Origin of the sequence: Paenibacillus helianthi (genome assembly GCF_001909055.1) — a bacterium.
Taxonomy (GTDB): Bacteria; Bacillota; Bacilli; order Paenibacillales; family Paenibacillaceae; genus Paenibacillus_AQ; species Paenibacillus_AQ helianthi.
This window is the reverse complement of the sequence record NZ_LVWI01000001.1, coordinates 288,358-346,028: the sequence shown is the minus strand read 5'-3', so window position 1 is coordinate 346,028 and position 57,671 is coordinate 288,358. Positions and strand designations below refer to the sequence as shown.

56 protein-coding genes and 3 pseudogenes (2 of these 59 only partly in view) are annotated in these 57,671 nt (G+C 47.7%); 39 read left to right on the top strand and 20 right to left on the bottom strand.

All coding sequences use genetic code 11. From position 1 onward, the window contains the following. Together A3844_RS01370 and A3844_RS01365 are read left to right on the top strand one after the other, a co-directional pair. Positions 1-521 carry the 3' portion of a helix-turn-helix transcriptional regulator gene (locus tag A3844_RS01370; RefSeq protein ID WP_074083604.1) on the top strand. Its footprint begins 214 nt before the window's first position, so only the last 521 of its 735 coding nucleotides appear in the window; its start codon lies off the left edge, out of view; its stop codon occupies positions 519-521. Between the two features lie 94 nt (positions 522-615). Beyond that, the gene (locus A3844_RS01365) at positions 616-1,257 is read left to right on the top strand and encodes a hypothetical protein (protein ID WP_244169657.1); all 642 of its coding nucleotides are present in this window, start codon (positions 616-618) and stop codon (positions 1,255-1,257) included. Positions 1,258-1,696: 439 nt separating this feature from the next. Here A3844_RS01365 and A3844_RS01360 read toward each other — a convergent pair whose 3' ends face one another. Then, positions 1,697-2,074 carry a PilZ domain-containing protein gene (locus tag A3844_RS01360; protein WP_074106357.1) on the bottom strand — a complete coding sequence of 126 codons (378 nt, stop codon included), beginning with the start codon at positions 2,072-2,074 and terminating at the stop codon, positions 1,697-1,699. A 242-nt stretch (positions 2,075-2,316) separates the two neighbouring features. Here A3844_RS01360 and A3844_RS01355 point away from each other — a divergent pair, with 242 nt between their 5' ends. Next, entirely contained in the window at positions 2,317-3,906 is a 1,590-nt protein-coding gene (locus A3844_RS01355) for an ABC transporter substrate-binding protein (RefSeq protein ID WP_341864874.1), read from the top strand. Between the two features lie 143 nt (positions 3,907-4,049). Here the strand turns inward: A3844_RS01355 and A3844_RS01350 are convergent, their stop codons facing one another. The 5 genes from A3844_RS01350 to A3844_RS01330 are packed head-to-tail and all read right to left on the bottom strand — an operon-like array spanning position 4,050 to position 8,277. Then, entirely contained in the window at positions 4,050-4,967 is a 918-nt protein-coding gene (locus tag A3844_RS01350) for an MBL fold metallo-hydrolase (RefSeq protein ID WP_143191973.1), read from the bottom strand. Between the two features lie 15 nt (positions 4,968-4,982). Next, complete coding sequence (locus A3844_RS01345) at positions 4,983-6,008, bottom strand: ABC transporter substrate-binding protein (protein WP_074106355.1); 1,026 nt, start codon at positions 6,006-6,008, stop codon at positions 4,983-4,985. 37 nt (positions 6,009-6,045) lie between these two features. Continuing rightward, entirely contained in the window at positions 6,046-6,810 is a 765-nt protein-coding gene (locus tag A3844_RS01340) for an ABC transporter permease (RefSeq protein WP_244169656.1), read from the bottom strand. Then, positions 6,794-7,582: an ABC transporter ATP-binding protein gene (locus A3844_RS01335; RefSeq protein ID WP_074106354.1), complete on the bottom strand. Its 789-nt coding sequence runs from the start codon at positions 7,580-7,582 to the stop codon at positions 6,794-6,796. Before A3844_RS01335 ends, A3844_RS01340 begins: the two co-directional genes overlap by 17 nt. A 29-nt stretch (positions 7,583-7,611) precedes the next feature. Next, positions 7,612-8,277, bottom strand: coding sequence for a Crp/Fnr family transcriptional regulator (locus A3844_RS01330; protein WP_074106353.1), 666 nt, complete (start codon positions 8,275-8,277; stop codon positions 7,612-7,614). A 261-nt stretch (positions 8,278-8,538) separates the two neighbouring features. Between A3844_RS01330 and A3844_RS01325 the strand changes: the two genes are divergently transcribed. From A3844_RS01325 to A3844_RS01295, 7 genes are all read left to right on the top strand, one after another. Then, entirely contained in the window at positions 8,539-9,123 is a 585-nt protein-coding gene (locus A3844_RS01325; protein WP_074083676.1) for a TetR/AcrR family transcriptional regulator, read from the top strand. Between the two features lie 20 nt (positions 9,124-9,143). Beyond that, positions 9,144-9,965 carry a substrate-binding periplasmic protein gene (locus tag A3844_RS01320; RefSeq protein WP_074106352.1) on the top strand — a complete coding sequence of 274 codons (822 nt, stop codon included), beginning with the start codon at positions 9,144-9,146 and terminating at the stop codon, positions 9,963-9,965. 42 nt (positions 9,966-10,007) lie between these two features. Next, a complete protein-coding gene (locus A3844_RS01315; protein ID WP_074106351.1) occupies positions 10,008-10,652 on the top strand; it encodes an amino acid ABC transporter permease in 645 nt (214 codons plus the stop codon). Positions 10,653-10,671: 19 nt separating this feature from the next. Continuing rightward, entirely contained in the window at positions 10,672-11,418 is a 747-nt protein-coding gene (locus tag A3844_RS01310) for an amino acid ABC transporter ATP-binding protein (protein WP_074106350.1), read from the top strand. Positions 11,419-11,435: 17 nt separating this feature from the next. Continuing rightward, positions 11,436-11,870, top strand: coding sequence for an OsmC family protein (locus tag A3844_RS01305; RefSeq protein ID WP_074083595.1), 435 nt, complete (start codon positions 11,436-11,438; stop codon positions 11,868-11,870). A 322-nt stretch (positions 11,871-12,192) separates the two neighbouring features. Next, positions 12,193-14,256, top strand: a complete 2,064-nt coding sequence (locus A3844_RS01300) for a methyl-accepting chemotaxis protein (protein WP_074100904.1) — start codon at positions 12,193-12,195, stop codon at positions 14,254-14,256. 299 nt (positions 14,257-14,555) lie between these two features. Continuing rightward, positions 14,556-16,445, top strand: a complete 1,890-nt coding sequence (locus tag A3844_RS01295; protein ID WP_167374611.1) for a serine hydrolase domain-containing protein — start codon at positions 14,556-14,558, stop codon at positions 16,443-16,445. 332 nt (positions 16,446-16,777) lie between these two features. On the opposite strand, the gene A3844_RS01290 is transcribed toward A3844_RS01295, so the two are convergent. From A3844_RS01290 to A3844_RS01275, 4 genes are all read right to left on the bottom strand, one after another. Further along, a complete protein-coding gene (locus A3844_RS01290) occupies positions 16,778-17,539 on the bottom strand; it encodes a DUF975 family protein (protein WP_074106349.1) in 762 nt (253 codons plus the stop codon). Positions 17,540-17,689: 150 nt separating this feature from the next. After that, the gene (locus tag A3844_RS01285; RefSeq protein WP_167374610.1) at positions 17,690-18,055 is read right to left on the bottom strand and encodes a (2Fe-2S)-binding protein; all 366 of its coding nucleotides are present in this window, start codon (positions 18,053-18,055) and stop codon (positions 17,690-17,692) included. Positions 18,056-18,149: 94 nt separating this feature from the next. Beyond that, on the bottom strand, positions 18,150-19,223 hold the full coding sequence (locus A3844_RS01280) for a helix-turn-helix domain-containing protein (protein WP_074106347.1): 1,074 nt from the start codon (positions 19,221-19,223) through the stop codon (positions 18,150-18,152). Positions 19,224-19,479: 256 nt separating this feature from the next. Beyond that, on the bottom strand, positions 19,480-21,756 hold the full coding sequence (locus A3844_RS01275) for a preprotein translocase subunit SecA (protein ID WP_074106346.1): 2,277 nt from the start codon (positions 21,754-21,756) through the stop codon (positions 19,480-19,482). Between the two features lie 254 nt (positions 21,757-22,010). On the opposite strand from A3844_RS01275, the gene A3844_RS01270 reads away from it, so the two are divergent. After that, positions 22,011-22,250 carry a hypothetical protein gene (locus A3844_RS01270; RefSeq protein WP_074106345.1) on the top strand — a complete coding sequence of 80 codons (240 nt, stop codon included), beginning with the start codon at positions 22,011-22,013 and terminating at the stop codon, positions 22,248-22,250. A 324-nt stretch (positions 22,251-22,574) separates the two neighbouring features. Here the strand turns inward: A3844_RS01270 and A3844_RS33855 are convergent. From A3844_RS33855 to A3844_RS01255, 3 genes and pseudogenes are all read right to left on the bottom strand, one after another. Further along, a pseudogene (locus A3844_RS33855) lies at positions 22,575-22,634 on the bottom strand (BBE domain-containing protein); the annotation flags it as partial. A gap of 8 nt (positions 22,635-22,642) precedes the next feature. After that, positions 22,643-22,951 (bottom strand): hypothetical protein, encoded by a 309-nt coding sequence (locus A3844_RS33850; RefSeq protein ID WP_341864873.1) that lies wholly within the window; start codon positions 22,949-22,951, stop codon positions 22,643-22,645. A 744-nt stretch (positions 22,952-23,695) separates the two neighbouring features. After that, entirely contained in the window at positions 23,696-27,496 is a 3,801-nt protein-coding gene (locus A3844_RS01255; RefSeq protein WP_074100896.1) for an endo-1,4-beta-xylanase, read from the bottom strand. 694 nt (positions 27,497-28,190) lie between these two features. Between A3844_RS01255 and A3844_RS33845 the strand changes: the two genes are divergently transcribed. From A3844_RS33845 to A3844_RS33935, 3 genes and pseudogenes are all read left to right on the top strand, one after another. Next, positions 28,191-28,634, top strand: coding sequence for a reverse transcriptase family protein (locus A3844_RS33845; RefSeq protein WP_305953377.1), 444 nt, complete (start codon positions 28,191-28,193; stop codon positions 28,632-28,634). 15 nt (positions 28,635-28,649) lie between these two features. Next, a complete protein-coding gene (locus tag A3844_RS33840) occupies positions 28,650-29,489 on the top strand; it encodes a reverse transcriptase domain-containing protein (RefSeq protein ID WP_305953376.1) in 840 nt (279 codons plus the stop codon). A gap of 184 nt (positions 29,490-29,673) precedes the next feature. After that, a pseudogene (locus A3844_RS33935) lies at positions 29,674-30,276 on the top strand (transposase); the annotation flags it as partial. Positions 30,277-30,667: 391 nt separating this feature from the next. Here A3844_RS33935 and A3844_RS33280 read toward each other — a convergent pair. After that, positions 30,668-30,790: pseudogene (locus A3844_RS33280) on the bottom strand (sulfurtransferase); the annotation flags it as partial. 143 nt (positions 30,791-30,933) lie between these two features. On the opposite strand from A3844_RS33280, the gene A3844_RS01240 reads away from it, so the two are divergent. Beyond that, a complete protein-coding gene (locus A3844_RS01240) occupies positions 30,934-31,848 on the top strand; it encodes a hypothetical protein (RefSeq protein ID WP_074106343.1) in 915 nt (304 codons plus the stop codon). Between the two features lie 198 nt (positions 31,849-32,046). Next, positions 32,047-32,595, top strand: a complete 549-nt coding sequence (locus A3844_RS01235; RefSeq protein ID WP_074106342.1) for a hypothetical protein — start codon at positions 32,047-32,049, stop codon at positions 32,593-32,595. Positions 32,596-32,753: 158 nt separating this feature from the next. Here the strand turns inward: A3844_RS01235 and A3844_RS01230 are convergent, their stop codons facing one another. Further along, the gene (locus A3844_RS01230) at positions 32,754-33,641 is read right to left on the bottom strand and encodes a sulfurtransferase (RefSeq protein WP_074106341.1); all 888 of its coding nucleotides are present in this window, start codon (positions 33,639-33,641) and stop codon (positions 32,754-32,756) included. Positions 33,642-34,268: 627 nt separating this feature from the next. On the opposite strand from A3844_RS01230, the gene A3844_RS01225 reads away from it, so the two are divergent. Beyond that, positions 34,269-35,273 carry a phosphotransferase gene (locus A3844_RS01225; protein ID WP_074106340.1) on the top strand — a complete coding sequence of 335 codons (1,005 nt, stop codon included), beginning with the start codon at positions 34,269-34,271 and terminating at the stop codon, positions 35,271-35,273. Here A3844_RS01225 and A3844_RS01220 read toward each other — a convergent pair. Next, entirely contained in the window at positions 35,247-36,635 is a 1,389-nt protein-coding gene (locus tag A3844_RS01220) for a cryptochrome/photolyase family protein (protein WP_074106339.1), read from the bottom strand. The genes A3844_RS01225 and A3844_RS01220 overlap by 27 nt on opposite strands. A 260-nt stretch (positions 36,636-36,895) precedes the next feature. Between A3844_RS01220 and A3844_RS01215 the strand changes: the two genes are divergently transcribed. The 5 genes from A3844_RS01215 to A3844_RS01195 are packed head-to-tail and all read left to right on the top strand — an operon-like array spanning position 36,896 to position 40,420. Continuing rightward, positions 36,896-37,867, top strand: a complete 972-nt coding sequence (locus A3844_RS01215; RefSeq protein ID WP_074106338.1) for an ABC transporter ATP-binding protein — start codon at positions 36,896-36,898, stop codon at positions 37,865-37,867. Further along, on the top strand, positions 37,860-38,606 hold the full coding sequence (locus A3844_RS01210; protein WP_074106337.1) for an ABC transporter permease: 747 nt from the start codon (positions 37,860-37,862) through the stop codon (positions 38,604-38,606). The genes A3844_RS01215 and A3844_RS01210 overlap by 8 nt, the downstream gene beginning before the upstream one ends. Further along, positions 38,606-38,980 (top strand): GntR family transcriptional regulator, encoded by a 375-nt coding sequence (locus A3844_RS01205; RefSeq protein ID WP_074106336.1) that lies wholly within the window; start codon positions 38,606-38,608, stop codon positions 38,978-38,980. Before A3844_RS01210 ends, A3844_RS01205 begins: the two co-directional genes overlap by 1 nt. A 13-nt stretch (positions 38,981-38,993) precedes the next feature. Further along, the gene (locus A3844_RS01200) at positions 38,994-39,695 is read left to right on the top strand and encodes an ABC transporter ATP-binding protein (RefSeq protein WP_074083581.1); all 702 of its coding nucleotides are present in this window, start codon (positions 38,994-38,996) and stop codon (positions 39,693-39,695) included. Continuing rightward, the gene (locus A3844_RS01195; RefSeq protein WP_074106335.1) at positions 39,689-40,420 is read left to right on the top strand and encodes a hypothetical protein; all 732 of its coding nucleotides are present in this window, start codon (positions 39,689-39,691) and stop codon (positions 40,418-40,420) included. Before A3844_RS01200 ends, A3844_RS01195 begins: the two co-directional genes overlap by 7 nt. 175 nt (positions 40,421-40,595) lie before the next feature. Here the strand turns inward: A3844_RS01195 and A3844_RS01190 are convergent, their stop codons facing one another. Both A3844_RS01190 and A3844_RS01185 read right to left on the bottom strand, forming a co-directional pair. Next, positions 40,596-40,976, bottom strand: a complete 381-nt coding sequence (locus A3844_RS01190; RefSeq protein ID WP_074083579.1) for a PilZ domain-containing protein — start codon at positions 40,974-40,976, stop codon at positions 40,596-40,598. Between the two features lie 186 nt (positions 40,977-41,162). Next, positions 41,163-41,447, bottom strand: coding sequence for a hypothetical protein (locus A3844_RS01185; RefSeq protein ID WP_074083578.1), 285 nt, complete (start codon positions 41,445-41,447; stop codon positions 41,163-41,165). Between the two features lie 269 nt (positions 41,448-41,716). Here A3844_RS01185 and A3844_RS01180 point away from each other — a divergent pair, with 269 nt between their 5' ends. From A3844_RS01180 to coaD, 12 genes are all read left to right on the top strand, one after another. After that, positions 41,717-43,351, top strand: a complete 1,635-nt coding sequence (locus A3844_RS01180; RefSeq protein ID WP_074083577.1) for a diguanylate cyclase domain-containing protein — start codon at positions 41,717-41,719, stop codon at positions 43,349-43,351. Positions 43,352-43,851: 500 nt separating this feature from the next. Continuing rightward, a complete protein-coding gene (locus A3844_RS01175; RefSeq protein ID WP_074083576.1) occupies positions 43,852-44,652 on the top strand; it encodes a glycoside hydrolase family 73 protein in 801 nt (266 codons plus the stop codon). Positions 44,653-44,657: 5 nt separating this feature from the next. Then, positions 44,658-44,936, top strand: coding sequence for a holin (locus tag A3844_RS01170; RefSeq protein ID WP_074083675.1), 279 nt, complete (start codon positions 44,658-44,660; stop codon positions 44,934-44,936). A 94-nt stretch (positions 44,937-45,030) separates the two neighbouring features. Next, on the top strand, positions 45,031-45,453 hold the full coding sequence (locus A3844_RS01165; protein WP_074083575.1) for a hypothetical protein: 423 nt from the start codon (positions 45,031-45,033) through the stop codon (positions 45,451-45,453). 125 nt (positions 45,454-45,578) lie between these two features. Next, positions 45,579-45,716 carry a hypothetical protein gene (locus A3844_RS32595; RefSeq protein ID WP_167374602.1) on the top strand — a complete coding sequence of 46 codons (138 nt, stop codon included), beginning with the start codon at positions 45,579-45,581 and terminating at the stop codon, positions 45,714-45,716. Between the two features lie 126 nt (positions 45,717-45,842). Continuing rightward, complete coding sequence (locus A3844_RS01160; RefSeq protein ID WP_143191972.1) at positions 45,843-46,127, top strand: hypothetical protein; 285 nt, start codon at positions 45,843-45,845, stop codon at positions 46,125-46,127. 94 nt (positions 46,128-46,221) lie between these two features. Next, positions 46,222-47,943: an alpha/beta fold hydrolase gene (locus tag A3844_RS31680; RefSeq protein WP_083606626.1), complete on the top strand. Its 1,722-nt coding sequence runs from the start codon at positions 46,222-46,224 to the stop codon at positions 47,941-47,943. 97 nt (positions 47,944-48,040) lie between these two features. Next, complete coding sequence (locus A3844_RS01140; RefSeq protein WP_074103089.1) at positions 48,041-48,505, top strand: ferritin-like domain-containing protein; 465 nt, start codon at positions 48,041-48,043, stop codon at positions 48,503-48,505. 157 nt (positions 48,506-48,662) lie between these two features. Next, a complete protein-coding gene (locus A3844_RS01135; RefSeq protein WP_143191971.1) occupies positions 48,663-49,286 on the top strand; it encodes a hypothetical protein in 624 nt (207 codons plus the stop codon). Between the two features lie 216 nt (positions 49,287-49,502). Continuing rightward, positions 49,503-49,889, top strand: a complete 387-nt coding sequence (locus tag A3844_RS01130; protein WP_074106332.1) for a LytTR family transcriptional regulator DNA-binding domain-containing protein — start codon at positions 49,503-49,505, stop codon at positions 49,887-49,889. A gap of 370 nt (positions 49,890-50,259) precedes the next feature. Continuing rightward, positions 50,260-50,868 carry a 16S rRNA (guanine(966)-N(2))-methyltransferase RsmD gene (rsmD, locus tag A3844_RS01125; RefSeq protein ID WP_074083570.1) on the top strand — a complete coding sequence of 203 codons (609 nt, stop codon included), beginning with the start codon at positions 50,260-50,262 and terminating at the stop codon, positions 50,866-50,868. Next, complete coding sequence (gene coaD, locus A3844_RS01120) at positions 50,852-51,373, top strand: pantetheine-phosphate adenylyltransferase (RefSeq protein ID WP_167374609.1); 522 nt, start codon at positions 50,852-50,854, stop codon at positions 51,371-51,373. The genes rsmD and coaD overlap by 17 nt, the downstream gene beginning before the upstream one ends. On the opposite strand, the gene A3844_RS01115 is transcribed toward coaD, so the two are convergent. Next, positions 51,342-52,574 (bottom strand): nucleoside recognition domain-containing protein, encoded by a 1,233-nt coding sequence (locus A3844_RS01115; protein ID WP_074106331.1) that lies wholly within the window; start codon positions 52,572-52,574, stop codon positions 51,342-51,344. The genes coaD and A3844_RS01115 overlap by 32 nt on opposite strands. Before the next feature lie 153 nt (positions 52,575-52,727). Between A3844_RS01115 and A3844_RS01110 the strand changes: the two genes are divergently transcribed. Then, positions 52,728-53,765, top strand: a complete 1,038-nt coding sequence (locus tag A3844_RS01110; RefSeq protein WP_074106330.1) for a SepM family pheromone-processing serine protease — start codon at positions 52,728-52,730, stop codon at positions 53,763-53,765. Here A3844_RS01110 and A3844_RS01105 read toward each other — a convergent pair. Next, positions 53,755-54,993 carry a nucleotidyltransferase gene (locus A3844_RS01105; protein ID WP_074106329.1) on the bottom strand — a complete coding sequence of 413 codons (1,239 nt, stop codon included), beginning with the start codon at positions 54,991-54,993 and terminating at the stop codon, positions 53,755-53,757. The two genes, A3844_RS01110 and A3844_RS01105, sit on opposite strands and share 11 nt — an antisense overlap. A gap of 150 nt (positions 54,994-55,143) precedes the next feature. Between A3844_RS01105 and A3844_RS01100 the strand changes: the two genes are divergently transcribed. From A3844_RS01100 to plsX, 4 genes are all read left to right on the top strand, one after another. Further along, positions 55,144-55,665, top strand: a complete 522-nt coding sequence (locus A3844_RS01100; RefSeq protein ID WP_074103094.1) for a YceD family protein — start codon at positions 55,144-55,146, stop codon at positions 55,663-55,665. Between the two features lie 52 nt (positions 55,666-55,717). Then, positions 55,718-55,891 carry a 50S ribosomal protein L32 gene (gene rpmF / locus A3844_RS01095; RefSeq protein WP_019911234.1) on the top strand — a complete coding sequence of 58 codons (174 nt, stop codon included), beginning with the start codon at positions 55,718-55,720 and terminating at the stop codon, positions 55,889-55,891. 342 nt (positions 55,892-56,233) lie between these two features. Beyond that, positions 56,234-56,830 (top strand): transcription factor FapR, encoded by a 597-nt coding sequence (gene fapR / locus A3844_RS01090; RefSeq protein ID WP_074083564.1) that lies wholly within the window; start codon positions 56,234-56,236, stop codon positions 56,828-56,830. Continuing rightward, positions 56,814-57,671, top strand: the 5' portion of a protein-coding gene (gene plsX, locus A3844_RS01085) for a phosphate acyltransferase PlsX (RefSeq protein ID WP_074083563.1). 132 nt of this gene lie beyond the right edge of the window; only the first 858 of its 990 coding nucleotides appear in the window; it begins with the start codon at positions 56,814-56,816; the stop codon falls past the right edge of the window. Before fapR ends, plsX begins: the two co-directional genes overlap by 17 nt.

The following is a 57,671-nucleotide window of genomic DNA, read 5'->3' as shown; positions in this document are numbered from 1 at the left end:
ATCTGGAGAGTGCAGTAAGTAAATCTCCTATCCATATAGGAATGTTTTTTACTGAAAAATGCTGCGGGGTCAATGCGATTTCAGAGGCCATTGCGCAGGGCTGTCCCGTGTATTTACCGCCTGAGGATCATGAAAGTCCTTTTTTTAATAATTGGCATTGCTTTTCGGTCCCTCTAGTGGTCGGTCATGAAATTATTGGTTATCTGGATGTCTCAACGATTAATGCGGCTATGAAAAGCGAACTGATCGCCATTGCCAAGCTGATTCCGGCAGATATGCTGATCAGTTACCAGGTCCAGCTTGCAAGCCAGGCCGCTGGGCAGCTTCCGGCACAACTGAGTGAACGTCAACTAAAAGTACTCAAGCTCATTTCTCAAGGACTAACCGGTAAAGCAATTGCCTCAAAATTAAAGATAAAAGAATGTACAGTGAATCATCATAAGAAAATTATTTTTGATAAGTTGGGGGTTCAATCCAGCTCGGAGGCTGTTTCTGTCGCGACAAGGATGTTATTGTTTTAGCCATGGCCTATAGTTTTATATAGGTGGTAAAGATAACATTACATGTTAAACTTTTCTGGTGTACAAAAAAAGAGAGAAACATCAGGAGGGTATTATGAAGAAAAAAGTTGGATTATTATCAATGGTGATGGTGTTAATGCTGATGGTGGTTACAGCATGCGGAGGAAAAGACAAGGAAGTTAGCTTAGGTGTGACTGAAAGTGGTACATACACAAATGACTATTTCGGATTGTCCCTTAACTTTCCCAAAGAGTGGGTCTTCCAGAACGCAGACCAGATGATGAAGCTTATGGAAGCCGGTCAGCAAGTTGTTGCCGGTGGTAATGAAGCCAAGAATAAAATGCTGGATCTGGCAAAGACCAAAACGCTGAACCTGCTGATGGCTTCGGAATTTCCATTAGACTCAGGTAAAAGCGGGCCTTCCGCTATCGCAGTTGCCGAGAAAGTAAGTATGCTCCAAGGTATTAAGACTGGGAAGGACTATCTGGAATCTTCAAAAAAATTGATGAAGGACAGCAAACTTCCGTATGAATTTGAAGACATCAAGACCGTTAAAGTCGGGGGAAAAGATATGGACCTGATGAAGGCTTCCATTAATACTGGAGCTGCTGTAGTCACGCAAGAATATTACAGCACCATTATTGACGGGTATGCATTTAACCTCATTCTTTCCTACGTAGACGAGAAGTCAAAAGCTGAAACGGATAAAATTTTGGAATCTGTATCGTTTAAATAAGGATCAAAAAGAAGCTGACCCAAAAGCCATGAAATGGCTGCTTGGGTCAGCCCTTTTTATACGTAGGAGATACGTAAGCTACTTGGGTGGACGCTCCGCGAACGGACCGTTGTTCCAATCGCTTTCGTTATTGCCTGGGCTAAGCCCTGCCCAAGCTACGAAGAGCGGTTTCCTCTAGTAGTTCTAAAAAGATTTTAGAAACTTTATCCGCTTAAACAGCGGAGAGAACGAAATGATTGTGGAAAAGCGGTAGCGGTCGCCTTGGTCTCCGGATTTTCACCGCTAAGGAGAATGAAAAAAATCTGGAGAGCACAGCGATTGGAACAACGTTTCGTTCGCGGAGCGTACACCCAAGTGCTCACGTTAATCCTACTTAAAAACAGAGGGCGATCCCAAGCAGCCATTTCATGGCTTTGGGAATGCCCCTTTGGTATATCTCTCAACGAACTAATATTTTACCTTCACCGGCCAGTGTGCGCAGCATTTTTGGAAGGCGATCCTTGTCAGCTTCAGGGATGTCCAATTGAATACCGTAGTGAAAGGTGTCGGATTCCTCCTTATACCATTTCAATGTTCCTTCTATGTACATAGATTCAGAGGAGAGGGCCATCTCCATGCCTACCCGTACCAGATTTGCGTCCGGATTGACATTCAAAGGAATCGACAACCGGCATCCCGAACGGCTAATGTCATACAGTACGGCACTTACGGGTTTGCGGGGAACTGGGATTCCGTTAATGGTAAGAATATGCAGATCTAATGTAGCAGGTTCTTTTAGAGTGTAGCGAAAGGGTTCAGTTCTGCGGTTACTGTTCATATACTCCTCCATACTTTTCCATGTGTATTCTAAATTTATCGACATAGAAGCAGGATTAGTGAAGAGCTGGGAGCTTGATCACCCCAGTAGAATTCGTAATCGTGGTGTTGGTTTTCAGCCTTCAGACGAGAAGTCGTTGCAAAAGTATGTATAATCGTTGACGGCCTGCATTCTATGGAGAGAAACTTTTCTTTATACTGTGTATGTAAACGATTACAAATACTGATGGGGGGCATCATCTATTGAATAAAAAAAGAGGAATGACACTGCTGTCCGGAGTGATAATGTTGTCGCTGCTAAGTGCGTGTGGGGACAATAATGGTAACAGCGGAGGGAACGCGGCGGAGCCGCAAGCTTCAGCAGCTGCAACTCAAGCGGCGGGAGACCATACGAAAGGTGCCGGAGATTCTAGCACAGTGGATACCTCCCAGCCTGTCGCACTGAAGATGATCTTTGTGGGGCCTAAGCCGGTCGACTACGATACGGTATTCGGGGAGATTAACAAGAAGCTGAAGGAGAAAATCAACGCTACCGTAGAAGGCGAGTTCTTGGACTGGTCAGACTGGGCGCAGAAATATCCGCTTAAGCTTGCGGCCAACGAGGATTTTGACCTCATTTACGCTGCGAACTGGGCAGGCTACAACGATCAGGCTCTCAAAGGCGGCTTCCTGGAACTGACCGACGAGATGCTGCAGAAGTACACTCCGATGACTTGGAAAGCGATGCCGGAGGTAAGCTGGGGTCAGGCGAAGGTGAACGGTAAGCTCTACATGGTGCCCCAGAACCGCGGGGAAACAGTCGAGAAGCTGATTCTATACCGGGAGGACCTTCGCAAGAAATACAACCTGCCGGAGATTAACAGCCCGGAAGCCTATGCTAACTACCTCAAGACCATCGCTGAGAAAGAGAAGGGAGTCACTCCGTTTGTACCGGAGACCGGAGACTGGAAGCTTCATAATCTGGATCGGGTGCTCCTGAAGCAGCAGAACGAATGGAACATGCTTGACTTTGATCTGCCGATTGGCTTCAAGCTCGACGATCCTACTGGTAAAGTGTTCAATGTATACGAAACGCCAGAATTTAAGGACCTGATCTACTATTATAAAGATCTGGCCGATAATAACGCCTGGTCGAAGAGTGCATTGAACAGCAAGCTGGATCACCAGCAGGAGTTCCGGGCTGGCAAGGCAGCGTCAATTACACACAATCTGGGTACGCTTGGCGCCTTGATGACCGATATGCGGGAAAAGAAGTCGCCTTATGAATTGGCGCTGGCGGACATTACGCCGGACAAGAAAAAATCGGTAGCTGTCTCTACACAGAACGGGATCGCCATTCACGCGACCTCCAAGAATCCCGAACGGGCACTGATGATGGTCGATTTGCTGCAGAACGACAAGGAACTGCATGATCTGATCATGAACGGTATTCCATCCGTTCATTATAATCCGGTCGGAGATGACAAGTACACGAACGCTGAAAAGAACGCTAACTATACCGGTTTTTCCAACTGGGGCTTTAACTCACCGCTCAACCGGGACAACGCTTCCTTCCCGGAAGAAGCTAACGCGTTAACCGACAAGTGGGAAGGGGAGGTTTATCACTATCCTCTGGAAACCTTTGCGTTTAATAACAGCAATGTAAAAACAGAAGTCGCTAACGTCGGCAATGTGATGCTCCAATACGGTATTCCGCTGGAGTATGGAACAGTGAAGGATGTAGACAAGGGGCTGGCTACTCTTCAAAAGCAGGTAAAGGCTGCCGGAATTGACAAAATAATTGCGGAAGTACAGCGTCAGATCGATGAATTTTTGACCAAATCGGGAAAATGATTTTTTCAAGGACGAAGTAATTCATTCCCGCCTATTCTAATACTAAAAGCCGAAAGAGCCCGCGTAGTCAGCGGGCTCTTTGTTTTATATATTTCCCTTCTCTTTACAGCAGGCTGTAACATGACCACAGATTAAATGTTAAATCACAATTCGAACTCCATTAAATCACGGCCCATGGTGATGGGACCTTTAAAGATCTCCTGCATGCCTATACTATATTCAGCTTCAGCTTCTGCCGTTTCTGCCGGCGCGGGGATGTGATGGGTAAGCACGAGGTGTTTAACCCCAGCCTGTCGGGCCATTTCAGCTACTTCGAGTGTAGTGGAGTGATATTTGGCAGGGTTGGACAGGGAGGCTGCTTGATCCGGGAATTTCTCAATCAAGGCATCCAGCCATTTCTTGTTATAGGATTCATGGATTAGTAGATCCACTCCCCGGCTATATTTAACCATGTTGTCAACGGGAATGGTGTCCCCGGAAATGACCACCGCATTCCCGTTATATTCAAACTTATAGGCGATCGCCGGATAGACGGGTCTATGATCGACTTCAAAGGCAGTAATCTTAATGCCATTCTGCTCATAAATAACGCCCTCGTTACTTTCAAAATAGTGAATATTAGCTCCTTCGTCAGCGGAGAGGTTATAGTGAATTCGCAAATTGACATCAAAATCAAAGGCCGAACGCATTTTGCCGATAATCTCTTGAGTGGTGGCAGGTCCATAAACATTCATTGGCGTGGAGCGTCCAGGAAATACCTGATGGGCATTGACATGGGTACGCCAGCTGGAGATGAATACATCGAAGAATCCCGAGTTATGATCACTGTGATGGTGGGTGAAGAAAATGTCTGATATCCGCTGCGGCATGACACCCGCTTTTAGTAGCTGATCTACAGTGGCACCACCGCAATCCACCAAAAAGGTATGATTTCCGGCTAGAACGACAACACCTGCTTTGGCCCGGCCCTGAAAAGCCCGTGGCGTGCCTGTGCCGAGTAAAATAACTTTTAAGTTTTCATGAAAGCCTGGTAATTGTCTGGTCTGATCTTGTATTTGCATGTAGGTTATACCTCCTTATCTGTCCTTTTTCACTTCATCTAATAACGATAAATCGATAAACTTGCTTAAGTCGAGCTTATCCTCTGTAATATCCTTGATATACCCGGCGTCAAAAGACACCTTAGCCATGCTCTCGATGACCTGCAGATTGACCTCATCCGTTAGATTCAGATGCTCTATGGCCCCTTTAATTAAATTTACATCCATGCCTTTACCGCTGAGCTCCTTGAGTTCTGCGCTGATTAATTCATAGGCCTCTTCAGGATGTGATTTGATAAAGTCAATTCCGTCCAGATTGGCCTTTATCGCTTGTTTGGCCAGATCACGATGCTTTTGAAGAAATTTGTCGCTGGCCACTAGCAGGGTTAATGGATAGTTGCCGTCATTTGGCGGGATTTTGTCCCAATCGACCAAGACCTCGCCAGTGCCTTCCTCAACCATCTGTATTCCCCAAGGTTCTGGAATTAAGGTAGCATCGACTTCTTTTTGACGCATGGCGACCAATGTGTCTGCCGGAGCACGGGTAATAATCTGTACGCCGGAGGTATCCGTCGATACCTTCAAGCCTTCCTGCTCTAACAGTAAACGCAACGAGATTTCATTAGTGCTGCCTTTGGTGGGAATAGCTACTGTTTTGCCCACTAAATCCTTCACGGAATGGATGCCGGCATCTTTGCGGGCAATGAAGACCGCACCCCCATTATTCGAACCGGAAATGATCCGAAAGTTCTCACTCTTCAGAAATTGATTGATTGCAGGCCCTGGACCCACAAAGCCCAGATCAATCTGGTGGGTTGCGATGGCGGTGGAGAAGTCGGAGCCGTTGTCAAAGGCCGTGACTTCAATCTTAACATGGGCCCCGAAGGCATCCTGAAAATAGCCGTTCTTCAAGGCGATAAATCCCGGGGCATGGGTCACATTTTTTAAAAGCCCAATATGAACCGTCAGGTTATCTGTTGTTGAAGCGTTCCCGCCATTATTTCCGCAAGCTGAAAGAACCAGAGTGAATACTACTATCAGGACGATTGTTAATTTTCTCATGAGGATTCCCCTTTACCTTGGAGTGGATGATTTCAACTTATCTTTTGGCTGAATCTAAGCCGTAGCGGAGCATAATGCGATCCTCCAGCCTTTTGAAGCACAAATGATCCGACAGGGTGCCGATCACGGCGATGATAATGACAACACACAGGATCGTTGCGGTATCGCCTATACTGCGGCTGTCCTGTAGCGTCTGGCCTAGCCCCAGTCCTCTCGCAATAAGCTCACCAGCGGTAAGTGCGCGCCAGGCAAATGCCCAAGCTACACGAACTCCGGTGATGAGATGAGGAAATGCTGCGGGAAGCATCACTTGAAAAAACATCCGAAACCCGCTGCCCGTACCCATCATCCGTGCCGCCCGTAAGTGGATGGCGGAAATATTCATAATGCCGGTTCGGCTGGCCATAGACATGGTCCAGGTGGCACCGATGGTGGTGATGAAAATGACGGAGGTATCGTTAAGTCCGAACCAGATGATGGCAAACGGCAGCCAGGCGATACTGGGAACGGTCTGCAGCGCAACAACCAGGAACCCAAAGGTTTCATCGAAATAACGAAAACGGGCGAACAAGAATCCCAGCAGTGTACCGATTCCAATCGCAAGCACAAACGAAATTAATAAGCGGCGAAGACTGGAAAGGGTGGCCTCCAGCAAATTCCCCTTCGTAAATCCATCGTAAAAGGCTTGATAGGTCTGTAAGGGAGAGGGGAATTTCCAGCCCCATTGAAACATCCGATAACCCAGCTCCCACGCAATCACTAGGATAATCAGAAATATTATTCTTCTAAATGCTGTATTCATGATCGATCTCCCCTTGGACGATCTTATCCAGTTCATCTGTCAGAACTGCCAGAATTCTAGTTTCGAGAGAATGGATCAAGGGATCCTCCAGCGCATGAGGGCGGGCGGCCTGAACGGAGAACTCCTGCCTAATCCGGCCCGGCTGTGTAGACATGACTAGCACACGTTCAGACAGAAGTATAGCCTCGCGAATATTGTGAGTGATGAACAAGATGGTTTTCCGCGTTTTCTGCCAGATCTCCTCCAGATCCTTTTGCAAAATATAGCGGGTCTGCTCATCTAAGGCGGCAAAGGGCTCATCCATTAATAAAATCTCCGGGTCCATGACCAGCGCTCTGGCGATGGCAACCCTTTGCTTCATCCCGCCGGAGAGCTCATGAGGATAACGTTCCACGAACTTACTTAAATGCACGGCTTTAATCTGCTCATAGGCCAGCTCATAACGGGCTTTTTTGGATAAGCCCCGCTGCTTCAATCCAAAGGCAACATTGTCGAGTACGGTTAACCAGGGAAATAGTCCATGCTCTTGAAAGACGACAACGCGGTCGGGGCCCGGAGACGTAATGCTCTGCCCGTTGACAGTAATTGAACCTTCATACGAAGTTTCAAACCCGGCGATCAGATTTAATAAGGTGGATTTTCCGCAGCCGGAGGGACCCAGCAAGGACACAAATTGCCCGCGTTCAACGTGGAAGGATACCTGATCTAGTACCGTGTAGGGTTCTCCTTTTCGCTGCTTGAATACTTTGCTGACATTGTTGATTTCGATCACATGCTCACCTTCCTGACCTAAGCGCTTCTTTAAATATCTGTGAAAAAGCGGTTTGGATGATAAATGATAATTTTCTTATGGTTGTAGTCAATCAGTGCTTTCTCACGCCATTTATTCAAGGTCTCGGTGACCGTCTGTCTGCTGCAGCCAATAACATAAGAAATCTCTTCATGACTTAGCTGCAGTTGCAGATGGATCTGCTCATCTTTCCGAGTGCCCATCTGGAATATTAACCAGGCCAATCTCCATGCCACAGGCCGGCTGATTAACGTCTCAACGATGTTTTGGGTCTGCAATAGCCGATGGGCGCCGATAACCGCTAAGGAGTATGCAAACTCAGCGTTGCTTTTGGCTAAATCCAGAAAAATCTGCCCGTCTAACGTGATCATCTGACAGTCTACCAGGCACTTGGCATATCGTTTGCGTTGAAGGTTCGCCAGCAGCTCCGCATTCCCGAAGATCTCACCGGCATAACGAAGAAAGAGGGTAATGCCTTGACCTTCCTGGGAGGACTGTGAAATTTTCACTAAGCCTGTGTCTACATAAAAGACCGCATTGGCGGGGTCATTCTCTAAAAAAATGAATTCGTTTTTCTTATAGGATTTTGGGGTTCCGTATTCTTGAAAGACACGAAGAAGGACCTCCTTAATCTGCTGCTTCTCTAATAAATCCCCGGGATTGCCGATTGAATCCATGGATAGGTCACCTCTTATCAGCTGAGTTTTGTAGGAGAATAAAACACAGTAATCTTATGCGATATATGTATATTAGCACAATCCATTAGTAAAAAATGTCGTGTAGCTGACAATAGGAAGAAATATCAAGAATCTATTGACAATAACACAGTTATCCTATAGGATTTAAAAAAAGACAACTGACTGACGAATCAATCGGGAGGGGGAGATGGATTGCCCATAGATGAAAACAACGGAAACATAGATCGCAGAACTCAGCTGATGCAAATCGCTCTGGAGAAGTTTGCCAGGCTGGGATATCATCAGACGAAAATATCGGACATCGTTCAGGAAGCGGGTGTAGCGCAAGGAACCTTTTACTGGCACTTTAAGAGCAAGGAAGCCATTGCGCTGGAGATTATCGAAACGGGCAAGGAACAGCTACTGCAAGTTATTGCCCAAGGTTATCGTCAAGATCCGGGAGATATAACGGACATGGTAGAAGCTTCAGAAGCACTGTTCCACCGGTTGTTCAATTTCGCCGCAGAGAACCGCCATCTTATGGAGATCCTCCTGATGGGAAATGGAGCCGACCAAACGATAAGGAAGCGTATTTCGGCTACCCGGAATGCAATGGAGCAAGCTTTTCGCCGCAATATAGAAAGAGCGATAGAGCTGCAAATGCTGCCTGAGGGTATAGAGGTTGAGCTTCGCGCTGCTCTGTTAATGAGTATGTGTGACGGGTTGCTCTCACGTTGGTTATTTGGCTCCGAAGACATTCATTCTAAGGTTGCAGAGGCCTCTGCACAGCAATTAGCGAGTGAATTGGCCAATTTCGAATTTTACGGATTGTTGGGAAAACTATAGATAAAGGGAGAGAAACAATAATGATAAAACGTAAATTTGCTATGGTTACAATAACAGCGCTGGCTGTGTTCGGTCTGGTTCTAAGCGCTTGCGGCGGGAAATCAGTTTCGGGAACTACAGCGGCGAATGAACTGGAACAAATTAAAAAAGCGGGCGTGATCAAGGTCGGTACAATGGGAACCTATCCGCCGTATACCTTTTTGAATGATAAGAAAGAAGTAGACGGTTTTGACCCTGATATCGCCAAGGAAATTGCCAAACGCCTTGGAGTGACAGCAGAATTTACGACTCAGGATTTCTCCGGGCTGATCCCAAGTCTGCAAGCGAAGAAATTCGACATCGTGATTAGCCAGGTTACGATAACTGATGAACGTAAGAAGCAAATTGATTTCACGGATTCTTACATCACCAACAATGTCAAAATCATCGTCAATACCAAAAATATAGATATCACGAAGCTGGAAGACTTCAAAGGGAAGACGATTGGGGTGGGGCTCGGAACGAACGATGAAACCTATCTTCGTACCGAAGTGCTGCCAAAAGTAGGTGATTTCAAGATCAAGACGTATGATGATGTCATTACCTCACTGAAGGATCTGGATGCAGGACGGATTGATGCGACCATTAATAATCTGTATGCCCTGAAGCCGATTGTGGATGAGAATGGCTTTCAGATTAAAGCGGTGGGCGAACCGATCAAATCCGATATGGCGGGTGTAGCTCTCCGCAAGGATAATGCTGAGCTTCGGGATGCCATGAATAAAGCCTTGGCCGATATGAAGGCAGACGGCACATACGACACTCTTTTTCAGAAATGGTTCAATGAGACACCTGCAAAATAAATCTTGGAGCGTGCGCCCTATGGCGGGAAGGGGGTAGTATCTATGCAACTCGTGTTCGACAATCTGCCCTTCTTGCTGAAGGGCGCCGGTTACACCTTACTGTTGACGGTTGTCTCAATGTTCTTCGGTCTGATCATCGGACTAGTGGTGGCTATCGCCCGTCTCAAAGGGAATCCGCCGATTCGGTGGATTGCCCGTTTCTATGTATCTATCATCCGCGGTACACCGCTCCTTGTACAAATTGTAATCATATATTATGGACTTGTAGATTATGGGATTACACTTGGTTCCCTGACAGCAGCCTATATTGCGCTCAGTGTAAATGCCGGGGCTTACTTGTCTGAGACGTTCCGTGGAGCCATTCTGTCGGTTCCGAAGGGACAACTGGAGGCTGCTTATTCAACCGGAATGACGCCATGGCAGGCGATGCGCAGAATTGTGCTGCCCCAGGCGATGCGTATTGCTATTCCCCCTATGGGAAATACGTTCATTGGTATGCTGAAGGAGACCTCACTCGTTTCAGTAATCACGGTCAGCGAACTTCTGCGTCAAGCGCAGCTCCTCATTGCCCAATATTATCAATATATGCCTTTTTATCTTGGGATCGGTGTGATGTATTGGATTATGAGTACTGGGCTGGCCTTCATCCTGGAGCGGTTCGAACGCAGATTGGCCAAAGCTTATTGAACATGGAGATGACGTTAACATGATAACGACTACAGGCTTATCGAAGCATTTTCAGGATCATGAAGTGCTGAAGGGCATTAATATACAGGTGGCAGCACAGGATATTGTCGTCGTTCTGGGACCGAGCGGTTCAGGCAAAAGCACATTGCTTCGCTGCTTAAATGGTCTGGAGGACATCTCAGGCGGCAGTTTTGAGGTGAATGGGATTGTAGTAGATGCTACTGCCTCCAGGCGTTTGCGTCAGCAGGCCACCCGGAATATCCGTAAGCAGAGCGGGATGGTGTTCCAGCAATTCAACCTATATCCACACAAAACAGCGCTCGGCAATGTGATTGAAGGTCTGATCACCGTGAAGAAGCTGCCGAAGGAACAGGCTGTAGCTATAGGCCGGAAGCTTCTGGACCGCGTTGGACTGGCGGATCGTGAAGAATATTATCCTTCCCGGCTCTCCGGCGGGCAGCAACAAAGAGTGGCGATTGCCCGTTCTCTGGCTATGGAACCCGCAGTAATGTTATTCGATGAACCCACTTCTGCGCTTGATCCCGAGCTTGTGGGTGAGGTGCTGAGTGTGATGCGTGAACTGGCTCAGGAGGGCATGACGATGCTGGTCGTGTCACATGAGATGAAGTTTGCCCGTGAAGTGGCGACCAAAATCATTTTTATGGCAGATGGTAATATTATCGAAGAAGCGGCTCCGCAGCGGTTTTTTGAAGATCCCCGAGAGGAACGGACACGCAGATTCTTGCGTCAAATCAACGAAATTTAAGGAAGAAGGTAAAGATAATGAAAGTATCGACCATTTGGAAAGGTAAACGGATGTTTGATTCAACAGGGCCTTCCGGCTATTCCGTGGGGATGGATGCAACTCCTAAATACGGTGGTAACGGCGAAGGCATGACTCCGATGGAATTGCTGCTGGCCGGGTTGGGAGGCTGTATGGGCATCGATATCACGATGATTCTGGATCGGTTCCTGCCAGAAATCACACGACTTGAGATTGAAGCAGATGGAACCCGCAAGGAAGCGAATCCTTCCGGATTTACAGCAATTGATCTGTTTTTTCATATTGATGGGAATGTCCCCGATTACCGGCTCTGGAAAGCCATCCTGATGGCTGAGGAGAAGTACTGTGCCGTCTCGGATTCGCTTAAGGCAGACATCCGCTTGCATCTAATTCTTAATGGAGTAGAGGTAGAGAAACCAGAGAAAAAAAGCTAAGGCTTGGATTGGACTGAACTATTCATATCAAAAATAAAGTTATCGGTAAGCGGCCTTGGTCCTGAATTCTATGGGACTAAGGTCGTTTTGTTTTGCTTATAACCGTTCACTGTTGAAAATGGCATCTAGCATTTCAACATCTAAGCAATAGTAATGCACCCGAAAAAATATAAAATGAACTGTATTTTATAATTTTTATGCTGTAAACCTTAAAATTTGACATCAAAATATTTATTATCGAAAACTACTCTATCGAATGATCGACAAATATCCGAAATATTATTATGAGCTAATTACACAAAAGCGAAATGGGGGGGTTCTAATGTCACAGCAATTAAAGAAAAGACGATTCAATTTATCGAGTATTGCAAATACATTATCAATTGTTCTCTTAGTTATTATCGTTGTCGTCTTTTCGATCTTGGGTACATTTGTATTTTCTAGCACTCGAAACATACTTGTGAAGAACCAAGAGTCCATGCTTCAGACTAAAACACAGGCACTCGTTAGTCAGTTCGATGCTTTATTTAAGGAAAAGGGTTCACTTGTCAAGCAGATGTCAACGAATAATCTATTTAAACAATATCTCGAATCTACGGAATCTCCTGGATTGGCCAAAACTTCTCCGCATGCGGCTGAAGTAACAAAAACCTTGGCAGCCATTGTTAAGGGAGAGCCCGCTTTTGCAGATGCTTGGGTAGCAAGTACTACAGGCAAAGGCTTTTACATCCTGAACGATGGCAGTGTATCGGAGCCTACCTTTACTATTGAACAACGCCCGTATTACAAACCGGCAGTCGCAGCAGACGGCTTGTACTACTCCGATCCTTACAATGATATTATTACGGGTGATTTGTTGATGGGTATTTTTTATCCGATTAAGAATGACAACAATGCGATAATTGGTTTTGTGGTAGTTGATATAGCGTTTAAGGATATTCCTTCTATCATGCAAAGCTATAAGCTTGGCAGCACAGGTTATTCCATTCTCGCCACAAAAACTGGAGAGATTATGTATCACCCTGATAAGACTAAAATATTAAAGGAAAAGATTAACGAGAGCCCGGGTGATCTAGGGAAGATCGGAAAGAAAATGTTAGCTGGCGAATCCGGAGTAGAACTGATTAACGACAATGGAGAGAGCCGTTACATCGGGTACGCCACAAGTAAAGATACTGGGTGGTCAGTAGGATTGACCATTTCAAAGCGTGAAGTACTCTCAGAATTAGTGAACTTCACATGGCTTACCATTATCGGGTTCACTGCAGCTGCGTTCCTGCTCATTTTATTTTCATATATCACACTCCGTTATCTGCTCAGATCCATACCTATACTTCTTACCAAGATCAAGCGGGTGGAAAACGGGGATTTGACTGTTGAGTTCGATGCTAATTCTAAAAATGAAATTGGACAAATTTCAATCGGAATCTTCAATATGGTCCGGAAAATTCAAAATATGATTCAGATGGTTGGCGCCTCCGCAGAGGTATTAAATCAGTCTTCCAAGGATCTGCAATCTATATCTTCCCGAACGGCTGTGACAATGAACGATATGGCTATGGCCATTACTGAGATTGCTAACGCAACTAATTATCAGTCAATCGAAACGGATACGATTCTTCACAAAACAGGGTCATTATCCGGTCAAATCGACGAAATCACGAATGATACCAAAGCCATAGAAGGGATGGTGCAAGCTTCTGCAGACCAAAGCGGACTAGGGTTAGACGTTTTGGATCAGTTATCCAGATGGGCTCAAGAAAATCACAACTCCACACAGGCGATTTCGTCTGCGATTCAAGATATTGATCTTAGCCGTAATGAGATATCGGGCATCGTAGATACGGTACATCAAATTGCCACACAAACCAATCTGTTAGCACTTAACGCGTCTATCGAAGCAGCACGTGCAGGAGAACAGGGCCGCGGGTTTGCTGTTGTGGCAGGAGAGGTCCGGAAATTGGCGGAACAGACTGCACGGGCTACACAGGAGATCGCCAGAAAGGTTCATGATATCGCGGAGAAAACCACGGCATCCGTTGAACACACAACGCAGGGCCTTGAAATAGCTGGAGAAACCGCGAAATCCGTTGAAGCTACGAAGCAGGTGTTCCTCAGTATTAACAAGGATTTAGAAGGCTTGAAATTACGCATGATTCAAATCAGCGATAACACTTCCAATGTTCATACCCACAAGGAAGAAATTTTACAGGCACTGGAAGTGATTTCTTCGACGACAGAAGAGAATTCTGCTTCGACGGAAGAGGTAAGTGCAAGTACTCAGGAGCAACTGGACAGCATACAGCATGTTGCAGCACTATCCCAGCAACTCAGCCTTTTGTCGAAAAAGCTACAGGATGAATTGAATCAGTTCCAGGTCGAATAGCACACGTAAATAAAAGTCCATTGTTATCAATACGAATCGAGTAAACTTAAAGGGAATTTTTTTATAGCCAGAAGTGTATATCTGTAGAAATAGTAATTAGAGCAAAACGGGCGGCGGTTCTCCGGTAACGGGGGCCGCTGTTTGTTATGTGGAGGAAATATGTGGAGCTGAAATCACCCTTAATTTACTTTTGACAAAATTATACGGTTATGTGTGAGGATTCTTGATAGAATAGGAGAGCTGCAGGAATTTACTCAACTAAAGGAGAGGTCTTATTGTTAAGAAGAGGATTTATACTAGTGTTCTCAATACTATTATTTATGTCCAGTAGTATCACAGCATTTGCGGTGGAAAAAGTTAGCGCAGGTGCAGAGGCAGCTACCCCCTCCGGGATTCCGCTGGCCGGTTTGGAAGCTTTTGTCGACAATTATGTTAAAGAGTACATAGGACAACAATCCGTAGGCGCGTCTGTTGTTATGGTGAAGGACGGCCAGGTGGTTCTGTCCAAGGGTTACGGCTACGCCGACGTGGAGCAGCAGATCCCTGTCTCGCCGGATACGGTAATGGAGTGGGGCTCGATCAGCAAGCTTACCGTATGGACGTCCGTGATGCAGTTGGAAGAACAAGGTGAAATTGATTTGAATGAAGATATTCGCAACTATTTACCGGAGAATTTCCTAACAAAGCTGAAATATGATGATCCCATAACAATGCTTAATCTCATGAACCACAATGCCGGATTCGAAGAGTATATGTTCGATATGGCCTACCAATCTCCTGAGGAAGTGCGGTCGCTGGAAGAGGGACTGAAGCTTGCCCAGCCTGCACAGATATACAGACCTGGTGAGGCTGTAGCCTATTCGAATTATGGTAACTCACTGGCTGCGTATATTGTGGAGAGAATCAGCGGTCAGCCTTACCGTGAATACGTTCAGCAGCATATTTTTGATCCCCTTGGCATGAAGGATTCCATTGCCTATTCCGTAGTAGAAGAGCGCCCGGAGCTGCTGAAGCATAAAGCTAAGGGTTATTTCTTTGAGGGAAAAGGGTCCTTTAGGCAGGGATCATGGAACTATATGTCCATGTACCCCAATGGCGGCAATAACGGCACTGCGGAAGATCTGGCTAAGTTTGCGATGGCGTTCCTGCCTGCAGCCGGAGAACAATCCCCTCTGTTCGAGAAGCCCGAGACCCTGGGCAAGATGCTGACCCAAAGTTATGCCTCAGCTGAAGGAATGCCGGGCAATGCGCATGGGTTCTGGGAATATCCTGGACGGCACCGGACGCTCGGCCACGGCGGGAATACGATTGCCTTTGCCACCAATCTGCAGATCGTGCCTGAAGACCGGTTCGCGATCGTAATTATGACCAATCAGGCCAGCGAATCCAATATTGTTCATGGTCTGACCAAAGCAATCGTGGGTACGCGTGAGCAGGCGGATGCAGTCGATCTGCCGGACGCGTCAGAGGTTCAAGGTGAGTTCGTGGCTGCGCGCCGCCCTGGACATGGCTTCATGAATCTATTTCCCTATCTCACGCTGATGAAGCTTGAGCCGCAGGGAGCGGATCAGCTCCGTGTGTCACTTGCAGGTATGACCGGGAGCTATAAGCAGGTTCAGCCTTATCTCTATGAGAAAGTAAGCGGAGACTCGGCGCTGGATGCCTGGCCCATGCTGCATGCAACAGTCAGTGATGGTAAGGTAAAGGCGATCTCGGTGTATACCTCTGATTATTTGCCATTGCCTGCTGATAAATCGATGCCGGTGCTGCTCTTGAGTGCCGCGCTTGCGGTGCTGGCCGTCGTCTATTTCATTATCGCCCCGTTTGTATTGCTGGTTCAGAAGATCTTGAACAGGCGGAGAGCCAGAACACGTCCTGCTTCTAGTGCCGCCAGCCGCAAGTTGGTGGTTGGCCTAACCTTATCAGGCACTGGCATTGTGGTGAACAATCTGGTTCTGGCTTTGCGGATGCTCAGCAACAATGAGCGTGCCTATGCCGAAGTGTACCCGCAGATTATGGTTAACTATGGTCTGACTGGACTGGCTGTATTGTTCTTGGCAGCATTGCTGGTATCCTGGAAGAAGAAGCGGTCTGCTTCAACTGCCCGTGACAAGTGGTCGGCCATTCTGCCTGGGGCGATGATGGTAGTTCTGGTAGGACTGCTTGTATTCTGGCAATTCTACAGTTAAGCAGGCTGGGTGTGCTTGATGCTGTTCTGTGCTGAAGTGATAAGAAGAGGTGTACCGCAAGCCATTCTGAACTTCACCCCATTAAGTAGACAGCGTGGATATGATCCTTAAGCGGCCTTAGTCCTGAATTCAATGGGACTGAGGCCTTTTAATTTTGCTGCTTAACGGAGGAACCGGTCGAGTGGTGCGCTTTCCGCCGGAGAGGGGCCTTTGATAAAATTGCGAAGTTCATGCCTGCCTATTCATCTGTACAATCCCAGCACAAAAAGCCCGCACCAAGCGCAGGCTCATCATGTTGACTATTCATCAGCAGCAATCTAGCGGATACGATTCTAAAAATAGGGTGTCGGTGCTAGCCGGAGTTCATATTCTGTTGTCAATTTATATGTAAGTGCAGTATGGCGTAAATCCAAGTAAAGCTCTGCCTTCGTGGCATTAATGTAGGGCTGAACGAATAAGACGCCGATGCCGAGTGCCAGCAGGCCAAGCAGAATCCATCCAAGAAAGCTCAGATCAAGCACAAACATGCGGAACTTATGTCCCTGTGTCATTTGCTTGCTTAATTCTACTGCACGGTTATATCCGATATTCGGATTGTCTGAAAGGATGTAAGGTACCTGACTATATGCATAGGATTTTACTATTCCTGGAATGATCAGTAACAGGAACCATAAGAAATTCAAAAAACCTCTCCAAAGCATAGTTAGAACTATAGCCCAATACCGTTCTTTATGAAACGCATAGCCGATATTGCCCATACGGACTTCACCCTCGGCAGCCTGCTTGAAGTAACGCAATGAACCTACTGTGAGAGGAGAACCAATCAGGATATGAAATGCAATTCCAATTACTGCGAATAAGCCAACTATGAATACTACGATAATAAGGAAGGGGCCTAAAATCCCCCAATCCATGTCATGTACAGAGTTCGACCATTCTGAACGAAATGACGAGGAACCCATTCTTTGAGTTAAGCTTGGGATACCCATGCCTTCTCCAAGTAAAACCAGTATTAAACTCACCACAAAAGCCTTCCAATACGAGATTCGGAGCACATCCTTAGCCCTTCGCTTTATTTCCTTACGATCCCACATCAAAACCTCTCCCTTTGTTTTGCATTTTGTTCTTTGACTTACAATAGATACCATAGATTATGCCAAAAAGAAACAATTAAATGCCATTCGCACAAAAAAAACCGCATGGGCAGCGGTCTCATCCTGCAGACTATTTACCAGTAGCTCCGTTTACTCCGGCGGCAGTATAGGACAGCTGCTGCAGTATCCATGATCCGCTCTGAGCTGATAAGCCAGACAGCAGGTCGCCTTAATAGATATAGTGTTGTGTGGAGGGTTGGGGTCTGTTCTGAATTTGGGTATGATGCGGAACGGATTGCTGTGAAGTCCGAATACCTCCGGTTCGAGTTCCCAGGTGATGGATTTGAATTGCTCGATGATAAGGTTGCGGGTGCTGTCATCTGCCGCATCCCGGGGTTCCTCTTCCATATAGGTATATAGCTGATTATAAATATGCTTCCATAGCATCACTGCTTTAGTCTGTGCGGCTTTGGCAAGAGCAAGAATAATCGGACTGACATCATTCTTATAAAACAAACCAAGCTCATCTAGTAATCCTTTCCCGGAAACCCTTTTGTGGCAGAGGCCGTCCCGATTTTCATGGACATGAAAGGAGAATACGGGGAACCCCTCAGTGCGGATGAGCTGTACAGACATGTTGCTTAGACACAAGGCATGAGCCACCGGGTGTGCCCTTTCCCCGATCGATCTGATCCCCATAGAGGATGAGGCTGTTAGGGAGGTAATATTCAGTCCAAGGATGGTCAGCCGGAGCTGCGCAGGGAATAATGTTCAGAGTAAGCAGTGCCCCAATCAGGCTGCCGTGGTAAGCAACCATTTTCAGCTTGGCATTTCGCATGAATGTTGCCGGAGCTACGCCGGTAATTTGCTTGAATTTGCGCCGGAAATAAGGGATGTCCTTATAACCAACGTAAGCGGCAATATCCTTCAATTCATAATTCGTTTGCGGCAACATAAGGCTCCTTGCTTGTCTAATCCGGTACTCGGTCAGGTATTCAATCGCGCTGATACCATATTTCTGCTTGAACAGTCTGATGAAATGCCTTTCGCTAGTGCCTGCCTCGCCTGCCAGCAGGCGGATGGAGAGCTCTTCACGGTAGTGTTGCTCTATATATGACTTGACCCGCTCCATCACAGCATCTGAATCGCTCAGCTGCAGCTGGCCGACATCGCTCAGCAGACTATACAGCAGCTCATAGAATCTGCTCTGGGCATGCAGCCGCTGCAAGGGATTTATGTTTCCCATGGAAGCGGCGATGGCTTCACAGTGTTTGCTGTAAGTAATAGTTGATGCAATCGCTGCTTCTCCTTCCATGGGGAAGGGGATATGAAGCTCCGATGAGCTTATCTGTTCCTGATCTTCAGACAGATCACGCTGACCAAATACATCAAACCGAAGAATGTATATCCTCTGGTCTCCTGAACCCTCTAGACGGGCTTCGATCAACTGCCCTGGTAGGCAAACAAAAGCAAATCCCGCTCTGAGTTCAGCATATTTTCCATCTACCGTTATCCAACCCCGGCCAAAGATTGGAATCAGGAGCATATGCGATTCAAGAAATTGTAGCCGAAGTGACCACTCTCCCTTGGGACTATCGTTCTGTGTGATGTTTCGAAGCCTGAACCACATTTGATCAATCTGTCCGAATGTTCCAGCAGTCAGTATGCCATCCTTATTAATCATTCATCGTACCACCTTTCGATATGCAACAAAACGCAAATACTTGCATCTGAGGCCGCGGGTCACTGGGATAAAGTATCCTGTGGGGGGGATATGAAGCTGGAGTGACTGGGTTAGCTATGAAGGGAATGTTCGTAATGATTGAATACATCGCCAAGCGGATAATAAGCATCAGCGATGTATTTTTGTGCCCCGAAGTCAACACGGAGTCAACGTTTCGCTTCGGAAAACATTTTCAGTTCTGAGAATAGTTCAGTCTTCAATATTTTGACAGCTTGAATACCGGCTTCATAATCATGCGAATCCAATAAGCAAATACAGTCGTTCCGGTCCATGAGCTGCGCATATTCTGGCTGTATTGATCGTTGATAATATACGTCCGAGTGGAAGTATGGCTCTTCAGACCGAACCTTTCCCACTCCGCCGGGTCATTCGAACCTCCGAGCCTTTCAAGCATATTTTCCGATGCACTATTTACTTTGGAAGGAATTTGCTCGTAGGCTTCGGTGATTTGCGCATGAAATTCGTCGATAGGATTACGGCTGGCAAGGCTCTCCAAGTGGATGCTTTCGCGAAGGTAAGAAATGTACGCAAGATGGTCAGCCCAGAACTCGTCGATATAAAAAAGCCGTACCCGCTGCTCCGCAGGGCTCATCAACTCTTCGCCCTTCAAAATGCGGAGCCGCTCTGCGTGTAGAATTCGCCTCTGATCCTCTACCATATCTGAATAACAGTTCAGTTCCTTGTGGATATCGAAGTTTTGGCCCATAACAATACGCTGAATACTTGTGATCTTGCTGCTTAGTAATGTCTCTTCAAGAGCCTCATCCTGCTTTGGAGCTCGAGCCGCTTTATGGATGCCGAAGCGATGCAGCAACTCGTCCTCCAAGCTTACATAAAAAACGGAATCTCCCGGGTCGCCTTGGCGGCCAGAACGCCCGCGAAGTTGGTCGTCGATTCGCATGCTTTCGTTTACATGTGTGCCAATCACATATAACCCACCCAGTTTAGCGACTACCTCTGCTTGCGCGGGGTCACCGCCGCCGAGCCGGATGTCGACGCCGCGTCCCGCCATATTCGTTGACACCGTCACGGCGCCAGTTTCTCCCGCTTTGGCGATGATCCCGGCTTCTTCTGCGTCGTTTTTTGCATTCAAAACATGGCAAGGTACACCGGCAACCGCTAGCGCCTTCGCCAGCATGTCAGACTCCTCAACACTTGACGTACCAATGAGAATGGGACGTCCCGACTTATGGACGGACGAGATTTCGTGTACAAGCGACTTAATCTTGGCTTCTTTATGGGTATAAATCCGGTGCGGATGGTCGATCCGGATATTTGGCCGGTTCGGCGGGATTTGCACGACCTCCAGCGTATAAATATCTTTGAACTCCATTCTGGAAGCATGCGCAGTAGCCGTCATTCCGCAAATCTGCGGATACAGGCTGATGAAGTGTTGAATGGTGATCGTCCCGAGAATTTTTCCACTGGCTGTGGAGGACAGCCCCTCTTTGGCCGTAAGCGCGGCTTGCAGCCCGTCCGGCAAATACCGGTTCTCCGCCACGCGGCCGGTATATTCTTCGATCAGCTCGATTTTTCCGTCACGGACGATGTAATCGACGTCTTTCATTAATAACGTTTCCGCATGCAGCGCGCAATTTAATGACGTCAGCAAGTGACTGTTATGGCTATCGTACAAATTGCCGCATCCCAGCAACGATTCCGCTTTCTCGGCACCTGCTTCATTTAAGTAAACGTTCCGCTGGAACTCGTCGAAGTCATAAAGCTCTGCTTGCTTGAGCTGCCGAGCTACTTCTGCAAAACGAAAGCCGTCGCTCCTGGAAGAGGCCGAATCGCCGCTGATGACTAGCGGCACCCGCGCTTCGTCGAGAAGCAGCGAATCCGCTTCGTCGACGATGACGTAATGGAAAGGACGATGCACGGTATCGGCTTCGCTTAGTGCAATTGTGTCACGCAAGTAATCGAATCCCGCTTCTTTAGCCGTAACATAGGTTATATCCTTGGTGTATGCTTCCCGTTTCTCGTACAGGCTCATGCCCGCTTGAACCGAGTTTACCGTTAACCCGAGGAAACGATAGACCGGGCCCATCCACTCCGCATCCCGCTTAGCCAAATAATCGTTAAAAGTCAGCACATGAACGCCTTTGCCGGTCAGTGCATTTAGATATGCAGGCATAACAGCAGAGAGTGTTTTTCCTTCACCGGTATGCTGCTCGATCAGAAATCTCTCATGTAGAGCAATGGCAGCCATAATCTGGACTTCGTAAGGCTGTAATCCGAGCTTTCTCTTCGCTGCCTCGCAGACTAACGCATAAGCATCGACAAGCAGCTCGTCCAAAGGTGTACCTGACCGCGCTTCTTTTTGCAGCCGGAGGGATTCCTCTTGGAGTCGCCCGTCATCCCAGGCTTCCATATTCCGTTTCCTAATGAGCTCCGTTTTGTCCCGATAGACCTTCAGCTTATTCTGGTTATCGAGGTTTTTGAATTTTTGCATGAACTTGACGGCTATATTCATATTAATGTGATCTCCCCTCGTTAGACATACGCTTAGTTTTGAACAACATTTGCGCTGATCTGTTGCTTGCCAGCAAATGCCCATGTGTCGAAAACCATGTGGTTGAAAGTAATGGCGATCGTAATGGCCATTTCCAATTATTGGTTGGTTGGATTGTAGCTTATGTATAGCACAATGTAAATACTATTTTGCATTTTGGGAGCTTCATAGAATCAAATAGCAGAGAGTGAATTGTTGAATAGGATAATGGTATTATGGCCTATGATGCTGCAGGCGGTTTTTTTGAACTCGATATGGGACGGTTTGGGGAGCTGTTGGGTGAGGAACTCACTGAATCACTGGAGATTTTGCATCAAATCCACATGCCAGACATCGATCCAGAGAAGGTGCTGGTCTGTTATTATACGGTTGAAGGGGCAGCATATAGCTGGACTTGGAGGTGTGACCGGAAGAGAGGATTTAATGCGGGATCATCTTTCTCCGCTTGTGGTTGAATCCGCGTTGACTTGATATTTCGCAGGGTGCTCTCTAGCACAAAAAGCCCACGCAGGACGCGGGCACTTCATGTTAACTATTCCCCAGTAGCCTCCGGGTTCTCCTCATAGCTAATCCAATCGCTCCAGCTCCCCGCATATAGATTCAAATTCAAATACAATAATACCCAGTCATCGCGGTGCAAGCTTTCATCCGTCATATTTTCAGAATAGTCTCCGCTTGAGTTAATTTCTTCATTTCCACACTTGCCTACCATAGATCGCTAACTCACGAAATGTCACAACCTAAATAAATTTACTTCAAACGCTGGCTTTGAAATGCACCTATGCTCTGCGAAATGGAGGAATACTTTGGGGATTGTAGAACACATTTCTAGGGTCATATTTAGCTTTTACTCTTCGTAATCTAGGGAATTCGTTCCATAGTAAACCGGTCCGGCATTTTTAATCCCTTGGTCAGGAACGTTTATATAGGATCCCACAATGAAGGGTTGTAACTTCCGGCATGTATTGCGGACTACGGCGATATTTTTAGCGGCTTTGGATTTCTTGATCCATGAGCTATTCCACTCTAAATAAAATTTCGCTTTACGCCAGAAGAAGGCTGTTGATTTAGGTAATTTACGGTTTACAGATCCCCCCAAATTCAGGAAAAAGAATCCGGCGTCTTTACCCTCTACATTCTCCAAAAATTCACGCATTGACTTAATTGCCTTATCCGGGAAAGGATTTCTGGCAAACCCACTAGAGAACTGGTTGCTGGACCTTTGGGTCAGCACCGGATCGGGAGCTAATAAAAAGCTCACTACTTGGGGAGTCGGTGGAAAAAAGATGTACCTGTTGAAAGGGTCTGTTGATTATGGAAATGCTGTTGTAACAACACAAGAGGTTTACAGCACAATGATTGATGAGTATGCATTCAATTTCATTGTTACATACACAAATGATGAGTCAAAGGCTGAAACGGATTAGATTTTGGAATCTGTATCTTTTAAATAAGAGAGGATGAAAATCAGTAAAGAGTTAAAGTTATCACTTACATACTTAATAAACGTCCCGATGGGGCAAAGGCTCCGTCATCCACCCTTGAGAGATAGAACGAATGAATGTAAGGGCATAGACCCAGTGTGACATGGGAGGGTAAACCCCAAGGGCGAATGTGGAGATTCACTATGCGATCATAATCAACTATCTACAGTTTTGGAATGAAACGATGCTAAGCTCTATTCCCGCCTACGCTCTTACAGAAAATCGTGGTGCAGACTACGTTCTCTACTAGTACCTCGCAAACTGTCAAGGTTGAAAAACTAAGGAAAAGCGGGTAAACAGGCGAAAACATCACTTTATAGTAGGAGAGATGTGTAGAGATGATGAGGGACTTTAATAAATGAAGCCTTCCCCCCGCGGCAATGGGGAGGAAGGCTTCTTTGTTGCGATGTCTGAACTTACATTAATTTAAACAATCCGTAAATGATAACTGCTGCTTGAGCGCGCGTTGCGTTGCTGGCAGGGGCAAATGTCCCGTCCACCATGCCGCTCACAATTCCGGCTTGTTGCAATGCTTTAATTGCTTGTGCTGCATAGACCGAAATGCTTGAATCATCGGCAAACTTGATTTCATTAACGGTATTTTGCAGCTTGATATTTGCCTTCGCTACGGCACGATACAGCATAGCGGCCATTTCCTGCCTGCTGATTGCATCGTTGATGCCGTAAGATCCGTCCGCTTTTCCGTTGACGATACCGAGCTGTTGAGCCGAAGCAATTGCTTGATAATTCCAGGTGCCTTCCTTCACATCTGTAAAGGTGCTGTTTGTCTTATCGCTGTTCAGATCAAGCACATTCATCAGCATTTGGATGAACTCGGCTCTGGTAACCTGATTGTTCGGCGCGAAAGCTCCAGTTTCAACTCCTGCAACAATACCTCGCGCTTCGAGAGCTTGGATGCTTTCCACCGCCCAAGGTACATTGTTCACGTCTTTGAATGCGGAAGCATTGGCCTTGGTGACGTATTTGCTGAAGTGCTTCGGAGTAAATTCGACTTTGCCCGTCGCTGTTTTGTACTTCCCATTTTTGACGATTTCCAGCTTGCCGTTATCATCGATGTTATAGACGACGACATTGTTTGGATTTTCACCCGGCTTCAGGGTGTAACCCATGCTGACTTTAACGTCATTTCCGGTGAATTTCGAAATTTTCGTGCCGTTGATGCTTAAGTTGAAATTGTAGACGGTATTTCCGCCTACTTGGCTCCTTGCTGCGTCGGACAGCGACGCCGGGTCTACGACGGCCACGGACAATTGAACGTTGCCGGTACCGCTCGCGTCGTTGTGCTTCAGCAATTTCGGATCGATTGTAACAGTTGCCAAACCAGTGTCGATGACGATCGATTGGATCTGATCCGAAAGTGCTTGAACTTGATCTGCCGGCAAGTTGACTTGAACTTCTTTAACGCCGGCAGCGGGTTGTACTTGAATCGTCACGGATTTGTCTGTTGATTGACTGACTCCTTGATGGAAATCACTCGAACTGATGGTTACGGAAGCTGTACCGTTGCTGTCCGGATGAGCCTTTGCAGTGATATGATTTTTATCAACTGTGATGTTAGATCCCTGCGTCGTAGTCGTGGTCGTGGTCGTAGGCATAGGTGTAGGCGTAGGCGTCGCAGCTTTGACTGTTACAACGCTTGTTGCTGTAAACCTGCTATCAACAGTCGTTGCGGTAATCGTTGCAGTTCCTGCTTTGACAGGAGTAACAACCCCATGGTTGTCCACAGTCGCAACGCTCGAGTCGCTGGAGCTCCACGTCACAGCTTTGTTCGAAGCGTTGTTCGGTAGAACTGTTGCCGTCAATGTTGCAGCGGTGCCCCCTGCTGTCAGCGATAAGGTCGATTGGTCAAGCGTAACCCCGGTTACCGATGTCGTAGTGGGAGTCGGTGCGGCCGCAAGTTCCAATGTGCCAATCTGGAATAGATCCTGATAAGAAGTCCCGCTAGCGTCGTTCCAAGCGTACGCGCCAATGCGCGCACCGTTCATCGCTTCGTTCACCTGAGTGTCAAAGCCGATCTGAGTGCCAATCGCGGGCGAAATTTGGATAAACGGAATCTTCATCTCGACGTTGTAGGAGTACGTATCCTCGTTGACCGTCGCAGAGGTCATCTTCGTTGCAATACCCTGATTATCCGTCATGCCTGCGTCTACCGACGCAAAGCCGTCATACCGAACGCGGTAATGTCCGGAAGCGTTCGAGTACATGGCGCTGGAGCCGTTCGTCAGGTCAACAACCACTTCGACTGAATCCTGTTCCCAAGGGTTTGCGTTCCCCTTGTCCAACGGTTCGGACGGATCTTTGGTCACCTGCGCGAGTACGTACAGGTTCGCGTTGTCCCACAACATGCGAGCGGTAGCGGCCGGCATGTGAGCATCCGCCTTCGTGTTACCTGCTTGCGTTACATTGATATTGATAGGCGTTGTCGAATTCCAAATGTCGTCTATTTTGCCGTCGATGTTGGGCGTTCCCTTCGCGGCTGTTGAGGTTTTGCCCCCAGCAGGCTTTGTCGGAGCGTGGTAATTCGCAAGGTAATTAGCCGGGTCAACCACAGCGTAAAACGCGTCTTTCGGGTACAGGTTGCCGTCGAACAGCAACGGGCTGCCTTCAGACAACCAGCTGTTGGTGTCTGTCAGCCCCCAGATGGAGATGCGCTGCACCGTGTCCTTGAAGTTGGGATCGGTATAAACCTGCATCAACCGCGCGTACTGTGCGGCTTGGGCTTTTACCTGCTCGGTTGTCTGCTGTTTGTTCGTTCCTGCGGAGATGTCCAGCTCGCTGATTGAAACTTTGACGCCGATATTCTTGAACATCTGTATCGTCTTTCTCTGATTGTTAGGGTTGGTGCCGAGGCCGTTATGCTCTTGCAAGCCGACGCCCTGTATGAGCTGCTTGCCAGGGTGATCCAAGGCCCAACGGTCATTAATGTCTTTCACCATGTCGCGAACTGCTGCGGCCTTATTCTGGTCATCCATGCTATAGTCGTTGTAGTACAACAGAACGTTGTAATTCGGCTCCGCCGCACGGGCGTACTTGAACGCCTGTTCGACGTAGTTCGCGTCCGTCGCCTTCAGCCACGGGGTGGATTTCAGGTAGCTGTGCCAGTCTGTCGGACTAAGAGAGCTGTCACGGACGGTGCCCCCCATCGCTTCGTTAACGACGTCCCACGAGATGATGTTCTGCGTGCTCGCGTTGAACTTGTCGTCAAAATGCGTTAGTACAGAGTTAATGTACGCGTTCATGTTCACATACGCCCCATCCGCGGTCAGACCTGGGTTGGATGGAGTCGAGTCGGAGCTGGAGATCTTATCGTTGTTCAGCCATGGAATCGATTGCCCTTCCCAGACGAGCGTATGCCCATGTATTTTTAGGCCATTGTCGATCGCGCTCTGAAGCTCTGTGTCCGCTTCGGTAAAGCTCAGATCCGCGATGTTATGCGTAGAGGCACTGGTGCCGATCAGCGAAGCTGGCTTCATCGCGTTCTCAGGCGTCACAACGCCGAACTGGGCTTTCAGGACTGGCATGATTGAGTCTTGCATGTAATATGGGCCGATGATATTGCCCATCAAATAATCCGGGTACGTATCCTTAATGCTTGGTAAGGTGAGTACATCCGGGTTAATCGTTGGTGTTGGTGCAGCACTAATATTATTTACAGTAGTTAATGTAGCCGCTCCACTTGATGTAAAGAGACCAACCGTTTGGTCGTCAAAGTTGGCTGTGTAAACAACAGTGCCACTCTCGTCTTTAATAACAAAGTTGTCGATGTAGTAAGTTATATTCTTGGCATCCGTATTTCCGCTATCACCTTTTTTAACATACTGGATATTGGAGCCACTTGTGTCTGTATAAGTATACGTCGCTGAGTAGGAATTCCAAGCTGGGCTTGCCGCGCTTAAAGCTCCTGAGTCTTTAATCCAGTTGTAACCGCTAGTTTGTAGAATAATGCCTGCCACATCTTGGTCAGGGGTGTATAAATCATATGAGAAGGTATAGGTTGTACCGGCAATGAGATTTAAGCCGCTTGCTCCTGTAGGTATTTGCACGCCATCCCACTGTTTCCCGCCTGTGGTTTGAACTTTTAAGACATAATTTCCGTTCGTACTTGCGGCACTTGCCTTTTGCGCGATCCCAAACTGCGGCAAAAACAATGCAACCGCAAGCACTAACATCAAAATCTGCTTAATCCGTTTGTTCATCGTGTTACTTCCCCTCCCAAAATAAATATTATATAGCCTCCCGGCATTCGCCGAGGCTTGCGGCACAAGGGTTTTCTTGTACCACCACCCTGTCGATAAATTTGGCAACCTAGTAAAAGCGTTTACATTTTTACTGAAATATGTCCTCCTTTCGAGAAATAACAACTCAATAATAATGCAAATGAAAGCGCTTTACAGTACATAAATTAAAGAAGGAACCACTAGATTTTATAGCTCAACTTTCGGTGCGACCAAGCTAGGTTGTGGAGTATAGCAGGTGGAAATCCTGTTTGGAAAGGCTAAAGACAAGCCACCAATAGCGAGTCTTGGACGGTTGGAAGCAATTTCAGACATTACGCGTAGACAGCCAGAAAGTAGGCCTGAAAGTGATTGAGCCTCGAAAAGAGTAAGCCGGAGAGGTCGACGTTTTCGAAAGTACGGAAGACAATATTTATCCATGCGTTAACGGCAAGCATGGATAAGCTCTCCAGGGGTCGTAGAGCCAGGCATGCTTTACAATGAATTCACAGCAACTTGGCAAACGACCGATCACAAAGAAGAATGTCAAATGGCGAACAGGGGTCGGATCACTGCGTACTACAAATGAAACCTAGTAATGTCCGCGAAGGAAAGGCAGTGACATATCATCGATTTTGTTACAGACACATTTTCTACACACAGGGGTAGGTTGAAAGTGCAAACAAAACTGGCAAGAATAGCAAAGATTGCAAAGCAAAATCCGAAAGAGCAATTCACATCGCTGAATCACCTCGTGAATGAGGAACTGCTGACACAATGCCACCTTGAACTAGGCGGTAGCAAAGCTACGGGTGTCGACCAAGTTACGAAGGCAGTATATGAGGAAAATCTGGAATCAAACATCAAAGACTTGGTAGAACGGCTAAAGAGGAAGAGCTACCGACCACAACCTGTAAGAAGGGCCTATATACCCAAGGACGAGAAGAACACAAGACCGCTCAGAATCCCTTCCTACGAGGACAAGATTGTGCAATTGGGGCTGAACAAGATCCTTCAAGCCATTTACGAGCAAGACTATCTGAACCTATCCTATGATTTTCGCCCAGGGAGAAACTGTCATGACGCACTGAAAGCATTAAATCGAAATATCGAATACTGAAGAACCAGCTACATCGTGGATGCCGACATTCGTAGTTTCTTTATGAAGGTCAATCACGAATGGCTCATGAAATTCCTTGGAGTAAGAATTACAGATCCAAATATCCAAAGGCTAATCAGACGTTTCTTGAAAGCCGGGATCATGGAACAAGGGAGATGGGAGCCGACGGAAGCCGGAACCCCTCAAGGTTCAATTGTGTCGCCGATATTGGCAAATCTCTATCTGCATAACGCCTTAGACTTATGGTTTGAGGTCGCAGTGAAGAAAGCATGTCGTGGCGAGGCCAGTATGATCAGATACGCCGATGATTACGTGTGTTGCTTTCAGTGCAAGGATGATGCAGAACGATTCTATGAGGCACTAATCAAACGGTTGGCCAAATTCGATCTGGAAATTGCAGAAGAGAAGACGAAAATTCTGGAGTTTGGACGATTTGCCGAAGAGAACCGGAAACGAAAAGGACAGGGAAAGCCCCAAACGTTTGATTTCCTAGGCTTTACTCATTATTGCAGCAGAAGCAGCAAGGGCAAGTTCAGAGTGAAGAGAAAAACGAGTGGGAAGAAGTTCAAATCGAAAGTGAAAGCATTCAAGAATTGGCTGAGAACGGATCGCCATCAAGACGTGAAAGAACTAATGAAGACGATACGAGCCAAACTAATTGGGCATTATCGCTACTCTGGAATAACGGACAACAGCAGAGCAATGGCCGTGTACAAATTCCAGATATCTAAAACGTTACTGAAATGGTTGAATCGCAGAAGCCAGAGAAGGAGCTTCACGGCAGATAAATATAACCTTTTCCTGCAGCGTAATCCTTTACCGGAACCGAAAATCTACGTGAATATATACGGATAATCCATGCAGTATTGCGAAGGATGATTTGAGGAGCCGTATGCCTTAATTGGGCACGTACAGATCTGAGAGGGGCGTGATTCGCGAGTTTCACGTCTACTCGACCAGAGACAAAATCTGCTTAAGAGCAGGTGCTGTTTAGACTAAAAGTAAATGGAATCGTAGTCTTGGCGAAAATAGAAAAACACCGCTTCGTCTGTTGGAGAGCAAGAAAGGTGAGGCGTTTCCCGGTAAGGATGCCGTGTACCGTTTCTTGAATCACAGCGGCTATGCCTGGCGTCGATTTCTGTTATCGCTGAGCGGCGAGACGATCTATCGCATGGAACCCCTCACCTCGGCGAACCGGAATACCGCGTTCATTTTTGACGATTCCATGTTTGAACGCAACCGGAGTAAAGCCGTCGAGATGCTGGCACACTTTAAAGATCATCAACGGGTTCCTTCTACAAAGGCTTCCGCATTTTGGCCACGGGGAGGTCGGACGGACAATCCTTTGTTCCTATGGACTTTGCCCTGCTCAGATCCGCAAAGTCCAGCATAAACGGCATGATGGAGGGCATCGACAAGCACAGTCATGGCTACAAACGTCCTCAGGAAGCGCTATGTTCGGCTCCGCGGGTGATCGCAGCCATGCTGGATCGAGCCATACAAGCGGGCATTTCGGCACCCTACGTACTCAAGGATAGTTGGTTTACGCATGCGCCGCTCATTCAAGAAGTAATCCGTCGCGGGTTGCATGTCGTTGGCATGGTCAAGAGCGATTAACAAGCGCTATCTCGTGACGGGGAAGCCCACGCCACTAATACGCCGGATTGTTGAACCCATTCGCACTCGTGGTACGGTTCACCTCGATTAATTCTAAACGATTGCTATGATGGCTGACTTCGTGTTGAATCCTTTCACATAAGTTTAATGCGTTGACTTCTAATGAAAACTTGTTGTCAGTTTGAACCATCCAATGGTATACCATCAATTAATATTTAAATAGACCAGAACTCTCCAACGAGAAATTCTGGCCTTCTATTAGACATTACTTGAGATACGAGTATGCGTTCGGTATGGTATGCCGCCAGTATGTACTTTCAGCAACCGCGTGTTGACTTCGTGTTGATTAGAAGTCATAAAAATACAGAGCAATGGAGGTCATCTCACCATGCTTTGTATTTGGACTTAGCTTACTGTTATACGTTTATCGGCTTTTCTTCGTCTCCGGTTGCTATGGGTTTGTACCCGTAGCTAATCCAGTCGCTCCAGCTCCCCGCATATAACCGTACGTTGTTGAACCCTGTCTTCATAAGTGCCATGTCCTGGATTCTATTCGGGGGGATCTGCTAGGACAAATCAACAGGCTGCCTATATGATCCATGTCCTGATGGGTGATAATAAGCCCAATAAACGATATAATCTCCGTAAAGCTCCATTCTGGATAGAAAAGGTGAATCACGATATGAATCCATTTACTAGAAAAGTCAAAGTGCCTTACATCAGATTCCGCAAAGCCAACACCCTCCGAAATGACTCGACCCAGCATGACTGGGAGCACTGGGCGGGCTACCGGGATCAGATTCAGCAAGTTCTGGAGCAAACGCTGGAACATAACCGCTGCGGGCGCGGGCATATTTTACTGCTTGGGGCCGGGAACGGAAACGATGTGCCCATTTCGTACATCGAGTCTATATTTGAGCGGATCACAATCGTCGATATTGATGAAAAAGCACTGGACCGCTTTCTGGCCAAGTCGGCGCACCCGGAAAAATACGAACGGGCAATTATTGATTTTACTGGAGTAGGAAAGGAAGTGTCATCGCCGGATGACTTGAAAGCAAAGGTTGACGAATTGCAGCCAAATGTGGATTTCTCGCCGTTGCACCCTCCTTTTGACGTGGTCATGAATTTATGCTTCACGACGCAGCTCATCTCCGCCTTTTTTTACCGGAAGAAAAACAAGGTTGCCCATACGCCAGAATTCAGCGCTCAGCTGGATCGGCTGCTAGAACGGATCCATATCAATATCTTTCAATCTTTGCGGGGCCTCCTGGCACCGGAAGGGGGGATTGTCCATTTAACCGATACTTTGCTGCTTCAGCACATCAAAACAACCGGCTATACCAGCCCGGCTGCTTTTAAGACTTTGGAGCTGACGGGAGGGAATCACCGGGAAAACTTGGACCTGATATACGGGCATCTGCCGGAGATGGCAAAACAAGGCTTGTGCCTGCCGGGGGCGTTTGTCCACGTTCATCCGCAAATTATGCGGTTGTATAAAGTTGAATTAAGTTTTTCGCTGCTGTGGGAGTTCGTCCATGACGAATATGAAGACAGGGATTACTTTGTGAGCGCGCATGTGCTGACCAAGCTGTAGCGGAAGGTAACCGACCCGGCCTTTAGCTGGGACTGACAAATGGGGGACGGATCCTGGGGGAAGCGGTCTTGGCACTCAGTGAAAATTGTGCTTGCGTTTATTTACAACTTGGATACAATTCGGCTTCAAGATGGATACAATCGGCTGTTAAGATAAGCTCGAACAAAGAAAACAAGACACGAAGGAGAGGAATCAAACATGCGTCACCCCCAATGGATCGCAGCTTCAATCGCCACAAGCATACTTTTCACTGGAATATCTGCTCAGCCGTCCTCGGCAGCCGGTAATACGGAAAGACAGGCAGCGTCTGTCGCTTCGAATTCCGCCGCAGCCTCCCAAAAGCTGAACTTCACGGTGAGCGATGTGCCTTATTCGTCCGCTGAGTACAAAAAGATCATTCAAGCCTTTGCTTCTTTCGACGGATTCGAAACCGCCTACGTGCCTACCCGGATGATCACAGGCGATTCCTTCTCAAAAGTATGCGTTGCCGGTGACAGCGTTACCTTTTTCTTTAAATACATGAGAGTTTCCGTGTCCCCGCGCGATTATTCCCACAGCTATAAAGGCACCGTAGTCACATTGCCTGAATCCAATAATGTGAAGGGTAAATGGTACAAAGTAAACGGTACCGACATGCTGACGTTCCCTTTGAAGGACCGGTACGTTACCATCTTTGCTCCTTATCATTCGTTAAGCAAAACCAAGCTCGAGCATGTGGCCGTAGATGTCAGCAAATACGCGCCTTGAGTCTGTTCGGCCATTGTAACATGCACAAATAGCTGGAAAAGCACAGGGAATTCGTGTTTTTTGAAAACAAGGTGCACCGCCAGTGTAGCGGTAATCAGCACAAAAAGCCCGCGTCGGGCGAGAACCCGGCGCGGGCTTTTGCATGCTTATGCCATTGTTCATTCCTCTCCCGTAGCCACGGGATTCTGCTCATAGCTGATCCAGTCGCTCCAGCTGCCGGCATAAAGTTTCACGTTCTTGTAACCTGCCTTCTCCAGCGCCAGTACATTCGGGCAGGCGGTTACACCGGAGCCGCAATAGACGATGATCTCGCGGTGTTTGTCCAGTCCGGCAAAATGCTCCGTCAGCTGTTCGGAATTCTTAACGCTGCCATCTGCATTCTGCGTCTCTTTCCAGAAGAAATTAACCGCTCCCGGAATATGCCCGGCTGTCTTGTCCAGAGTCTCATTCATGCCTTGATAGCGGTCATTCGCACGGGAGTCGATTAGAATCGGGAGGGCAAGGGCAGAATCCGCAGCAGTAGACGAAGCGTGCAATGCAGCATCAATGGTCTGTTCAGATATCCGGCGCACCTCATCAACGCCAGCCAGCATCTGGACCTGGACCTTTGGCACAAAAGTACTTGGAACGCGCACCGGCTGATGATCCGTGACCGGGAACTTCTCGGCTTTCCAGGCACTGAATCCGCCTTCTAGTATATATACTTGTTCATGCCCTAGATAACGAAGCAGCCACCAGAGCCGCGCAGCGTTCATTCCGTTCTCATCATCGTAGGCAACAACACGTGAATCGTTGCCTATCCCGAGTTTGGCTAGTCGTGCGGCAAGCACCTCCGGGTCGGGTAGAGGGTGGCGCCCGCCATGCTCCCCTAACGGGGAGGACAGATCCAGCTCTAAATCGAGATAAATTGCGCCCGGAATATGCTCCTGTTCATAGCTCTTCCGTCCAGCATCTGGCTTACCAAGCGTAAACCGGCAATCCACAATCGTCTGCTCCGGCTCATAGAGCCTTGCCAGCAGCCAGCGTTTGGAAACAGTAGCGTCCATTAGAATCCCATCCTTTGCTCAATCAATATGAAGTTTATTATAGCGGAAAAACCGGGGATTGGCAGGATAAGCTCCAAAAATAGCTGATTCCGGACCACAAACTGGGCCTCGACGGCAGCGGTTGCCGGCGGCAGCCCATGCTTTGTTTCCAGATCAGAATCGGTTTGTCATCCTTCGGCCCATAATATACAGCTTTGATATGCGTGGAAGGGTCTGTGCGGTTGCCATTTAATTGTTCAAGGTCTATTGTGTCATCCCCGTTGCCAAGGCAAGATCTCCGCAGACTTTTTGATTTTGATGACCGGCCGCATAGGAGTGATATAAAAGATACCGTCACCCTCCATTTCTTCAAAAGGCAGTCTGCTGCTCTGTTTCAGCTTTTTCTTGCGCGGTGAAATGTAACCCTGGCCCAGCTTTCCGTTCTGCCAAAGACCTCACTGATAGGGTCTAAGTGAAGTAAGTGTTTTTGGCGATTTGACATAGCCAGACACTGATTTTACAATTGCCCTTGAACTGATTAATATTTTTCAAGATGTGTTCTACATCAGCCACATGTTCACCACCTTACATATAAGATCTGCTCATGGGAGATTCGTTACACAACAATTAAGAGAGGGGCATAAGCCTATGGAGAAAATGATAAGCCAGGCTTGGCCGGCTTGGAATGGAACGCTGAGGAAGCGGAGCGGCGGCTGGAATAATACAACCTATTTTGTGGAAAATAGTGCTCACCACGCCGTACTCCGCATTTATGATACGCACAGGGATCGAGACAAAATAAAATTTGAGCATGCCGTGCTGCAAAAACTGGGAGGGCTTGATTTACCTTTCAAAGTACCGGTACCGATCTGCACCCCAGCTGGAGATACAGTAGTTCAGCTGAAGGATGCGGACGGCAAATTTGCCTGCTTGTTCAAATATATCGACGGAGATTCACCGGCGGAAGAGGAGAATGGATATATCGAATCCTTCGGGCAGGCTGCGGGTTGGTTATCCACTGTGCTGTCTGACATCAATCCTGAGCTGGCTCCAGTGTACAAGCCTTATTATGAGCTGAGGCCGGCTTATCCACTATGCACCTCAGAAGTAATCCTTGAGCTCTGTCTGAAGCCGCCAGTACCGTTTGCAGATCTTGCTCCAGAGCTTAACATGCTGTACGAAGCTTATGACAACATCGCGGTTTCGCTGACCGAGCTGCAAGAACTGCCGCATCAGCTGGTGCATGGGGACCTGAATGCTTCCAATCTGCTGGTAGAAACAACAGATCACCGGCAAGTAGCCGCGCTGCTCGATTTTGAATTCTGCACCTTCGATGTCCGGGCGATGGAGCTGGCGGTTATTCTGTCCGGGCTGCTGGGGCATGCGGAGGAAAAGGCAGCAGTCCGGGATTTTTGCCGGGGCTTCAGCCGCCATATCCGTCTCTCAGAAGCAGAAATTAAGGCTATTCCAGTGCTGATGCTGCTTAGAAAAGTAGATGTTTTCCTTCATTTCGTCACCCGATATCTGGAAGGGACCGATGAGGCGCATGTGCTGCAGGAGCAGGTGAAACTTTTGTCAGAAGACATCTTTCAGTTATCGGCGGGGACTTCACTTATTCTAGAGATTCTAAAGGAAGAACAAGAGGGAGCTTGAAGCTGCTTTTTTTTTACTTTGAAGAATCTGCTTATAGGTTTCAATTGCCAGTGCCCGTGAACTTTTTAGATCAACAATCGCTCCAGGGCGGGGGAGATGGATTTCTTTGTCCGACAATTCTGTTAGCTCCGGCAGCCAGGTGCGGATATAGCTTCCGCTTGGATCATGAGTCTGTGATTGGGTTACCGGATTCATAATTCTGAAGTACGGGGAGGCGTCAAATCCAAGAGATGAGCTCCACAGCCAGCCGCCCCGGTTCAGCACATTATCGTAATCGCTAAGCTTCAGCCGGAAGTACCGTTCTCCGTAAATAAACGGACAGCCCAGATTCTTGGTGAGAAACATCGCGGTAATCATCCGCAGGCGGTTCGGCATCCAGCCCGTTTCGTTCAACTGGTGCATAGCCGCATCAATGACTGGAATACCTGTGTTTCCCTGGGACCAGGCTTCAAAATGTCTGGTACCCAGACTAGTTAGATCAAAGACATTCTCATAGTTGAAAAAATCAGCATCCAGGCGGGCCTGAAGTAGGTAAAAATCCCGCCAGGCCAGCTGCCGCAGCCATTCTTCCGCTCCGCGTTCTTCCTCCGTCAACCTTGTATAGATCATCCGTACTGAAATCGCCCCTGTATTCAAATACCGGCTGATCCGGCTCGTGCCATCCTCCGCATATTTATCGCGTCTCACCGTGTAATCCTGTAGATTCTCACTAAGGAAATGATCGAGTTTACGATACGCGTCCAGGTCATTTGTCCGTGAGGATAGCTGCCTGAGCAGGCGTTCAACCTCATCAGGAACCCTGAAGGTGGTTGCTACACTTTGCTCCAGGCTGGCCGTTTGCAGATCCTTTATGCCCGTGGAATAAGGAGGACGGAAACGTTCTGTAAGGAAGGTGCGCCAGCGGCGGTAAAAGGGTGTAAAGACCTTGTATGGCTCCGCCCGGCCGCTCCACTCCATGAATTCATCCAGGTCACAGAGCATGCTGCCGGAATACGTTTGAAAACGGATGCCAAGTGAGGATGCTGTAGCATTCAACTGCTTGTCCCTCTTTACGGCATACGGTGTGTAATCTGTATGAACTAATATTTGCTCAATGGGATGGGTCTGTACCAGCTTCTTAACGACTATGTCAGGCTCTCCGTACAGAATATGCAGCTGTTTACCTGCCAGAATGTAGTCCTGGTGCAACCGTGCAACTTGCGTGAGAAAGTTATAGCCGCTGTGTTCAAGATACCGCTCCTTACGCAGCAGGAAAGGGTCAAGGATCAGTACATGCAAGCTGGCTACACCAGCAGAATGGATGGCATCAAAGGCTGGTAGATCGATCGTCCGCAGATCTTTGCGGTGAATGAAGAGTATCATAAGAACGGGTTCCTTTCTGAACTTGACTGATCTTTTGATCATAGCGGGGCTGTACAGCTTCTGCAAGCCAAATACGTTATTACACGCAACCTACTGAAAGATATCAATTTCCTCCATCAGAAGTACAGCCAGACTCCGGATATTAAGACTGGAATAATTAGGCTTTACAAAACCAGAGAATCGGTGTACTATTTAACTAACACACCGGTACAATAGAGTGTTCAACCGGAAACATTTGATTTCAAATCCAGGAGGGTGCCATGAGTCAGATTGCTTATCATGTTGAATCATCAGGTTTTGCGAACGCGCCGATCGTATTGCAGATGAATGAGGTTAGTAAGATTATCAAAGGGCAAGCCATAGTGAATAAGCTGTCCTTTGATATCCGTAAGGGAGAAATTGTCGGGCTGCTAGGACCTAACGGAGCCGGGAAAACAACCACCATCCGTATGATGACGGGTCTAATCCGTATGTCGGAAGGAGATGTGCTGGTTGACGGACACAGTATCCGCAATGACTTCAACAAGGCCATCGCCCACATTGGCGCGATCATCGAAAACCCTGAGTTCTATCCCCATCTGACGGGTTATGACAACCTGAAGCAATATCAGCGGATGAGTGACGGCATCACGGATGCACGGATTGATGAAGTGGTAGAGCTGGTCGGCCTGCAGGAAGCTATGGGCAAGAAGGTAAAAGCCTATTCCCTGGGGATGCGCCAACGGCTGGGGATCGCCCAAGCGCTGCTGCAAGCACCAAAGCTGCTCATCCTTGATGAGCCTACAAACGGGCTGGACCCTGCGGGAATTCGTGAAATGCGAGAATATATGCGCACCATCGCTGAGGTGGAAGGTATATCGATACTGATTTCGAGTCATATGCTTGCGGAGATCGAACAAATCTGCCACCGTGCGGTTGTAATACAGAATGGCCAACTGATCGCAGTAACTCCGCTAGGAGAAGAAGTGAAGGCTGGGGGCGAAATTCCCCTTGCCATCCGGGTAGATAAACTGGAAGCTGCGCTTACGGTTATCAGAGCACAGTCAGGAGTTCAGTTCATTCGGACGGATGAGGCGAATTCTGAAGTCCTGGTCAGTATGAAGGACAATGAAGTACCGGGGCTAGTAGCAGCTTTCAGTGAGGCGAGAGTAGGGGTCTACCGTATTACAGATAACAAACAGAGTCTTGAAGAAGAATTCCTCAAATGGACAGGAGGGAACCGCATTGCGTAAATTTAACAATCTGGTGCTGAACGAATGGCTTAAATTATCGAAGAAACGGACTTTCTTTGTAGCCTATGCTCTTTTAATCGTATTGCCGTTTTTGGTAGGGTACATTGTGCATTCCGTTGCGGCAGAGCTTTTTGCTTCCGGGCCTGCGTTTGCGGCGGAAATGATGATGCCGACGGCTATTGGCCAAGTGGTGAGTATTCTGGTCATTATCGGGACAGCGGGTATTGTCACCAAGGAATACAGCCAGGGAACGATCAAATTCCTGCTGATCCGTGCGCGTAGCCGTACCGCCATCCTGGCCTCCAAATATATGACCGTCCTGCTGTACGCACTCAGCCTGACTGTAGTAACTACTATAGCAGTGTATGCTTCTGGCAGTGTGTGGTTTGGAATGGATGGAGATCGCCTGGGCATTGGTGACGTTCTCACTTCCGTGCTCTACAACAGCGTGTATCTTGTGATGTACACTGCGCTGGCTTTTATGATTGGAATATTGACTACCTCTACTGGCGTAACCATAGGAAGCACGATGTTTGCTATTACAATTAGTAATATGGTCATTTTCCGCGATTTCTACAAATACGTATTATTTCCCAACATGAATCTGGCTGCTTATGAAGGAGGAGGAGCACCGATTCCAGGAATGACGCTGCATTTCTCCATTCTGGTGCTGTCCGTATACTTCGTGCTGTTTCTTCTGGCGGGATTTATGGTGTTCAGACGAAGGGACGTTGCTTGATGACCATAGAATTTGACAACAATCAGCCGATTTATCTCCAGATCATGAATTATATGAAAGGGGAGATCGTTACTGGAAAGCTGAAACCGGGCGACAAAATCCCCTCCGTACGTGAATTGGCCGCTGAATTACAGATTAATCCGAATACGGTGCAAAGAACCTTTCAGGAACTGGAGCGTGAAGAAATCGTGGAAACCCGGCGTGGGATGGGCAGATATGTGACCGGTAATGAACAGACTATTCTTACTATTAAAAAAGAGATGGCACAGGATGTGCTGGAACGATTTTTCCGCGGCATGCAGGAGCTGGGTTTTCAGAGTGAGGAGATCCTGACGGCTGTAGCAGAAAATATTGCTTCTAGGACTAAATCATAGGGGGATTGTTTCAGTGGACAGGATACTTCAAGTTGAAAATGTGACCAAAAAATACGGTTCCAAGCATGCCCTGAACGGAGTTTCCTTGGAACTCGGCGCCGGTAAAATCGTCGGCCTGCTCGGCAGCAATGGTAGTGGAAAAACTACACTGATGAAGCTGATTGCCGGGCTTGCCCAGCCGACTTCGGGGAAGATTTCTGTGTTGGGTGTTCCGGTGGGGGAAGCGAGTAAATCGCTGGTGTCTTTCATGCCAGACTGTCCCTTAACAGAATCATGGATGAAGGTGGGAGATGCACTTAAGTTTCAGCAGGACTTCTATCCAGACTTTGATCTAGGCAAAGCAAAGAACATGCTGGAATTCATGAAATTAAGGGAAAGTGACAAGGTCAGTACCTTGTCCAAGGGAATGAGTGAACGCCTGCAGCTGACCATGGTGCTCTCGCGCAGAGCCAGCTTATATATTCTGGATGAGCCTATCGGCGGAGTTGACCCTGTGGCGCGGACAAAAATACTTAATGCGCTAATGGAGTTCTACGAGGAAGACAGTACGATCCTGCTATCCACGCATCTTGTGACCGACATTGAGCGAATATTTGATGAAGTGATTTTTATCAAAGAGGGTGAGCTTGTCCTGCATAGCGAAGTAGAGGATCTCAGGCTCCAGCGGGGGAAAAGTATCGATGAGCTGTTCAGAGAGGTGTATGCAGAATGTTGAAGCTGATGAAATATGACTTGAAACGCAGACAGGAACGGATCCTCGCTTACTTCGTCATTATGCTGCTTGTCCAGGCTGGAATATGGATTTCGAACAGCTCTATGGGGGTTGATCTGCTCTCCTATAATATGATGGCATATGGCGTTTTTGGTTGTACCCTGCTGCTCTTTGCCTTTTTCAACTATATCCGTTACTTAAAGTCATATGCCAGAAGGCTTGTGCCGGTAGGTACTTTACAGAATGTTCTCTCACCGCTTTTGCTCAATTGGATTCTTCTGCTGCTGGTGACGGGTCTTGCCGCGATCCATCTAGGTCTATATATTCTGGTTTACTCCTCTGATTTTCTACCGGTGAATTTCTGGCGGGTGGCATCATGGTGCATATTCAATCTCCTATGGACCGCCGGATTTGAACTGATCCTCTTAATGTTTGCCGTCACCATAGCTAAAAGCCTTCGGGTAAAGGGGACCATCTGGATTGCTATCGCTGTTTTTGCAGTGATCGAGAACGGAATAAGCTTTATTGAGAATCAGTTTTGGGGAAGCTACATTAGTGCACTGAATAACGCATTCCAGTTTAAGGTTTATGAGGCCTCTGCAATACGTACCGGACTGAAACTATCCGATATCGGAACTAACTTCTGGGCTCTGATCTTTGAGGCTGCTGTTGGAGCCATACTTATTTATGTAATGAAGCTATTGATCCAGAAAAGGATTGAAGATTAAATTTCATAGTTCCGGGAATGTTCAAATGGAATGCAAAGGAGCGAAAGTATGGCCATGGGCTGTGCTTTCGCTTTTGCGTATGTATACTTCAGCTACCTCAGTTCCAGAGAACCGACACCGCGCATTTCTTAAAAAGACGTCCTCCTTAAGGAGGGCATCTAAGATGATGAGCCTGCTATAATCCTTGTGCTCTGCGGGTATTGGTCCAGATCTCCAATTCACGCAGCAACTGCTCTTCTTCGTCTTCCTGTAAATCGAGACGGATTCCGTACTGGAACTGGCCCAGTCCAAACATCCATCCCCAACGCACGCTTCCTTCGAATTGCAGCTTGTCTTCCGCGAGCTGAAAGTGAATGATCAGCTTGGTATCACCAGAAGTAAAGCGGAGATTTAGCGGGGTGCGCACCTTGCAGCCTGAACGGCTAAGGTCAAGCAGCACTCCTTCTGTTAATTTTCCGGCACCTGGACCTGAATTGCTCGCGGGAAGTTCCAGCCAGCATTCTATGGGCTGGTTCATCACGTATCGGAACGGTTCTTTTCTGCTGGAGTCGTCCATTTCTACCTCCGCTGTTTTTTTTGCTATTATATCGAACTGCAATGATCAGGGCAATCTACTAAAGTGCTATTTTTAAAAGAAAAGATTTAAATTTTCTGAATACCAACAGAAATACCCTCAGCCTCAGTTAAAAGAGGGAGGGTATTTGGAAATAAAAGGGGTGCTATGTTAGGGCTGTTTAGTCGATTACAGATTGTAGAGGGAAGACATGCAGTCAACGAACATCTTGTTGTATTCAGACCGTGACAGGTCCCGTGATGAAGCGATGTCTCTGCCCAGGAATTCAAACCAGGTAATTTCAGTGCTATCCTTTTTATAGAAGAATCTTTCATGCTCCATAGAAAAAACAGCATTGTCATATGAAGGGACATGCTCATACTTGAGCTCGGTACCCAACTTCTCGGAAATTAAAGTAGCCAGAAGGATAAGCATCTTGAACGGATCATCATACATTTCAAATTGTTCTGACATCAGTGTTCACTCCTTGGGATGGTTGATGAGCAGATTATACTACAGCCGCGTCGTGTAAGCATTACCGTTCAGGTAACATAGTATTATTTTGCTATAAGCAATCAGATAAATGAAGAATGAGAGTCATATACAAAATATGTATTTAATAATCTTGTATCATTTTCAGAATGAATTTGACCGATACATAATTATCGACTGTTTTCGACAAAATGAATTGTTGCCTTTTTTTACTGTAGCTGCAATCCAGGCACCTCAAGGAGAGAATGAAAATGTTTTTAAACCTGCGTACACTACTTTCCAGCGCTTTTGCCGTAATGATTATTCTATTAACCATGTTGTTAAGCTACGTCATAGGGAATCAGTCTACCCGGTCTGTCGAGCTTAGTATCGGAAGCTCCCTCGCTGCGGAGGCCTATCAGATGTCCGAGAAACTGGATCATTTCATGTGGTCGCGGACTGGAGAGGTAGAGGTGCTCAGCAAGCTTAATGCTTTTCAGGTGCCCGTGGACAAAAAGGAAGCTGACGGCTTATTGAACCAATTAAAAAGTAGTCTGCCCGTGTTCACCTGGGTTGGATTCCTGGATTCGAAAGGGAATGTGCTCTCATCTACGGACAATATCCTGCTCAGTCAGAATATAAGCCAGCGTCCCGTGTTTCAGGAGGGTTCAAAGGGAACATACATCGGGGATGTGCACGATGCCGTTTTATTGTCGAAGCTATTGCCGAACCCAAGTGGTGAAGCCTTGCAGTTTGTAGACATAAGTGTGCCTGTTCATACCGGGGAAGGACTCGTGACAGGTGTGCTGGCAGCACATTTAAGCTGGGAATGGTCCAGAGAAGTAGAGAAATCCATAGTCACTCCCCTCAAGGAGCGTTTAAAGGATGTAGAGGTTTTTGTAGTTAGTCAAAAAAATGACACCATCCTTCTGGGGCCCAAGGAGCTGGTTGGTAAGAAAATGACGGATGAAACACTGCAAAAAGCACGAACTGGGGCAAACTCCTGGACTGTAGAATCTTACGGCAGGGATAATGAATCGTATTTAACCGGTTATGCTTATGGTGACGGGTATCAGAACTACCCCGGTTTGGGCTGGTCTGTAATTATCCGGCAGCCTGCAGATGTGGCGTTCGCCTCAGTACATCAACTAAAACGCAATATCGCGTACAGTGGATTGGTTGCGGCAGTTCTATTTGCTGTTATGGGCTGGTTCGTGGCAGGGTGGATCGTACGGCCGCTGAATAATATCACAAAGACAGCTGATTTGCTCAGCACTGGAGCCAAGGTGGAGATCCCTGCCTCAACCCGGTTCAAAGATGTGGCTGTCCTGTCGGAATCGTTGCGAAATTTAGTGAACCATTTGACCAAGACGGAGAACAAGCTGAGCTATATGTCAGATATGGCGCTTCATGACAATCTTACTGGTCTGCCGAATCGTACCGCGCTGGATGAGTTTCTGGCCCATGCCGTCAGTAAGGCCAAACAAAACCGGAGTACACTAAGCTTTTTATATCTGGATCTGGATGGCTTTAAAAAAGTGAATGATACCTTGGGACATGCTACAGGTGATGCGTTGCTGCAGGAGGTGGCATTCCGGCTGCTCGATTGTACGAGGGATAATGAAATTGTAGCCCGGTTGGGCGGTGATGAATTTGTAGTGATCCTTCATACTTCTGCAACAAAACCCATGCAAGAGGCTGAGATTGTGGCTTCACGGATTATCAGCAAGATAAACCTGCCGATCATCATTCAAGGGGAAAATATCCATGTAGGGTGTAGCGTGGGAGCTGCAGTATGGTCCCCGGATGGTGCGGACACCGTAGAAACGCTGCGTCTGGCCGATGAGGCCTTATATATCTCCAAACGCAGCGGAAAGAACCGGATTACTTTTGAGGCAGCCTGCTGATGATGACCCAAGCAACAATAGATCCTCTATTCATAGGTCAAAAGAACTATCGGATCGGGTGTGAAGGAAGGGTTAATTCTTCAAAGTCATATGCTTAAGCTGGAACTGGAGGATAAGTTAAGTTCAGCGTAATCTTTTACGCGGTTTGGACCACCACTTAATCCATAGAAATCCTTCGTCGTCTCGAAAAAATTTAACCCCAACCCAGCTTAGAGGTGTCCAAAATTCTTTGAAATAATATGAAGGCATAGGATAATAGACCCTCCTTAGTAGTTAATTATTACTATACTACTGTAAATATATGAAATTCACAAGAATTATATGTTTAATATTACCAGTCCTATTCTTACCTCTATATTACAGGGTGCTGCAAAAAAACGCGGGAGCTGATGCTCTGGCGTTTTTTTGCATTCAAATCTATTAAAAACAAAACATCCATAGGGAGCAGCACAAGCAGATTATCTTAAAGCGCATTTTATATAGAGAAAGGATGTGATGAGATGACCGAGAAGGAATTTATTGCTGCCATTGCCCCCTTTGCTATAGCTGATATGCGCCGAAGCCATATTGCAGCCTCCTTGACGATCGCACAGGCAGCGCTCGAATCCGGCTGGGGAAGTAGTGGGTTGACGGTCAGGGCCAACAATCTGTTCGGGATCAAAGGCAGGGGTCCAGCCGGCAGCATCACGATACAGACAACAGAATATCAGAACGGGAAAGCTGTGCAGGTATCTGCGGCTTTTCGTGCTTATAATAACTGGGGAGAATCGGTTGCGGATCATTCTGCTCTGATCCGGGATGGGGTTTCGTGGAACCGAAATCTGTACAGCAAGGTGATTGGTGTAGGGGGAGCCGACGCTGCAAAAGAGATCGCTGCGGCAGGTTATGCCACGGATCCCGGTTATGCTTCGAAGCTTATTCAAATTATGAATGCCAATAATCTGTTTCAATATGATGAGATGGAGGATGATGAGATGTCGGCAGAGGATAGACAGAAGCTGGCCACTCTGGAAGTGCAGCTACAGGAGCTTCAACAGCTTGTCAATGGACTGGGAACAAGCAGGGATATGCTACAGACAGGAGTACAGGAGCAGGGGCAGACCCTTAAAGATGTGATTGAACGGCTTGCAGCCATAGAAGGACGTTCAACCATGAATGTTCCGGAATGGGCACAATTGGCCGTCAGCGCCGCAGCGGCTGCGGGACTATTGGATACACCTTCCCAAGGCAGTTATGACTTCTATAGAACGCTCACCGTATTATACCGGGCAGGCCTCCTCACAGCGAAGAAGGAGGGTTGATGAACATGGTGAACGAGGCGCTGAATAATGTTCTTGCGTTTGCTTCAGTGTTGGCTGTTTTTGTTCTCGCGTTGGTTCAATTGGTCAAGTCCACAGTGAACCTGCCACGAAACCTGGTTCCTGCCGTTGGACTTGTGATTGGTCTGTTTGTCGGTGCTGTAGCTTACCCGTTTACCGAAATGAATCTGATTCTGCGCCTTTGGGCAGGTGGACTTGCCGGATTGTCCGCAACCGGACTTTTCGAGCTTGCATTCAATAAGAGGGATGGTTCAACCAAGGACTGAAATCCTCTTATCATTTAGGCCTTGCTCACAGGCCAGTAGACCAAGCAATAGATAGCGTTCCAAAATATGATAAGGAAGGAAAGGAGGTGTTCATATGGGAACTTATTTGGATGCAAGAACTTCACAGAATGCCAGTACTGCCAATTCCATCGCCATTCCGATTCTGGTGATCAATACGCCTCAACTATTCGGTCAGATTGGCCTGATTACTGAAGGAATTACGACGAATCCCCGGGTGCTGCTCAAGGGAACTGTATCTGTCCAGCTTCCACTCGCTCTGGTAGGCATCACAATAACGATTGTCAGAGGGACATTGCCCACTGACCCGGTAGTATACTCAGCGACCTCCACTTTTAATTTAAGTGTCCTGGCACCACAGGTAATTGCGTTCTCTGCCGCTGATTTCTTACCACCGGTTTCACCCCAGCTTACGTATACTGCATTTGTCTCCTCCAATCTCCTGGGTACCATTCGTGTTGGACCGGAGAGCTTTGACGGAATTCTGGTATCGGATTAAGGAACAGCATCCTGCCTTTGAAAAATTCACAAGCAGCGGCCTAAAAATAAACCGTTTAGCCCAATCTGTACGGGGGTCGGGGACATATTCTGTTGTGTAGTGATCAAATTGAAGGAGGTAATCTCATGGGTGCAGATTGTGGTTATGGCGGTAATGTGGGTGGAGCTAATGTTGGTCCTGTTGTAAGTCCTTTTACTTCGACAGGTGCGATTCTGGTGCTTTACATCCTTCTGGTTATTATCTTGAGTGCTTGCTTCATCTAAGTACAGGAAATGGTCGCGCGATCTCTGAGCAGAAATGCCGGATCGCGCTTCTTTTACCCGTTGTGAAGGACAAGCCAGTGTAAATATAGAGGAGTAGTGTAGAATAAGAAGGGGACAGTTTTGTTTGTGAAATACATTATTCATGAGAGTGGTGAAGTTATGGAAGAGAAAGAAAGAATTTATATCGTACTTAAACTGATTGAAGCGGGTGTACCTCTGGAGAAAGAGGCGCTGGAGTTGGGTGAGGAGGATTTTAATGAAAGAATAGAGGAGATTTTTGATGACCGGCTGGTAGAGAATATCATCTTCACAAGGTCCGGCAACAGGCTGCTTGGCGTTAACACACAAGGTGTGAGATTGACCCGGCGCGGCAAAGACTTTATTTTCCTGAAGGAGAGCGGCAGGTTGTGAGTAGATAAAGGATGAATTTCAAAAAAATAATTGTAACCATTTACCATCTAGTTCGTATTAGAAAAGGATGTGATTTCAGAAAGGGGATATTAACATGAGAAACAAATTGTCACTCATATTGGCTTGTGTGCTGCTGCTGGGTGTATGGTCTTGGTCAGCACCGGCAGCACATGGAGCAGCACTTAAAACAACATTTAGTGTGAACAATGAAGTCGTGAAGTTTCCTGTGAATGCGACTCCGTTCGCAAAAGGCAATACGGTACTGGTCCCTATCCGTAAGGTTGGTATAGCACTAGGTCTGGAAGTTAATTACATAAAAGAACAAAAAGTACTTCAACTAAGCCGTAACGGCCAACAGATTACGCTGAAACTTGGTGCAAATGAAGCAATATTGAATGGGAAGGATAAGTTTGCGATTGAAGAAAAGGCGGTGCTTCAAGGGAATCTTATTTATGTTCCCATATCCTTGCTGAATGCCATGGGGTTAGTGGTCTCCTATGATTCATCCTTGGCTCAAGTTAGAGTCTATACTCCACAGGTTTTCGCTGAGAAAGTAGCAGGACTGCTGGCCTCTAATCAGCATGAGGTGTTATGGCAGCAGTTTTTTAATGAGTCAAGCCAAAAGGCCATTACTGTTGCCAAGCTTCAGCAAGTTTGGCAAGGCATAACCGAGACCTTTGGCGAGTACCTTAAGATTGATTCAGTATCAAGTCATCAAGTGAATCATGAATTGACTATTGCCTCCACAGCCATTTTTACAAAAGGGAATTTGACTATAACGATAACCACAGACAGCTCCGGCGAAATCAAGGGACTCTGGTTTGCCCCTGCAGCAGCAGCAGCAACACAATCTAATGCTCCAGAGCTTAAGCTTCCCGATGGAGTAACCGAGGAAGAGGTGGTTGTTGGTGCCGGGACATCACATCCGCTTAAAGGGCTGCTGACGCTCCCCAATCATTCGACTCATCCTTTGGCTTCTGTAGTGCTTGTTCAGGGTTCTGGAGCTTCAGACCGTGACGAAACAGTATTCGCTTATAAGCCTTTCCGGGATATAGCCTATGGACTTGCCAAACAAGGCATCGCAGTGCTTCGTTACGATAAACGGAGCTATTCTTATCCGGAGCAGTTTATAGGAGCTGCAGCCGCAACCGTTAGTGTTAAGGATGAAACGGTTGATGATGCGGTTGCCGCATCTAAGGTGCTCAAGGCTGACAAACGAATGAATCCTGCACAGGTATATCTGGTTGGTCATAGCCTTGGAGGTATGCTTGCTCCGAGAATTGATGCTGACGGCGGTAGCTTTGCAGGACTGATCCTGCTGGCGGGATCGCCGCGCAGTCTACTGGAGATTATTTACGATCAGAATATGGCGTCTATCCAAAATTTATCAAACTCTGATCCGCGTAAGACACAGACTATGGCAGCTATCGACGCCGAAAGCTCCAAGGGAAAAGAGTTGTCTGCAATGACCTTAGAGCAATCCAAGGCAATGCCTAGTGTATTTGGTGTTCCGGCTTATTATTTTAAAGAGATGGATATGCATCCTACGGCCGAGTTGGCTCGTAAGCTTACCAAACCCGTGCTAGTGCTGCAAGGTGCCGATGATTTTCAGGTCTATCCGGACAAAGACTTTCCGCAGTGGAAGGATGTTCTAAAAGGGAATCCTGCAGCTTCCTTTAAGCTTTATCCAGGTCTTAATCATTTCTTCGTGAATGATGAAGGGGAAAATGCGGGAACCGCAGCGGGATATAACAAACCAGGAATGGTAGATCCTCAGGTCATCACTGATATGGGGCAATGGATTTTGAATTTGTAATTGGGCTAGGACGATGTATCCGCCGCGGGGGAACGTTTAGGCTATAGGTGAATATCCTGTAACTAAGTGTTCCTATTATATTAAAGGCGGTGTCGCCGTGAATTATCAAACGTATTTTGCTCCTCATTTCCAGTCGTCCAACCAGCTTCTGTCTCGCAATGACGAAATGGTCCTCCAATTGATCCAACAGTCAATTCAAGGAGAGCGGAATGATGAGCTGTTTTATGACTTCCTTATTAAATTGGCTCCAACAAGGGAAGAACAAGAGATTATTGCAGGCATCCGCGATGATGAGAGAAAGCACCGGAGCATGTTCAAGACGCTTTACACCCAGCTGACCGGAATGGCTCCCAAGGTTTCAGATGAAGGGACAGAACCATTGCCGGCCAGTTATCTGGAAGGTATTGAAAAGGCATTGATCGGCGAACTCAAAGCATTTGAAAAGTATCGCAAGCTTTATTTGCATATCAATCCCCAGTACCGGGACTGGATCTTCGAGATCATGACAGATGAGATTAAGCATGCCAGCTACTACAATTGGCTGTACGCCAAAAATAAGTAATCAAGTATCAAAAAAGCACCTGGCAGGTGCTTTTTTACTGTAAAATACTTTTCTTCTGATGCAACACGAATGTTGAAATCATAAATAGTGTACACATCCCAAGGAATAGATATATAATTAATGTAATGAATGAAAAAAGAGCAGGCGGTGTTGTGGGTTGTTTTGGGAGCCGGCAGGATTTATGTTTTTCTCGATTATAGAAACGATTGGCGTATATTATTTGGTTATGGCGCTCTTCCGTTTCAAGCCCGGAGATTTTATATGGGAAGCTCTAATCGTAAGCCTCTTGATCAATTTGCAAAGTTACATACTTAGAAATGAACTCTCATTAGCGTACTTAGTACCATTAATTACGGTGTTAATCTTTATCTTTTTCTTTTCAGTTGTTGTTAAAATCCCTCTGGTATGGTCATGGATCACAACTATCCTTGGATATGCAATCTATGCATTATTGCAAACCGGGTTAGCGTTTCTTTTATTTGGTTCCATCGATGCTGCCCAGGCCAGCCTATCCAATGGTTATCTTCTGCAATTTTCCTCAGGGCTGATAAGTGTAATTCTCTCCATCTGGCTATACAAGATTGGCTGGGGTTTTAAATTCGATTTTGAGCGGCTCCGTTTTAAGTTTGAGGACATTCTGATTATCGTGCTAATTGTTGTATTTCTAGGTCTGCTATCTGTTATCGTCTACTTCGAGCAATTGTTCATTCTCATTGCATTTTTTGCAGTTACAGTCATATTCTTGTTGTATTATGCTGTTTCGAAAGAGCGGGGGAAGTAACTAGCGGAATCTCCTTCGCCTTTTTCTATCCTACCGGGTGAATCGGGGTGAAGCAGAAGTGAAGAGTTTCCTGAAAAAGGCATGTCACAGCATCAATTACCGGATGGCTTCTTTCCTGGCTATGACAGCAATGTTTATAGTAACTACAGATAGTATCCTTTTCATATATAAAGGTGAGACACCGGAAGAACTGCTTAAGTAGCTTGGAGGCATACCATGGACACCATAAGTGTAACTAGAGATATTGAGGGGAAGACGGGTCTTATAACTGTTAGAATTGATGAGATCATCTACCTGGGGACGGACAGCCGCACAGCGATTTTGTTGCTGCACACGTTGGACTCCGTTTATTTTACAGCCGGGACTTTAAAATATTGGACTCAAGTCCTCAACGCCTCAGGCTATTGCTTTCTGCTCGCTGACCGGAACAATAGCATTAATATACGGAGGATCGTAGAAATCAATAAGCTGCTGAAAGTAGCCTACTTCGAACCCGAGTCGGAGAGGAACAAAGCCTCAAAATACAGCACCATGTCCAAAAGCGGCCTTAAAGAGGTGCTTCAGGTTATAACAGAACTGGATTCCACAGTTATTTTTACATGAAAGGCTACCTCTTTGGCGGCTTTTTTTTGTTTTTTTCATTTGGGGAAACTGTAATATCGAAGTGTATATAGAATATAAAAATCGGGCGCCCCTTTCGGAGCGCCCTTTCATGGGAGAGGAGAAACCGGACGAAGAGCTTATGGGGAAACGTAAGCCTGCTCCGCGGTTGTCTACGACATCTTGCAATGTCGATAATTACATGATGGCCCTGAATGTCCAATTTTATACACGGAAAGTCGGAAGAAATTAGCCGCCTCGGTAGGACACCTGCAGACATTTTTTTATTTCAATAGACAATTGTGGTACTATAGGCTTGGACTTATGCCCTAAACGGCATAACTAACAGAGACATAAGAGCAGGTGAATAGTGGTGAGAGTTGTATCGGGAAGTGCAAAGGGCAGACCCTTGAAAAGTGTTCCGGGCAGCGGGACGCGGCCTACAACCGACAAGGTCAAGGAAGCGATGTTCAGTATGATCGGGCCTTATTTTGAGGGAGGTGCCGCGCTGGATTTGTTCGCAGGAACGGGCGGGCTCGGAATTGAAGCCTTGAGCAGGGGGATGGATCAGGCTGTTTTTGTGGACATGGAACAGAAGAGCATTGATACGGTGCGCGCAAATCTGAAGGCGGCCAAGGTGGAGGAACAGGCAGAGGTCTACCGCAATGAAGCAGGAAGAGCGCTAAGTGCGCTGGAAAAACGGGGGCGTTCGTTCGATCTTGTCTTCCTGGACCCTCCATACAGGCTGAAGCATGGGGATGAACTGATGCTGGCTATGGTTCAAAAGGGACTGCTGCGCCAGGATGCGGTGATTGTACTAGAACATGAGTCAGGCTATGAATATCCGGAGGACATCCCGGGATTCCATAGAACACGGCAAGCTGTATATGGAGAGACGACAGTCTCTATTTATAAGTATGAGGCTGCCTCCCAAGAAGTACAGGAGAGCAGCAAGGAGGGTAATGATGAGTCTGCAGATTAGAAAAGAACGTGTCGCCATTTATCCGGGAACGTTTGATCCGGTGACGATGGGGCATATGGATATTATTAACCGTGCAGCCAAACAGTTCGACAGACTGATTGTTGCCGTCCTTAACAACTTAAGCAAAAATCCGTTGTTTTCCGTAGAAGAACGTACCGATCTGCTCCGGCAGGCCACCCAGGATATTCCCAATGTGGAAGTAGACAGCTTCCGTGATCTGCTGGTCAATTATGTCCGGCAAAAGGACGCCCAGGTGATTGTCCGCGGAATCCGAACGGTTACCGATTTTGAATATGAGCTGCAGAATGCCTCGATTAATCATAATCTGGACCCCGATGCAGAAACTATTTTTATGATGACTAATCCGAAATATTCCTATTTAAGCTCGAGTGTCGTGAAGGAGATTGCCCACTTCGGCGGGAACGTCTCCGACTTTGTGACGCCTGAGGTAGAACAAGCCATGAATCTCAAATTTAAGCGGATGGACGGCGGAATGAAGCCGTAATATAAACAGCTGCAGACAGAGCTAATAATAGGAGCAGGATCAGAGCCTGCAAGGCCGCTAACTGTGGAATTGAGCGCCAGACCGTTAAGGGATTTAGCGTGACCGCCGGCAGGTGCTCATCCGGTACACTTATTGCTGGCTGCACATTTGTCTGAAGATTAAGCAGCGGTTTCCACAGGAGAAACGTGAATAAAAAAGCGTACATGCCGTGCAGCAATCGAATGGCAGCATAAGACAGATAGCGGACGCCGGCTTGCTTAAGGAGAGTCAGCGCCTGGAGCTGTCCACAGATTCCGCTCCAGGCCAGGGCCGCCGATAACCAGGCCGCTGTGAGAGTGTTCATGGAATTGAAGACAGGAAGGGCTGCTGTTCCTGTAGTAAGCGTATAAGCCCCAAGGTGAACCTCAAGCAGACTTGAAAACAGTGCCGGCGGAAGCTGTGGGAGCGCAGAAGCCGCTATATGGATTACAACTGCGAAGATGATCATATAGCCGCCGACGATCATCAGGTTCTGGACGGCAGAACCCACGGATTCACCAAGCAGTCTTCCGAAGCTGCGTCCATCCTGTGCACGTGCGTCCGCAGCAGCGCGATAAACGCGTGTCAGCAGAGAGGCTCTTTTACGGTGTGCCCGTTCCTGGATTGCGGTTGATTGGAGCTTAGAGCGTCCGGTAAATAGAGCGGAGGTACAGCCGGCGGATAACCCGGCAAGCCAGTGGATGGCCAGTAGTGTGTATCCGGAAGCGGGACTGTGCAGAAAAGCTGCGCCTATAACGATAAGCACAGTCACCGGGCTGGCATAGTGCGCCAGGGAGGCCAGCCTTCCTGCCTCCTTGTCCGTAATCCGGCCCTGTTTATGCAGCTGCATAACCGCTCCTGCTCCGGCGGGAAAACCTGCGGTCATTCCCAGAGCAAGTGTCCATCCACCGGCTCCGGGCAACCGGAATACTCGCTTCATAAGGGGTTCAAGCATTACACCGAAGCCGTGGACTGCTCCGGAAGCCGTAAGCATCTCCGAGAGGATCAGGAAAGGGAGAAGGGCCGGGAAGACAAGTGTCCACCATAGCTTAAGGCCCTGCAGGGAGGCCGCAAATGAGGACTCCGGTGCAGATACGATAGCAATAGCCAGCAGAATGGCTGCAGCCCCGCCTGCGAATGGAGCGGCACCTGAGGTTATTCGTTGTATTTTTATAGGACTCATTTTGAGCATCACCTCTTCATAGCTTAGGACATAGGCTAAAGACTGTTATCAATTTATGCAGAGAAGACAACCGTCATGCCTCGGTCCAACCGGCCGCTTCACAAGATCATTCCAAGTGTATAGTCCAGTGCTGAGGGAAAGAAGGGAAAAGCAGTGAGGCAAATGAAACGCCGGGTAGGATTCCGTGCCACAGCCTACTTGTTCACTTTTGTGGTGATTCTTTATGTTGCTGTATTTATGAATACGCCCTATATTGTCTATCAACCCGGTAGTGCCTCTGAGGTAGCGCCAATGATTCAGGTCCAGAATGCAGATAAGGATGAAAAGGGAACTTTTATGATGACCACAGTATCTGCGAGCTACGCCAATGTTGCACTTCTGGTAGCCTCAGTATTCAATTCCAATGCTGAGGTTGTCCTGAAGGAGACCCGGCTGGGAGATAAGACGGAGCAGGAGTATGCGGCCGAGCAAGTATATTACATGAACAGCTCGCAGTCCTATGCCGTACAGGCGGCTTATCATGCGGCGGACATTCCTTATAAAGATGTGGTGGATTATCTGTATGTGTTCTCAGTACCTGTGACGGGCAACCAGGAACAGTTCAAGCCCGGCGATAAAATCATCAGTGTAGAAGGGCAGACTATACCCGATCCGGATGCGTTATCCAAGCTTCTTTCGACTAAAAAAATTGGTGATCCTGCAGTTGTTGTGCTGCAGAGAAAAGGCAAAGAAGTTGAGGAAACGGTCAAGCTGGTAGAAGTCAAGAATCAGCAGACTGGAGTGGTGAAGCCCGGTCTTGGGGTAGTGATCGGAGTGGTACAAAAGGTAGAACCTGAGATGGAAGGCAAAATGGTAAGCTTTGTGGACACAGATGTAGGCGGGCCTTCGGCAGGTTTGATGTTTACCATGGAGATATACAACCAATTGACTCCTGGTGATCTGACCAAAGGCCATCGGGTTGCAGGTACAGGCACTATTGATCCGGACGGGAAAGTAGGTGCTATTGGCGGAGTTAAGCATAAGATCGTTGCAGCTGACCGGAAAGGGGCAGAGATCTTTTTTGTGCCCGTTCAAAATTATGAGGAAGCCAAGGCGAAAGCTGATAAAATCGGTACGGATATGAAGCTTGTACCGGTATCGACCCTTGCCGATGCGCTGAAGTATATGCAGGAGCTGCCGGTCAAATCCTGACCGGGGGCTCCAGATAGTCGCTGTAAAGATCTGTACGCAAGGGGTTGCTGAATGCTCCGGCATAAGCGGAGGCGGCTTGCAGATCTCTTTCGAGCATTGGATATGAGAACTGTGCCGGACTAGTCAATACGGGCCAGCTGGCACGGTGCTTCATCTGCTTCAACAACGGGCGTCCGCTTTCCCGGAAGCCGAGGATCCGGATGTAACCGGGCCCCTTCGCGAGGAGAGCTGGTGCCATTTCTTCCTTGCTGTGGTTCAGCAGGGTATGAATCAGTAAACGCTGAAGCCTGGTGCGCGTGTAACGCTTGCTTTTCAGCGCCTCCAGTACTGCGGATACAGTGAAGCGCGGAAGAGAAGGCAAAATCCGCAGCAACCGGTTTTCCAGGCCTTCATTCATGTCCTGCAGGATTTGCAGCTCGGCCGGTGTTCGAGTGGAGAGCAGGTGGCGGAGCTGAATCCTGAAGCTTTCCAGATTCAGCGGGCCTCTGCCCGCCGCATGCTCTCTTTCCAGGATGGACATGCTATAATCTGGCATGTAAGCTGCAGGTGATCCGCCTTCTGAGAGCGCCTGGCGTATCGCTGTGGCACTTGCGATTCTCGACCCGCTCTGCAGCGGGTCGTGGAAGCCTGCGCCGGTGCGCGGCACAGTGAGGGGCCTGATTGCGCTGCCGAGCCGCCGCAGCGCGATCAGGTAGTGCAGGCCGAGGCTGTTGTTCGGCTGGCGCAGCAGCCCGGCAGCATCGAAGATTCTCTCCTTTCCCGGGAGAGAATCTTCCCAGACGGACGCCGCAGCCAGGCTGTACGCGGCGGGGAAGCTCGCTCCGAGTGCCATGCGGCGGCGGATCTCGCTCTTAAGCGCGCTGCTTTCTTTGGCCAGAAATTCGGCCAGCGGCTGCAGCGCGCTCAAAGTCCCGGCTTCGGAGCCGAAGCACAAGCTGTCCACGACCCCGGTCGCTTCCAGCAGAGCTACTGCTCCGAAGGCGAACCACTCTGCCGGCTGGACGGCATACGCCACCGGCAGCTCAATCACGACGTCGGCGCCCATATGGAGCGCCATCTCCGTACGGGCACGCTTGCTTACCGCCGCCGGTTCGCCGCGCTGGGTGAAGGGTCCGCTCATGATCACAATGGAGTGATCTGCACCGGATAGCCGCTTGGCCTCTTCGAAGTGGTGGACATGTCCATTATGTAAAGGGTTGTACTCTGCAATAATGCCTACTGTAGTCACTATAATTTCACCTCATATTCTTGATCATTAGGATTCCAGATTAGTTATATCATAATTTGATCTGACCGCTGAAACAATATAAAGGGAAAATGGTTGACAAAGTTAGGGAATACTAGGTATAATAAATTTTGTTTGTTTGGAGTGATGAATATGAAGATTCACTTTCGCAAATTGGCTAATGCCGACGAGCCTCTGCACATTCAGGAAACGCTGGATGTAACCGAGCTTGTCAAAGGGCGAAAGGATATACTCGCTGTTGCACCACTTTCAGTGGACCTTAAAGCGCTGCCCGCAGACACCGATTGTGTGAATGTGGTGGGGAAATTGAATGGGAATGTGGACATGTTATGTGCGCGTTGCCTTACAGAGGTTAACAGTGAATTGAACATTCCTTTTGCTGAGACTTTCAAATGGCTTAAGCAGCCGCTTCTTCCCCAAGATGAAGATGAGGAATTCATTTACGTCGAGGATGAGATTGTGGATCTTGTCCCGTTTGTGGAGGAAAATTTCGTACTGCACTTACCGGATTCGGTATTGTGCAAGGCAGACTGTCTTGGTCTTTGTCAGAAATGCGGACAAAATTTGAACGAAGGCACCTGCAGTTGCGACAACACAGTGATCGATCCTAGACTCGCTGCGTTGAAAGGATTCTTTACCAAGCAAGATGACTAAGAACAAATCCCGGGTGATAACGGGTTAAAACAGAATTAGGAGGTGTAACACAATGGCAGTACCTCAACGGAGAACGTCCAAAACACGCCGTGACAAACGCCGTACCCACTTCAAACTGGTTGTGCCGGGCATGGTGAAATGTGAACAATGCGGAGAGCTGAAACTGGCTCACCACGTATGCAAAGTTTGCGGAACTTACAAAGCTAGAGAGATCATCAAACAATAGTCTATTCGAAAGATAGCACTTCATCAGCTGGTGAGGTGCTATTTTTTTTGAAAATATTCGATTGAATAGGCTTGCTTAAGCAAGTCTGGAAGTCAACGCTTTATTTTTGCTTCGGCATGCTTTATACTACATATTAGTACCTGGTTCTAAATATATTCATAAGATTTATAGCAATGAGAATAGCGGCCATCCCAGGCCGGATGCTATTTTTAAAATATAAGGATTCTTGGCTATGCCACCCATTACCCTTATATTTCCTGCTGAAACGGAGCCTGTCCATTTCATGGGCGCTGAAGCCGTTTCCGCTTGGCATGTGCCAGGAGGTGAGCCGCCATAGAGCGGATGTCCAAGAAAGAGCGTCAGCAGAAGCTGCTGCAGATCATAGACGGTAACCCTTTTGTGACTGACCGGGAACTGACCCGGCAGCTCAAGGTGAGCATACAGACGATCCGGCTGGACCGGATGGAGTTAGGGATTCCCGAGCTGCGTGAGCGGATGAAGCAAATGGCTGAGCACTCTTATGATCAGGTGCGGTCCTTGCCTGCAGATGAAGTGGTCGGTGATATTGTAGACCTGCAGCTGGACCGGAGCGGGATTTCCATCTTTGAAATCCGTGAGGAACATGTATTCTCCAGAAATGGGATCGCACGTGGACACTATGTATTTGCCCAAGCCAATTCACTGGCGGTAGCCATTATCAATGATGAGATTGCCTTGACGGCTTCCGCCGATATTCGGTTTGTCCGAATGGTGCGGCTTCATGAGAAATGTATTGCCAAAGCGCAGGTGCGTTCACTCGCGGGCCGAAACGGTAAAGCGGAAGTGGACGTATTTACCTATGTCGGTGAAGAGTTAGTTTTTCAGGGCCATTTCATAGTGTACCGGTCCGCAATTGAAGAATACAGCGAAGGGGGAAACCGCAGTGCTGATCGCCATTGATGCGATGGGTGGGGACAATGCTCCTGAGTGTAATGTCCAAGGTGCGTTATCCGCAGCTGCAGAGTGGAGTGACACGCAGATTGTGCTCGTCGGTGATGAAGCCAGACTTGAGCCGCTGCTGAAGAATAAGCCTTCCAATGTGACTGTGCGTCACGCAGGTGACGTTATTGGTGCTGATGAAGAGCCTGTAAAGGCGGTCCGCCGTAAAAAGGACTCGTCCATGGTAGTTGCAGGCCGTATGGTTCGCGAAGGTGAAGCTGACGCCATGATCTCGTCCGGGAATACAGGAGCCTTAATGACAACGGGGCTGCTTGTTGTGGGGAGAATGCAGGGGATTGAACGCCCTGCGCTGGCGCCAATGATTCCGACCCTGGATGATGTCGGTGTGCTGGCGCTTGATCTGGGTGCCAATATGGATGCCAAGCCCCAGCATCTGGTGCAATATGCACTAATGGGCAGTATTTACCGCAACAAAGTGCATGGCATTGCTAAACCGCGCGTGGGTCTGCTGAACGTAGGCACCGAGCCTGGAAAAGGCAATGAACTGACGAAGGAAGCTTACCCGCTGCTTGAAGCGCTGCAGGGGATTCATTTTGTCGGCAATGTGGAAGCACGGGATGTACTCACCGGCAACTGCGATGTACTCGTATGTGACGGATTTGCAGGGAATATACTATTGAAGACACTGGAAGGTACAGCGGGTGCGATGTTCTCTCTGCTGAAGGAACAGTTCAGTAAGTCTCTGAAGACGAAGCTGGGGGCGGCCATCCTGATGCCTGAGCTCAGAAGCCTCAAGGGTAAAATGGATTATAAGGAGCATGGCGGGGCACCGTTGCTCGGT

Bases quoted from the DNA above. Each gene is read 5' to 3' on its own strand.
- A3844_RS01225 (WP_074106340.1), top strand. From the start codon at position 34,269: ATGGAGAAAATGATAAGCCAGGCTTGGCCGGCTTGGAATGGAACGCTG.
- A3844_RS01290 (WP_074106349.1), bottom strand. From the start codon at position 17,539: ATGTGGGATCGTAAGGAAATAAAGCGAAGGGCTAAGGATGTGCTCCGA.
- A3844_RS01345 (WP_074106355.1), bottom strand. From the start codon at position 6,008: ATGAGAAAATTAACAATCGTCCTGATAGTAGTATTCACTCTGGTTCTT.
- A3844_RS01310 (WP_074106350.1), top strand. From the start codon at position 10,672: ATGATAACGACTACAGGCTTATCGAAGCATTTTCAGGATCATGAAGTG.
- A3844_RS01175 (WP_074083576.1), top strand. From the start codon at position 43,852: ATGACCGAGAAGGAATTTATTGCTGCCATTGCCCCCTTTGCTATAGCT.
- A3844_RS01130 (WP_074106332.1), top strand. From the start codon at position 49,503: ATGGACACCATAAGTGTAACTAGAGATATTGAGGGGAAGACGGGTCTT.
- A3844_RS01170 (WP_074083675.1), top strand. From the start codon at position 44,658: ATGGTGAACGAGGCGCTGAATAATGTTCTTGCGTTTGCTTCAGTGTTG.
- A3844_RS01100 (WP_074103094.1), top strand. From the start codon at position 55,144: ATGAAGATTCACTTTCGCAAATTGGCTAATGCCGACGAGCCTCTGCAC.
- A3844_RS01185 (WP_074083578.1), bottom strand. From the start codon at position 41,447: ATGTCAGAACAATTTGAAATGTATGATGATCCGTTCAAGATGCTTATC.
- A3844_RS01270 (WP_074106345.1), top strand. From the start codon at position 22,011: ATGGCCTATGATGCTGCAGGCGGTTTTTTTGAACTCGATATGGGACGG.
- coaD (WP_167374609.1), top strand. From the start codon at position 50,852: ATGAGTCTGCAGATTAGAAAAGAACGTGTCGCCATTTATCCGGGAACG.
- A3844_RS01195 (WP_074106335.1), top strand. From the start codon at position 39,689: ATGTTGAAGCTGATGAAATATGACTTGAAACGCAGACAGGAACGGATC.
- A3844_RS32595 (WP_167374602.1), top strand. From the start codon at position 45,579: ATGGGTGCAGATTGTGGTTATGGCGGTAATGTGGGTGGAGCTAATGTT.
- rpmF (WP_019911234.1), top strand. From the start codon at position 55,718: ATGGCAGTACCTCAACGGAGAACGTCCAAAACACGCCGTGACAAACGC.
- A3844_RS01365 (WP_244169657.1), top strand. From the start codon at position 616: ATGAAGAAAAAAGTTGGATTATTATCAATGGTGATGGTGTTAATGCTG.
- A3844_RS01220 (WP_074106339.1), bottom strand. From the start codon at position 36,635: ATGATACTCTTCATTCACCGCAAAGATCTGCGGACGATCGATCTACCA.
- A3844_RS01180 (WP_074083577.1), top strand. From the start codon at position 41,717: ATGTTTTTAAACCTGCGTACACTACTTTCCAGCGCTTTTGCCGTAATG.
- A3844_RS33850 (WP_341864873.1), bottom strand. From the start codon at position 22,951: ATGCGTGAATTTTTGGAGAATGTAGAGGGTAAAGACGCCGGATTCTTT.
- A3844_RS01305 (WP_074083595.1), top strand. From the start codon at position 11,436: ATGAAAGTATCGACCATTTGGAAAGGTAAACGGATGTTTGATTCAACA.
- A3844_RS01315 (WP_074106351.1), top strand. From the start codon at position 10,008: ATGCAACTCGTGTTCGACAATCTGCCCTTCTTGCTGAAGGGCGCCGGT.
- A3844_RS31680 (WP_083606626.1), top strand. From the start codon at position 46,222: ATGAGAAACAAATTGTCACTCATATTGGCTTGTGTGCTGCTGCTGGGT.
- A3844_RS01300 (WP_074100904.1), top strand. From the start codon at position 12,193: ATGTCACAGCAATTAAAGAAAAGACGATTCAATTTATCGAGTATTGCA.
- A3844_RS01325 (WP_074083676.1), top strand. From the start codon at position 8,539: ATGCAAATCGCTCTGGAGAAGTTTGCCAGGCTGGGATATCATCAGACG.
- fapR (WP_074083564.1), top strand. From the start codon at position 56,234: ATGTCCAAGAAAGAGCGTCAGCAGAAGCTGCTGCAGATCATAGACGGT.
- A3844_RS01190 (WP_074083579.1), bottom strand. From the start codon at position 40,976: ATGGACGACTCCAGCAGAAAAGAACCGTTCCGATACGTGATGAACCAG.
- A3844_RS01115 (WP_074106331.1), bottom strand. From the start codon at position 52,574: ATGAGTCCTATAAAAATACAACGAATAACCTCAGGTGCCGCTCCATTC.
- A3844_RS01330 (WP_074106353.1), bottom strand. From the start codon at position 8,277: ATGGATTCAATCGGCAATCCCGGGGATTTATTAGAGAAGCAGCAGATT.
- A3844_RS01240 (WP_074106343.1), top strand. From the start codon at position 30,934: ATGAATCCATTTACTAGAAAAGTCAAAGTGCCTTACATCAGATTCCGC.
- A3844_RS01230 (WP_074106341.1), bottom strand. From the start codon at position 33,641: ATGGACGCTACTGTTTCCAAACGCTGGCTGCTGGCAAGGCTCTATGAG.
- A3844_RS01215 (WP_074106338.1), top strand. From the start codon at position 36,896: ATGAGTCAGATTGCTTATCATGTTGAATCATCAGGTTTTGCGAACGCG.
- A3844_RS01340 (WP_244169656.1), bottom strand. From the start codon at position 6,810: ATGAATACAGCATTTAGAAGAATAATATTTCTGATTATCCTAGTGATT.
- A3844_RS01235 (WP_074106342.1), top strand. From the start codon at position 32,047: ATGCGTCACCCCCAATGGATCGCAGCTTCAATCGCCACAAGCATACTT.
- A3844_RS01360 (WP_074106357.1), bottom strand. From the start codon at position 2,074: ATGAACAGTAACCGCAGAACTGAACCCTTTCGCTACACTCTAAAAGAA.
- A3844_RS01275 (WP_074106346.1), bottom strand. From the start codon at position 21,756: ATGAATATAGCCGTCAAGTTCATGCAAAAATTCAAAAACCTCGATAAC.
- A3844_RS01205 (WP_074106336.1), top strand. From the start codon at position 38,606: ATGACCATAGAATTTGACAACAATCAGCCGATTTATCTCCAGATCATG.
- A3844_RS01255 (WP_074100896.1), bottom strand. From the start codon at position 27,496: ATGAACAAACGGATTAAGCAGATTTTGATGTTAGTGCTTGCGGTTGCA.
- A3844_RS01165 (WP_074083575.1), top strand. From the start codon at position 45,031: ATGGGAACTTATTTGGATGCAAGAACTTCACAGAATGCCAGTACTGCC.
- A3844_RS01280 (WP_074106347.1), bottom strand. From the start codon at position 19,223: ATGATTAATAAGGATGGCATACTGACTGCTGGAACATTCGGACAGATT.
- A3844_RS01320 (WP_074106352.1), top strand. From the start codon at position 9,144: ATGATAAAACGTAAATTTGCTATGGTTACAATAACAGCGCTGGCTGTG.
- A3844_RS01350 (WP_143191973.1), bottom strand. From the start codon at position 4,967: ATGCAAATACAAGATCAGACCAGACAATTACCAGGCTTTCATGAAAAC.